The sequence below is a fragment of the Providencia sp. PROV076 genome (assembly GCF_028483405.1).
Lineage (GTDB): Bacteria > Pseudomonadota > Gammaproteobacteria > Enterobacterales > Enterobacteriaceae > Providencia > Providencia huaxiensis.
The window spans coordinates 1-57,671 of the sequence record NZ_JAMPRR010000035.1 but is presented as its reverse complement, the minus strand read 5'-3'; the positions used below and the strand labels follow the sequence as shown (position 1 = coordinate 57,671).

The window sequence follows — 57,671 nt, the reverse complement described above, 5'->3', positions numbered from 1 at the left end:
AGAAAAAGAAGAAATCAATAGCATCGAAGTACCTGTTGAATATATCGCAGGTAAAGTTGTTGCTAGAGACTACATTGATGAAAGCACCGGTGAGCTGATTTGTGCAGCGAACATGGAACTTTCTTTAGACATGTTGGCACGTCTGAGCCAGTCTGGTCATAAAACAATCGAAACATTGTTTACCAATGACTTAGACCACGGTGCTTACATTTCTGAAACCGTTCGTGTCGACCCAACTAACGACCGTCTGAGTGCATTGGTAGAAATCTACCGCATGATGCGTCCTGGTGAGCCACCAACCCGCGAAGCTGCAGAAAACCTGTTCGAGAACCTGTTCTTCTCTGAAGACCGTTACGACTTGTCTGCGGTAGGTCGTATGAAGTTCAACCGTTCACTGAACCGTGAAGAAATTGAAGGTTCAGGTATCCTGAGTGAAGAAGACATCATTGATGTTATGCGTAAACTCATCGATATCCGTAACGGTAAAGGCGAAGTGGATGATATCGACCACTTAGGTAACCGTCGTATTCGTTCCGTTGGCGAAATGGCTGAGAACCAATTCCGTGTAGGTCTGGTTCGTGTTGAGCGTGCAGTGAAAGAGCGTCTTTCTCTGGGCGACCTCGATGCATTAATGCCACAAGATATGATCAACGCGAAACCAATTTCAGCCGCAGTGAAAGAGTTCTTTGGTTCTAGCCAGCTGTCCCAATTTATGGACCAGAACAACCCACTGTCTGAAATTACGCACAAACGTCGTATCTCTGCGTTAGGCCCAGGTGGTCTGACTCGTGAGCGTGCGGGCTTCGAAGTACGTGACGTTCACCCAACTCACTACGGTCGTGTCTGTCCTATCGAAACGCCTGAAGGTCCGAACATCGGTCTGATCAACTCATTATCTGTTTATGCACAGACCAATGAGTATGGTTTCTTAGAAACCCCATACCGTTTAGTGCGTGATGGTCTAGTTACAGACGAAATCCATTATCTGTCTGCAATTGAAGAAGGTAACTTCATCATTGCTCAGGCAAACACCGTTTTAGGTGATGATGGTAGCTTCGTTGAAGAACTGATTACTTGCCGTAACAAAGGTGAATCAAGTTTATTCAGCCGTGAACAGGTTGAGTATATGGACGTTTCGACTCAACAGGTTGTTTCTGTTGGTGCGTCACTGATCCCATTCCTTGAACACGATGACGCCAACCGTGCATTGATGGGTGCGAACATGCAACGTCAAGCGGTTCCTACTCTGCGTGCTGACAAACCATTAGTTGGTACGGGTATGGAACGTGCAGTAGCGGTTGACTCGGGTGTTACCGCTGTTGCAAGACGTGGTGGTTCAGTTCAGTACGTTGATGCGTCTCGTATAGTTATCAAAGTTAACGAAGATGAGATGTATCCGGGCGAAGCTGGAATCGATATTTATAACCTGACTAAATATACTCGTTCTAACCAGAACACCTGTATTAGCCAGATGCCTTGCGTATCTTTAGGTGAGCCAGTTGAACGTGGTGACGTGTTAGCAGATGGTCCTTCAACAGACCTCGGCGAATTAGCACTTGGTCAAAACATGCGCGTGGCATTCATGCCATGGAATGGTTATAACTTCGAAGACTCCATCTTAGTTTCTGAGCGTGTTGTTCAAGAAGACCGTTTCACTACTATTCATATTCAGGAACTCTCTTGTGTGTCTCGTGACACTAAATTAGGGCCTGAAGAAATCACTGCAGATATTCCAAACGTCGGTGAAGCTGCTCTGTCTAAACTTGACGAATCCGGTATCGTGTATATCGGTGCGGAAGTGAAAGGCGGCGACATTCTGGTTGGTAAAGTCACACCTAAAGGTGAAACTCAGCTGACGCCAGAAGAGAAACTGTTACGTGCTATCTTCGGTGAAAAAGCATCAGACGTTAAAGACTCTTCTTTACGTGTTCCTAACGGTGTTTCTGGTACGGTTATTGACGTACAAGTATTTACCCGTGACGGTGTAGAGAAAGACAAACGTGCATTAGAGATCGAAGAAACTCAGTTACGTGATGCGAAGAAAGACTTAACAGAAGAGCTGCGTATTTTCGAAGCTGGCCTGTTTGCTCGTATCCGTTCTGTACTGGTTAACGGCGGAATTGAAGCTGAAAAACTGGACAAACTGCCTCGCGATCGTTGGTTAGAGTTATCTTTAGCAGACGAAGAGAAGCAAAACCAGTTAGAGCAATTAGCTGAACAGTATGACGAACTGAAATCTGAGTTTGAGAAAAAACTCGATGCAAAACGTCGTAAAATTACTCAAGGTGATGACTTAGCTCCTGGTGTACTGAAAATTGTTAAGGTTTATCTGGCGGTTAAACGTCAAATTCAACCGGGTGATAAAATGGCGGGTCGCCATGGTAACAAAGGTGTTATCTCAAAAATCAACCCAGTTGAAGACATGCCTTACGATGAAAACGGTAACCCAGTTGACATCGTTCTGAACCCGCTGGGCGTACCATCACGTATGAACATCGGTCAGATTTTGGAAACCCACTTAGGGATGGCTGCGAAAGGTATTGGTGAAAAAATCAATGCTATGCTTAAACAGCAAGAAGAAGTTGCCAAACTGCGTGAGTTTATCCAAAAAGCGTACGATTTAGGTGATGATCCACGCCAGAAAGTTGACTTGAATACTTTCTCTGACGAAGAAGTTATGCGTTTGGCTGAGAACCTGAAAAAAGGTATGCCAATTGCGACACCAGTATTTGATGGTGCGAAAGAGAAAGAAATCAAAGAACTGCTGAAATTGGGTGGTCTGCCAACTTCAGGTCAGATTACATTATTCGATGGTCGTACTGGCGAGAAATTTGAGCGTCAAGTTACCGTTGGTTATATGTATATGCTGAAACTGAACCACTTGGTTGACGATAAGATGCACGCCCGTTCAACTGGTTCTTATAGCTTGGTTACTCAGCAACCGCTGGGTGGTAAAGCGCAGTTCGGTGGTCAGCGTTTCGGGGAGATGGAAGTGTGGGCACTGGAAGCATACGGTGCAGCCTATACTCTTCAAGAAATGCTTACAGTTAAATCGGATGACGTTAACGGCCGTACGAAGATGTATAAAAACATCGTCGATGGCAGCCATCAGATGGAACCTGGTATGCCGGAATCTTTCAACGTATTGCTGAAAGAAATCCGTTCTCTGGGTATCAACATCGAGCTGGAAGACGAGTAATTCGTTTTATGCCGAAAGGTTCGCCTTTCGGCACATGTAAGCACTGGGATTTGGGGAGAGTGTCTTTGAACACTCACCTGACAGGTCTAACTCCGACAGGAGCATTTTGTGAAAGACTTAATAAAGTTTCTGAAAGCGCAAACCAAGACCGAAGAGTTTGATGCTATCAAGATTGCTCTGGCATCACCTGATATGATCCGTTCATGGTCATTCGGTGAAGTTAAAAAGCCAGAAACCATTAACTACCGTACGTTCAAGCCTGAGCGTGATGGTCTTTTCTGTGCGCGTATTTTCGGGCCAGTAAAAGACTACGAATGTCTGTGCGGTAAGTACAAACGTTTAAAACACCGTGGTGTGATTTGTGAGAAGTGTGGCGTTGAAGTTACACAGACCAAAGTCCGTCGTGAGCGCATGGGGCACATTGAACTTGCTTCTCCGACTGCACATATTTGGTTCTTAAAATCACTGCCATCCCGTATCGGTTTACTGCTCGATATGCCACTGCGTGATATCGAACGCGTTCTGTACTTTGAATCATATGTTGTTGTTGAAGGCGGTATGACTAGCCTTGAGCGTGCACAGATTCTGACAGAAGAGCAATATTTAGATGCGTTGGAAGAGTTCGGTGACGAATTTGATGCGAAAATGGGTGCGGAAGCAATCCAAGGCCTGCTGAAAAACCTCGATCTTGAGAACGAGTGTGAAACCCTGCGCGAAGAGTTAAACGAAACTAACTCTGAAACTAAGCGTAAGAAGCTGACCAAACGTATCAAACTGCTGGAAGCATTTATCCAATCTGGTAACAAACCAGAGTGGATGATCTTAAACGTGCTGCCAGTATTACCACCGGATCTGCGTCCATTAGTTCCACTCGATGGTGGTCGTTTCGCAACATCAGATCTGAACGATCTGTATCGTCGCGTAATCAACCGTAATAACCGTCTGAAACGTCTTCTGGATCTGGCTGCGCCAGACATCATCGTACGTAACGAAAAACGTATGTTGCAAGAAGCCGTTGACGCCCTGTTAGATAACGGTCGTCGTGGTCGCGCAATCACAGGTTCTAACAAACGTCCTCTGAAATCTTTGGCAGATATGATCAAAGGTAAACAAGGTCGTTTCCGTCAGAACTTACTTGGTAAGCGTGTTGACTACTCAGGTCGTTCTGTTATCACCGTAGGTCCATACCTGCGTCTGCATCAGTGCGGTCTGCCGAAGAAAATGGCTCTTGAGTTATTCAAACCATTCATCTACGGCAAATTAGAATTACGTGGTCTGGCAACAACCATTAAAGCTGCGAAGAAAATGGTTGAGCGCGAAGAAGCGGTTGTTTGGGATATCTTGGATGAAGTTATCCGTGAACACCCAGTCATGCTGAACCGTGCACCAACACTTCACCGTCTGGGTATCCAAGCTTTCGAACCTATTCTTATCGAAGGTAAAGCTATCCAATTGCACCCACTCGTTTGTGCGGCATATAACGCCGACTTCGATGGTGACCAAATGGCGGTACACGTTCCTCTGACTTTGGAAGCTCAGTTAGAAGCACGTGCGTTGATGATGTCAACCAACAACATCCTGTCACCTGCAAGTGGTGAGCCTATCATCGTTCCTTCACAGGACGTTGTATTGGGTCTTTACTACATGACACGTGACTGCGTAAACGCGAAAGGCGAGGGCATGGTATTAGCCGGTCCTAAAGAAGCTGAGCGTGTTTACCGTTCAGGTCATGCTTCACTGCATGCCCGCGTTAAAGTCCGTATCACTGAAGAAGTAAAAGATTCGGAAGGTAACATCACAATCAACACTGGTTTAGTTGACACCACTGTTGGTCGTGCAATTTTATGGATGATCGTACCGAAAGGTCTACCTTATGAACTGGTTAACCAGGCGTTAGGTAAAAAAGCGGTCTCTAAAATGCTGAACACCTGTTACCGTGTTCTGGGCCTGAAGCCTACGGTTATTTTTGCTGACCAAATCATGTATACCGGTTTTGCCTATGCGGCACGTTCTGGTGCATCGGTTGGTATCGACGATATGGTTATTCCAGAGAAAAAAGCTGGGATCATCGCCGAAGCAGAAGCCGAAGTTGCAGAAATTCAGGAACAGTTCCAGTCAGGTCTGGTTACAGCAGGCGAACGTTACAATAAAGTTATCGATATCTGGGCCGCAGCAAACGAACGTGTTGCTAAAGCGATGATGGAAAACTTGTCAACTGAAACTGTCATCAACCGTGATGGTGTAGAAGAGCAACAAGTTTCTTTCAACAGCATCTTTATGATGGCTGACTCCGGTGCTCGTGGTTCCGCCGCTCAGATCCGTCAGTTAGCGGGTATGCGTGGTCTGATGGCTAAGCCAGATGGCTCCATCATCGAAACACCTATCACGGCAAACTTCCGTGAAGGTCTGAACGTTCTCCAGTACTTTATTTCTACGCACGGTGCGCGTAAAGGTCTTGCCGATACCGCATTGAAAACAGCAAACTCCGGTTATCTGACTCGTCGTTTAGTCGACGTTGCACAGGACTTGGTTGTGACTGAAGACGACTGTGGAACTCTCGAAGGTATCCTGATGACTCCGGTTATCGAGGGTGGCGACGTTAAAGAACCACTGCGTGAGCGTGTACTGGGTCGTGTGACTGCAGAAGATATCCTGATCCCAGGAACTGCGGACATTCTGGTTCCACGTAATACATTACTGCACGAAAAACTGTGTGACCTGTTAGAAGCTAACTCCGTCGACAGCGTTAAAGTTCGTTCAGTTGTAAGTTGTGAAACTGACTTCGGTGTGTGTGCTCACTGTTATGGTCGTGACCTTGCTCGTGGTCATATCATCAACAAAGGTGAAGCTATCGGGGTTATCGCGGCACAGTCAATCGGTGAGCCGGGTACACAGTTAACGATGCGTACGTTCCACATCGGGGGTGCGGCATCTCGTGCGGCGGCAGAATCTAGCATTCAAGTCCGTAACACAGGTACTCTGAAACTGGTTAACGCGAAATTCGTTACTAACACAGAAGGCAAACTGGTTATTACTTCACGTAATACTGAATTGCGTCTGGTTGATGAATTTGGCCGTACGAAAGAAAGCTATAAAGTCCCTTACGGTGCGCACTTGACGAAAGGCGATGGCGATGCAGTAACGGGCGGTGAAACTGTTGCGAACTGGGATCCACATACCATGCCAGTCGTCAGTGAAGTGTCTGGTTTCATCAGCTTCTCTGACATGCTTGATGGTCAAACAATGACACGTCAGACTGATGAATTAACCGGTCTGTCTTCAATCGTTGTTCTGGATACTGCGGAACGTACCAGTGGTGGTAAAGACCTACGTCCTGCATTGCGTGTAATTGACGCAAAAGGTAACGATGTTCTTATCCCTAACACAGACATGCCAACTCAGTACTTCTTACCGGGTAAAGCAATTGTTCAGTTAGACGATGGCGTTGCTATCAATGCGGGTGATACCTTAGCGCGTATTCCACAAGAATCTGTGGGTACTAAAGATATCACGGGTGGTCTGCCACGCGTAGCTGACTTGTTCGAAGCACGTCGTCCGAAAGAGCCTGCAATCTTGGCTGAAATCAGCGGTATTATCTCGTTTGGTAAAGAAACCAAAGGGAAACGTCGTCTGGTTATCACACCATTAGATGGTAGCGATCCGTACGAAGAGATGATCCCTAAATGGCGTCAGCTCAACGTGTTCGAAGGTGAGATCGTTGAACGCGGTGACGTAGTTTCGGATGGTCCAGAATCTCCACACGATATTCTGCGTCTGCGTGGTGTCCATGCTGTTACTCGTTATATCACGAACGAGGTTCAGGAAGTTTACCGCTTACAAGGCGTTAAGATTAACGATAAACACATTGAAGTTATCGTTCGTCAGATGCTGCGTAAAGTCACTATCGCGGATGCAGGAAGCTCTGAATTCCTCGAAGGTGAACAAGTCGAGTACTCACGTGTTAAAGTTTCGAATCGTAAACTGGAAACTGAAGGCAAAATTCCAGCTAACTTTGCTCGTGACCTGTTGGGTATTACTAAGGCATCTCTGGCAACAGAATCCTTTATCTCAGCAGCATCGTTCCAAGAAACGACGCGCGTACTGACTGAAGCTGCGGTTGCTGGTAAACGTGATGAATTACGTGGTCTGAAAGAAAACGTTATTGTTGGACGTCTGATCCCAGCAGGTACTGGTTTTGCGTATCACCAAGACCGTATCCGTCGCCGTCATCTGAACGATGTTGTGGAAGCACCACAAGTGAGTGCAGATGAAGCAACAGCGAACTTAGCTGAGCTGTTAAATGCAGGTTTCAGCAGTGACAATCAGAACTAATTTCTGATTTTACTGTAAAATTCCTGATTGAAGCCAGTGCCGAAAGGTACTGGCTTTTTTTATATCTAATGATTTTTATCAATTAATTTTTCCTAATTAAAATCAATCAGCCCACCAATAAAGTCTTTTTATGGTGTTAGTTTATTTGAATACGTATTTCTATTTTTGAAATATATCGAGCACTAAAAAGAAGTAATAATAAATTGCTTGATTAAAAAGAAATGGTAATAAAAACAATAATAAAAAATTATTTTAAAAATATTTAATAGAAATAAATAAAAGGAATATGCGATGGATAAAGAAAAGACAAATGAACAGACCGATGCAAATCAAACCAACCTTTCGGATTATTATGGATTACTATCAAATTCATTAGGAGTAATGAATACATCTCAGATCGTGACGGGAAACGGGCAAATTGCATTAGACTTAGTTGTTGTTATTGATACGAGTGGTTCAATGTCTGATGAAGCTGGGGATTTAAGCAAACAGATTGATGCGACGATTGAGGCTGCATCAGCAAAGTGTCCATCCCACCTTCGGGCGACATTTTTAGGTATCGAAGGGACTTGGGCAAATACAAAGTTCGACCAATCTGCCAGTGAATATTTAATCAAAACAGGCGCGAACGAAAGGGACCTACAGGCTAGATTGCCGTTTAAAGAATCCGATGGGCGAGATCATGCTGGAAATAAAGAGGATTTATGTCGGGCGGTTATTGATATAAGTAAACATTTTGACTGGCGAGATGATGCGCGTAGAGCTATTTTTGTGTTGGGTGATGAAGGAATGGAGGGGGGCGGTGGAATTCTCACGCGTGCTGCTATCGCAAAAAATAACGAAGCCATATCCGTTGCTCAAGAAAGAGGAATTAAGGTGTATACCTACCAAGGCACACCGGATGATAACCCAACCAATTTAGATCGCTTTCCGACCTTGGTGGATAGAGATAACGTGACGCGAGAGTATGAACGACTAGCCAAAGAAACCGACGGACGCTCATACATTTATACCACTGGGATCGCAAATTTCTCGTTGGTTTTACAGGAAATATTGTGTGATAGCTTAACGCCACCAGTAAAACCGGATAGAAGGCTTTCAGAATGCGATTCTGTTTGTGAAAACTTGCCACTCATTATAAATACCGTGAATACATTGTCTGATATTATAAAAAAGACAATAGATTCTTGCTGCCCTGATCCCAAACATGATGACCCCTCAGACTGCCAGTGTAAACATTAGGATTGGTTAGCTAGAAAAAGTAAAAAGCGGGAATATTTCCCGCTTTAATTATTGAATGGTAAATATAGTAATTAGTAAAAAATACCAATAATTGCACAGTGAGCTACAAAACCAACCATGAGTGGTACCGCGGTTCGTTTCACGACATCAAACGGCTGTAATTTTGCTCCACTCGATACCGCAATAATAACCCCCGCAACAGGCGACATACCTCGACCCATGTGTGAGGCTTGTTGCATAGGTAAAATCATCGCAATCGGGTTAACGCCCATACTGTGAGCAATTTGTGGAATGAGTTCAACGAATGCTAAGAATGGCGCATTACCAGAGCCCATAATAATTGCGGCTGCTAAGGTCACTAAAGCGAATACAATCGCCATGGCAAACGGTGGTAAACCAACAGATTCAGCACCTAATATCAGTTGGTCAATAGCACCACTGACTTTGATACCATGAGCAAATACCCCAGCTGCAACCAGTAAGCCCACCACATTACTAAATGCGTGTCCCATTCCGTTTAAGAAGGTTTGGAACCCATTACAAACCAGTTTGAAGTTACGTACACGAAGAGTTTCAATCACCATACAGATTGCCATTGCAATCAGTACGATAGTCACGACATCTAAGTGAATACCGGAAAAGAACAAATTGGATGTTCCTACCGCCATAATAATGGGTAACATAGGGAGAAGTGCATAATACCCAGGAACTGACTTGGTCACTTTCTCTTTTTCATGAGACTGAATGGCTTTACCGATCTCGGGAACAAAGCCTTGCTTACGGTCACAGTGACGTTGCCAGAAAATATGGGTAATACCGACCACTAATACCGTAGCTAACGCTGCAGGGCCCTGATAGTAAAGCACATACTCAACGACAGACATGTCGACCGCTTTCGCACCACGAATAGCATCAATTGCGGTTGGTGTGTAGGCTACCCCAAGAGACGTTGCGATGACCCCAGCTGCAGAAGCAGGTGATAGACCTAAACCTATCATAATTGGGAACATGGTACCCATTAACAGTACGGCTAAGCCTGTCGCTGATGGAATAGCTAATTGCAAGATACTCGCCAGCAAGAAAGAGAAAAATAGCAATACGTAAGGTGAACGCATATTTTTCAGTGGCTTAGTTGCAACACGAACTACCGCTTCATTGGCACCGATATGGTCCATATAGTGCGCAAAGCCCATCAATGCCATGATCATTAAACCGAGATCCGCTGCACGGCTGCTGAATAAATCTCGCATGACTTCAAATGGGTCGAGCCAAGTGATACCGGTGTTGGCGACATTTTTAGGGAGGATAGGCCCCCAGCCAAGGGCTAGGGTGAATATCATCAATACTAAGCCAGCGATTAACAGTACTGGCTCAGCTTTGTATCCCTTCAAAATAAACCGCGCAACCAAAACAACGATAATCAGAACCGTTAGAATTGGGATCATGCTTTAGCTCCTGGTTTGAAGCGTTCTGCGGTGATTTGTACCACTTGTTTTAGTACATCGCTGGCGGCGTAAAGGGATTTCACTGGCAGGTATTCATAGATTGAATGGAAGTTATGTGCGCCTGTGAAGATATTAGGGCAAGGCAATCCATTTTGCGATAAAGCCGCTCCGTCATAGCCACCACGCATTGGGATCACTTTTGGCGTAATACCACAAGCTTGATAGGCATCAACAGCGATATCGATTGGATAACGGTTGTCACCTTGTAGGCTATTGTAAACGTTAGAGTAGCGGTCTGATAGCTTACAAACAACACTTTCGTTGCCCCAAAGGCTTTCGCAGCTCTCTGCTAATTGTTTTAAGAAAGCCATACGTTTGCGATAGCCGTCTTCGGTAAAATCACGCACATCCATTTTTAAAACAGTGCGAGCGCTGTTACCTGACATTTGTTTTACCCAGTAATAGCCTTCGCGTCCATCTGTATACTCAGGGGCTTCACCACCTGGTAACATGGCAATAAATTTTTGCGCCATTAATAATGAGTTAACCAGTTTGCCTTTTGCGGACATTGGGTGTGCTGATTTACCTGTAAAGATGATTTCGGCATCTCCTGCGTTCCAGTTTTCATAAACTAATTCACCAATACCACAGCAGTCGAGGGTATAGGCAAAATCAGCACCGAATTCTTTAACATCGAAAACTTTAGCGCCACGTAGCCCTTGCTCTTCATCCGGCACAAAACCAATTTTAATTGTGCCGTGTTTAATCTCTGGGTTCTGCTTAAAGTATTGCAGCATATCCATGATAGAGGCAATGGCGGCTTTATCGTCAGCGCCTAATAAGCTAGTTCCATCAGTGACAATGATGTCATCACCGATATAATTCACCAGTTCAGGGAACTCACTCTTACGTAGATAAATATTAAGCTCTTTATTCATACACAAATCTTCACCGGTATATGGCAAGATTTGTGCTTTAGTGTCATTGGTTTGTTCTGCACTGGTGTCTAAGTGGCCAAAGAAAGCAACCGTCGGCACATCATAATCAAGGTTAGATGGCAACGTTGCGGTGACAATGGCTGTGTCACGCAGCTTAATATCTTCAACGCCGAGAGCTTCTAGCTCTTGAACCAGCTGTTTTGCAAGGACGCGTTGTCCTTCTGAAGAAGGCATAATTCCTGCCGCGCCTTTTTCCCTATCAGTGGTGGTGTTAATTTTGGTGTAAGAAATAAACCGCTCAACAATATTCATTCTTTTATTCCCCAGCATCTTATAGAATGCGTTTTACATTAGTTATATCTGTGGCTGTAATTTCATTTCACAGTATTATTCTTTTATCACAACTAAAGATATTCTGAATATCAGACCTGTTGAATTTTTCTAAGAAATGCTAGTGAGAATATAAAATTGATAATTAATAGTGGCATTATTTGAATAATGAATTAGAATGGGCGACTTTACTCCTGCCTTATTCTTCTTATTAAATAACTTTGTTAAATTATTGATATTAAAGCGTGATAATCTTCTTTCACGATGTATATTTTATTTAACACTTCGTTTTAAAATTGACCTATCTTAAATTTAATTAATATATATCTTTGTTAGATAATTAAAATATAATTCACTCTAAAAATAAAAAATATTTTTATTGAAAAAATAATAGAAAACTAGATGGAATGAATGATTAAAGTCATATTTTGGCATTTTATTTTTTTCTTAATTTTAGATAATTGAATAATTTTTATAATTATCCTTATATTGATTAATTTTTACAGAATATAGGGTAGTGATAAAAATTTATCTTTTTGTATTGTTTCGGATTACCTGTTTTTTACATTATTGAAAGTAAATGAAAATTCGCTAAATGAGGTGAAAGCATCATTTTCATACAATTTACAAACAGAATTTAGCTTTTGTGCTCATTATCTCTGAATTATTTATTTCTTTTATAAAACAATTTATTGTGTTTATTTTTAATAAGTTGGTACCATCTTTTTATTGTGCGTTAGTTGGCTTTTTCTTGGTGTATTGCTCATTTTTTGTGATCTCTACTTGAATTTTGATATTTTCGATCACTTACTTTTTGATCTTATGTAAAAGTATAAATAATATGTATTAACCAAAAACGAAAGAAAACGTAAACAAAAAGAGGATGAAGCAATGACTGTTTCGCGCAGAACCTTTATAAAAGGATTAGCAGCCAGCGGTGCAGCAATGTCGGTTTCTAGTCCCATTTTAGCCAGTGATGGAAAACCTTCAAATATTAAGCCTTATCGGCCCGATGACGCCCCTAACTTATTGATAGTATTCCCCGATGAGATGCGTGCCCATGCCTTACAATTTATGGGAGAAGACCCGTCAATTACGCCCAATTTAAATAAGTTTGCGAAACAAGCGAAAGTGATGACGCAAATGGCATCTAATTACCCATTATGTTCTCCATTCCGAGGCATGTTTATGACAGGGCAATATCCTGTTCGTAATGGTATCACAGGCAACGCTCATGATTATGGCGGTAAGGTAGGGATTGATTTATCACCTTATGCCAATTGTTGGTCTGATGTTTTAAAATCATTGGATTACAGCACGGGGTATATTGGTAAATGGCATTTAGATGCACCATATGCCCCTTTTATTGAAAGCTATAACAACCCGATGGAAGGGCGCTATTGGAATGAATGGGCTGCTCCAAACCGCCGCCATGGCTTTGATTTTTGGTACTCCTATGGCACATATGACCTGCATATGAAACCAATGTATTGGGCCAATGATACGCCTCGTGAAAAACCTATTTATGTAGACCAATGGGGACCAGAGCACGAAGCGGATATGGCCATAAAATTCTTACAGAATAAAAATGGGCAGTATCGTGATAATACCAAGCCATTTGCGCTGGTTGTTTCAATGAACCCTCCGCATTCACCGTATGACCAAGTTCCACAAAAGTATCTCGATGCCTATAAAGGAAAAACCTCGCAAGAGCTAAATACTCGACCAAATGTTAAATGGGATGTGGAATACCAAGAAGGTTATGGTCCTCAATATTTTAAAGAATATCTGGCGATGGTAAACGGTGTTGATGAACAATTTGGTCGTATTGTTGATGAGCTTGAAAAACAAGGGCTGGCGGATAATACATTGGTTGTTTTCTTCTCTGATCATGGCAGTTGTCTTGGTGCAAATGGCCAGCCGACAAAGAATAACCCATATGATGAATCGATGCGTGTTCCGATGATGTTTCGGTTACCGGGTAAAATTAAACCGGGGCAAGATGATGCATTAATGTCAGCACCTGATATCTACCCAACGATCTTAGGTTTATTAGGGTTAGAGCAATGGATCCCTGGCTCAGTTGAAGGAAGTAACTTAGCTGAGCGCGTAGTCACTGGTGAGGGGGATGTCGCCAATTCTCAACTTTATTTATTTATACCGTATGGTGAACCTTCGTTTGGTAAACGTGGCGTGAGAACGAAAACACATACATTGGTTATTGACCGCCAAGATGGACAACCGCTGAAATATACTCTTTATGATAATGTGAATGACCCTTATCAAATGAAAAATGTCGCAGACGAAAATGCGCCAATTATTGATAAATTAATTAAAGATGAGCTCATACCGTGGTTAGAGAAAACTGGTGATTCTTGGAGACCAACAGAATTTATTACAGCTACAACAAATAAATTAAATAAAAAAGCTTCAGCTTGCGAAGTTAAATAAATTATTTCTTAATTGCCGCCTAATAAATTAGGTGGCATTAACTAAAAATAATGAAAATATTATTCTCTAATAAAACAGGGAATCACTATCCTCGTGCTTAAATAGTACACAGCTTTGGAATAAAGATAATGAAAAAATTAATTATTGCTAGTGCAGTGTTATTTTCAATTTCATCACAATATGCTCTCGCAAATAACTATAAAACAACAATTGAATATCGTCATCAATATTTAGATGCATCAGGAAAAAGTGGGGACAGAATTAAAGCTTTCTTGGATACAGGAAAGAATATTGGATTTGAACTTGATGCGCGTTATGGAAATAAAGATGGTGCCTATGACGCAATGAAAATTGATGGTTCTGAATTTTCAGCTTTTTATTATACGAAATTAAACCCAAATTTAGTGGGGCTTGTTGGTGCTTCTCTTGATTTTGATAAATTAGGTTTGGTTTATGTTCCTTATGTCCGTTTAAACTATACATTCGATAACGGTATTCGTTTGCAAGGCCGTTATAAATGGAAAGTATGGGATTATGGTCAAGCAGGGGAAAATGGCAGTAATTACCACTCTAAAATCCAAGAGTTTGATAGCTGGATAGGTTATAAATGGGGTAACTTAGACTTACAGTATCAGTTAGATTTAATGTGGGAAATGGCCGACAACGCTCAACCTCTTTATAATGATAAGAAATTCGATTATCAGCACAACGTTCGCCTTCGTTATGATATTAAAGCGGATGATGGTGCTTTATGGCGCCCATTTGTTGAAGTGGGTAATGTGAAAGAAAATAGATTTTCAAGTGACCGCCAAACACGCTTCCGTGTGGGTATTCAATATACTTGGTAATATCACTTTTTATTAAATATACATTTGCCCACGAGTGATCGTGGGTTTTTTATTGCCGGCTTGTAAAGAAGAGAGAAAAAATAAAGGCAAGAAAAATGGCCAATAAATTGGCCAAAAGAAAGTAATGAAATGACAACTTGAGCAATGGTAAATCGGGTCGTAATGGATTAAATCTTGAGTTGGATAACTTCACTTGCGGCTAATAAATAGGCTCCTGCCCCATAATCCATATTATGGTCATACTGGACATCTCGTGGGTTGAACGCTGGAAGCTGTACCCAACCTAGCATTCCATTGGGGTGAATACAGCTTTGTAGTGCACACCATGATTTTTCGAGTAAAGGCAGATAACGTGTCTCTTCCAGTAAACCTTGATTTAAGCCCCATGCTAAGCCATAGCTAAATAATGCAGTCGCACTACTTTCAGGGGCTGGGAAGCTTTGTGGGTCAAGTAAACTGGTACGCCAGAAACCATCATCTTGTTGGTATTTAATGACAGCTTCCATTAGTTCAACAAATAAATTCACATACTGCTGGCGGGCAGGGAAACCATCAGGTAAAGATTGTAAGATACGTGGGATAGATGCAATAACCCAACCAATACCTCGACTCCAAAATACTTTCTCACCATTTTTTTCACGCAATTCACCGCCTTTGCCATCTGGAATATAGCGATAATCACGATAAATTAAGCCAGTTTCAGGATCACGCAAATGGTCTACTGCATCCCAATAAGCGGTATGCATGTAGTCTAAGTAGCGACTGTCATTTGTTTGAGCTGATAAGGCAGCAAAAGCTGGGGGAGCCATGAAAAGTGCATCACACCACCACCAGTCTTCTCGACCTGGTTTTGGCTCAGCTAACATAAGGTTGAATGCGTTAATAGTGGGTTCAAGGACTTCTGGATGATCAAATTGTGAACTTACAGCTAAATAAGCTTGAGTACAGACATGGTCATCGGCAAAACGCGGGTTAGGTCCTGTACGAAATCCAGTATGTAATGTGTAATCCAATACACCAGTCAGATATTCGTTATCCTGTGTTGCTTGCCAAGCAGCGGCAACACAAGACCACAGAACACCACGTTCCCAATCCGTATCTTTAATAAAACGGGTTTTACCACTACGACGAAGTACACTGCGTACTTGGTTTTTTGATTGAAAACGGTAAACCCGTTTCATGTCGTCTAAAACCGTATCGCGCTGTAATGGTTTTGGTAATGATGATTGTTCCATTATTTTCTCCAGATAGGTTAGCGAGCTAACCAGCCACCATCAACCGCAATGGTATAACCATTAATATAGTCGCTTGCTTTGGAGGCTAAAAAGACAGCTGGGCCTGCCAAATCCTCTGGTGTTCCCCAACGGCCTGCTGGAATACGCTCTAAGATAGCCGCATTGCGGTCTGCATCAGCGCGTAGTGCTGCTGTGTTGTCTGTTGCCATGTAACCTGGGGCGATTGCATTCACATTAATGTTGTATTGGGAAAGCTCAGTAGCGAGAGCACGAGTGAGCCCCATGACAGCGGACTTACTTGCCGTGTAAGATGGAACTCGAATACCACCTTGGAACGAGAGCATTGAAGCAATATTAATAATTTTACCGCCATTTCCTTGCTTCACGAATTGTCGTGCAACACGTTGAGATAAAAAGAATAGGGTTTTTTGATTAATATTAATCACATCGTCCCAATCTTTTTCACTAAATTCGAGTAAGTCTTCGCGACGAATAATACCCGCATTATTAATAAGGATATCAACATGGCCCATGGCAGATACGGCATCATCAACTAAAGTTTGCAGCCCATCTTGTTCCATTAAATTCATAATAATATAGTGAAACTTGCGGCCTAAAGCTTCGACCTGAGCACGTGTTTCAGGGGCATCTTGGACTCCAACTCCGACAATATCTGCGCCTGCTTGTGCCAAACCAATTGCCATTCCTTGACCTAAACCAGTATTACATCCAGTGACAATCGCGACTTTTCCAGTTAAATCAAATAAGTTCATATGTGCCTCACTTACGATGTGACGGTACAGCCACATCGTTTTTTATTTTGTTCAAAAAGATAAAGGGATTATTTCAGATCTTTCATGGCAACATGGTCCATGTCGTGGAATACCTGATTCTCTCCAACCATTCCCCATATAAATGTATAAGCAGCGGTTCCTACGCCTGAGTGAATCGACCAGCTCGGGCTAATAACGGCTTGTTCATTACGAACAACAATATGGCGGGTCTCCGAAGGCTCACCCATATAATGGAAAACAACGTTGTCTTCTTTCATATTGAAATATAAATAGACTTCCATACGGCGCTCATGGGTATGGCATGGCATGGTATTCCATAAGCTGCCAGGCTCGAGTACTGTCATACCCATTGATAATTGGCAGGTTGGTAAAATCGATGGGTGTAAGAACTTATAGATGGTACGAACGTTACAGTTCTCAACATTACCTAATTTTTCTGGCGCAGCTTGTTCGATAGTAATTTTGCGTGTTGGGTAAGTATGGTGTGCAGGTGCGCAGTTCATGTAGAAGCGTGCAGGAGTATTGGCATCGGCACTAATAAATTCGACAGATTTAGCGCCCATACCGATATAAATAGCTTCTTTTGGTGCGATGTCATAGGCTTCGCCATCAACGATAACTTGGCCCGCGCCCCCAATATTAATTGCACCCAGCTCACGACGCTCAAGAAAAAAATCAACGCCTAATGCTTTTCCTGCCATTAGCGCGAGTGGTTTTTGTGTTGGAACAATACCACCCACAATAATGCGGTCGATATGGCTATAAGTGAGATTCATTTCCCCTTCACGGAACAAATTCTCGATCAAGAACTGTTTGCGTAAGCCTTCAGTATCAAGTGTTTTTGCATGCTCACTGTGAATTGGTTGACGAATTTCCATTATAAATACCTCATAATTTACTGATAGGTAACCGGCCTTAATGGTCGGTATTCCCGAATACAGAGTGAACGTGTTCACCTCTGATGAATGTGTCTGTTAGATAAAAATTGTTATCAACAACAGCGAAATTAGCGTGTGCTCCAACTCGGATGTAGCCAAATTGGTCATCGATCCCAAGGTATTGGGCGGGAACCGAAGTGGCCATTTGTACTGCTTCCCACTCAGGAACATGCGCGAGTTGCACCATGTTGCGCAATGCGCTATCAAGGCTACATGTACTACCTGCAAGAGAGCCATCAGTCGTGCGGGCTTGTCCTTGAGTGACTTTTACTGTTTGCGCACCAAGGAGATAATCGCCATCCGGTAACCCTCCAGCTCGCATACAATCTGTAATTAAAGCGAGCTGCTGATAACCTTTCATTCGATAAGCTAGCTGCATCATGACGGGGTGAACATGAACGCCATCGGCAATCAGTTCCGCAAGGACATCGTGGTACAACACTGCGCCACAGCAACCGGGCTCTCTATGATGTAAACCCGTCATGCCGTTATAAAGATGTACGCCACAATCTGCACCATGTGAAAATGCGAGACTGGTTTGTATGAAATCAGCGGCAGTATGTGCAACACTGGTCTTAATACCGCGTTGTACTAACCAATCAATAGCCTCAATGGCACCTTCTGCTTCGGGGGCCACTGCAACCCGTAAAAGTGTGTGATTAGCACATTGCACAAGGTCTTCCAGCTCATGAATGGTCGGTGCTTTTAAGTACTTAACAGGATGTGAGCCTCGATGACGTTCAGTGAAGTAAGGGCCTTCTAAAAAACTGCCGACTAACTGGGCTCCTGATGTTTGCGATTTGGCGATAAACTCACAGACTTGGGTGAGTGCACGTTTGATATCATCCATTGGTGCGGTGACGGTGGTTCCCACCCAAGCAACAACACCGGTTTTGGCTAATGCATCGGCTATGGTTTGCAACCCTTGCTGGCTTGCATCCATGACGTCTGCGCCAGCACGCCCATGAATATGGATATCAACAAACCCCGGTAGTAAGGAGCGGCCTTCTAGGCGTATGACAGGGCAATGTTCGGGAGCGGTATCCGTAATTTCTTGTATAACACCGTTGCACACACGAACATACTGCTGATAACGAATTCCCTCAGGAGCAAAAGTACGATCCGCTAAAAGGGCATATTGTTGTTTCATAGGCCATCTTCTTCAAATTCAGTTTCTGACGTCATAGCCAGTTGCTGACGTAGGTCTTGAATACTGCGAGTCCCTATATCGTGTAAGATAGAAAGGAGTTCTTTTGCATCAACCCCTTCACGCTCGAATGCCGCATTAACGATCATCGGCAGGCTAACGCCAGCTACAACTTCAACGAATTGATTTTCCATCATAATTGCCATGGCGCGGTTACAAGGGGTTCCACCAGGAAGGTCGGTGAGAAAGAGCACTTGTTCACAATTCATAGCGTCCATTGCGGCTCGCATTTGTTGTTCTAATTCATCGGGAGAAAGGGTTTCAACAAAATCAATAAACACCATATTTTCCTGTTCACCTGCGATAGCCTTGACCGCAGAGGCCATGCCGCTCGCAAAATTAATGTGCCCAGAAACAATCAAACCAATCATTGATAACTCCTTGCTGGTGGGTAACTTAGCTACCCACCTAAAAACAATTTAATACGATCCTGTTACATCACACCGAGTACGTGGCCAATAACGCCGAAGGCTAAGACAGAGAAGATAAGAACGGGCGGTTTGGCCCAGAAACCAGTCCCTTTCACCATTTTGAACATCAAAAAGACGAGGCAAAGCGGGAGTAAGTTAGGCATGATTTTGTCGAACAAGGCGGTTTGTAGTTCAACCACCTTGCCGCCTACCTCAACAGCAGCGGTGGTTTGTACTTTTATGAAGGTGGCGGAAAGTGCCCCAATCACAAAAATCCCCATGATGTTGGCGGCTTTAGCGAGCTTTTCTGTTGCATCGCTCATATTAACCATTGCTGCGGTACCCGCGCGATACCCCATGAACATCAAGCCGAAATAGACAAAAAAGTGAACAATTTGGTACAAAAAGAAGAAAACAAATGGGCCGGCAATTGAGCCTTCCATTGCGATAGATGCACCTAATGCTAAAGTCAGCGGCATCAATGTCATATGGTCGATAGCATCGCCAATGCCACCTGTTGGCCCCATACCTGCCACTTTCATAACGTTGACAGTTGACGGCTTCTCTTTGTTTTCTTCCATGGCCACAGCTGTACCAAGTAAGAAAGTAAATAATTTTGGACTCGCATTGAAAAACTGTAAGTGATTTTTCAGTGCAGTTGCATAATCGCGTTTGTTATTACCATGAATTTTGCGTAGGGCTGGGATGATGGAGAATGCAAAGCCTCCCCCCTGCATACGTTCAAAGTTAAAGTTACCTTCCATAAAGAGCCCACGAAAAGCACAACGCCATAGATCGCCTTTCGTGATGACTTTGCGGACAGTGGTATCTTGGTACTCATCAATGCCATCAACGTAGGATCCCACTGGTAAGTTTTTGGTTTCTACTGCTGTTTTGTTATCAGATACCATCTTCAAAATCCTCATTTTGTTGTGAGTTATTTTTATTGTTGTTACCGCTGAAGAAGTAATACAGTGCTGCCGCAGATGCGCCGAGTATTGCCACTGCCATAATTGGCAGCTTGAGATAAGTAGTCATGACGAAACCAACAAAGAACACACCAGCCACTTCTTTTGACCACATGATTTTTAATAGCATCGCGAAGCCAATTGCTGGAACCATTTTCGCGCCAATACCTAAGCCTTCGAGGAGTACTTTTGGTGTGTTTTCATCAATCCATTGTGCTGCGTGTTCACCGAAGTAAACGGTTACAAAAGCGACGATAGCGTAGAGCAAAGAACGAACGGTAATGGTGGCGACTAATAACCGGGAGATCCCCGCCGCATCTGCTTTTTCAGCGTAGCGGTCAGCTTTCCCCATGGTGAATGCGGTAATAGCAAAAAAGCCGATAATGATCATTTGCATGAGAACGGCAATTGGCATGCCGATTCCCATCGCTACTGCTGGTGATTGGTTGGTCATAATGGCGAATGCAACAGCGGCGATAGTACCTAAGGTAACATCAGGTGGCTGAGCCCCTGCATTTGGAACAAGCCCAAGCCAAGCTAATTCTAATGTTGCACCCGCAATTAAACCGACTTGCATATCACCCATAATCAGGCCGACAACAGGCCCTGTGATCAGTGGGCGGTGGATATTGAGTGCAACGTCATACTTATCTATACCGCAAAAGAAGGCCCATAAAGCCACGAGAGAAGCTTCATAAATCATAATAGTTTTCCTTAAACGCCTTAGTGTTAAGTTGTTATCTCAATCTGCTTATGCTGTTGCGAGAGTAAGAACATTAACGGGGGTTTGGTCTGGAGTATTTTGAATTGTGCAAGCTACCCCTTTGTCGACAAGCCGACGGAATGCCTCTAAGTCGCGTTCATCCACAGACACTGTTTTGGCAATTTGGCGTTTTCCTTCATGGAAGTGCATATTACCGACGTTGCAGTGAGTGATAGGAACGCCGCCTTCGACAAGACGAGCAACATCTGTTGGGTTATTGCAAAGAATAAAGATTTTTTGACGAGGAGATGCCTTGTGAATGACATCGATAGTTTTTTCGATAGAGAAAAATCGGACGGCATATTCTCCACCGGCAGAAGCTTTCATTCCTGCTTGCATAAACGCGGAGTTAGGGCCGTCCGCAGCATCATCATTAGCGACAAGAATTAAATTTGCTTCAGTGTGTTTACCCCAAGTGATTCGAATTTGCCCATGTAATAAACGCTCATCGATTCGGGTCCAGACAATATTTGGTGCGTGCATATAATTGCTCTCTTATTATTAGCTATATTTATCATTAAGAAGGCATGGTGCCATCTTCTTGATATGAGAACGGGTAAATAGTGACACCTTGAACAACTCGATTAATTTCTCCAGTTGGAGACGGGTTATCCGGTGTATTCCCCAGTGCAATGGAACTATGGAATGCAAAGGCTTGCGCTAACATTAAATAAGGGAAAAATAGTGCTGAGTCTGAGCATTTCTCCATTTTTTTAATATAAACAAAACTTTCTTCTATTTGTGTGTCATCAGAAGAGGAGGTGATCGCGATCACTTTCGCTGAAGCATTATCGTGAATTACCTCTCTTAATAAGTCAGTCTCATACTGTCTGGTGTACTTATCGTTTGATAGAAACAGCACAACTAACGTTTCTTTATTGACGATAGATTTCGGTCCATGGCGAAACCCTAAAGGCGTGTCAAAGTTAGCAACGACCTTACCAGCGGTTAATTCCAGCATTTTTAGGGCGGCTTCTTGTGCAAGGCCTTGTAGGCCCCCACTACCTAGATAAATGACTCGTTTAAACTTACCTGCATAATCTTCTCGGATACGGAGGTTAAATTGGGTATAACTGTCGTGATAATCTTGGAAATAAGGTTGAATTTCGTTCAAATAGAACGATTCTTTTAAGAAAATACACAGTGCAGCCATCATCATAGATGAAAAGCTTGATGTCATTGCTAATGAACGGTCATTTGACTCTTCTGGCATTAAAATAGCTAATGCATTGGTATTATTTTGGCAATAACGATATAGCTGTCCTTGCTCGTTACAGGTTAAAACTAAGTGGTAACATTGTGTTAGGCACTTTTCTGCTACATCCAGGGTGGCAACACTTTCAGGACTATTACCAGAGCGAGCAAAAGAAATTAGTAGCGTTGGTACGTCTTCTGCTAAATATTCTTTAGGGTCGGCCACTAAATCCGTGGTGGCGATAGCATCAACTCGGCGTTTTAAATGACCAGTCAGAACGGGGGCAAGGGCGCGGCCTGCAAAAGCTGATGTTCCTGCTCCCGTCATGATAATACGTGCGTCCGATGCCTGAAGTACTTTAGCTAAAAATGTATCAATTTCAGCACGTTGTTCTTGTATTAGCTGGTTTGTTTTTTCCCAGCATTCAGGCTGTTGCTCAATCTCTTTTGCTGTCCAGAATGCGTTTAGCTTTTCGAGTTCAGGTGTTTGATAGCTTAAATATTCCATGTCAAACCTCAGTGACTAAATTTACATGCATCGGCATATACCGAAAGTACGTCGCGAATTTTTGCAAAAATAAAGGATTTCGCTGAGCCGTCGATCATGCCTTCTCTCAATTGTTGAAATTGATGTGGCATATATTGGCTTAGAAGTGGTAACGGAATCGATTTTGAAGATAAGTTCGCCATCAGGGTGTCTATGGCTTGGTTAATTTCTTTATCAGGCCAGTAATAACGAATACGGTCACTAAAGCTATAAACGCGAGCAAAAGCTTGCTGCTGAGCATCACCATGGTAGTATTTTTGCCAAAATTCAGGCTCACGGCACATCAACTGTTCCATTTTCTCTTTTAAGTGAGAGCACTGTTCTGTTGGGAACATTTCATTCTCAATTTCACACAGAGAATAGAGGGCTTCCCGCATAGCAAATGTTAAAGCAGGGCCAACTTTTAAAATGGCAAAATGGTCTTGCACTAGTTGCTTGTAAGCATCCGGTGTTTGGTAATCGGTTGAATGTGCTTCGAAAACGAGATGAGGGTAGTCATCAACCACTTGACTTAATGATTGTGCTTTTTCAGGTTGATAGTCAATAACACCGGTATGGTCGAATTCCACACCAGGTTGCACGACGAGGCCAATAACACGTGTCCAGCAGTCACCGATGCCTGCTTTTTCGAATGCTTTCGCATGGCAGTCTAAGGTTTTTCTCGCAGCTTGTGGGTCTGTGACCTCAACACCTTCAAGGGCTTCTGTTGCTCCACCAGGAACAGGAACTTCAGTACCAATAACATAGACGATATCGCTACAACCGAATTTTTCTTTGGCAGTTTTTTCTGCAATAACAGCAAGTCGGGCAGCCCGTTGTGCAACAATTTCATCAGTAAGTGGAACTGGGTCATCTGCACAGGACATACTGCAATCAAGGTGTATTTTTTTAAACCCTGCAGCAACATAGTGCTCAATCAGGACATCTGCATTATCCATGGCATCAGCGGCATTAAGCCCCTGCCAGCGATTTGGGCCTAAATGGTCTCCACCAAGAATTAATTTATTTAGAGGGAAATTGATTTTTTCTGCTTTTTCAATAACGTAGTTGAAGAAGTCAGCCGGAGTCATACCCGTATAGCCACCAAATTGGTCAACTTGGTTAGATGTGGCTTCAATTAAAAGAAAGGAATCATTATCCAGCGCTTGGTGCAGTGAAGCTTCAATAACAAATGGGTGGGCTGAGCAAACAGAATAAATGCCATTCTGTTTACCAAGTTTATTTTGCTGAACAATCTTTTCTAAAGGATGCATTAATACTAACTCCACAATCAACACGGTTGTATTGTTAATGGAGTTAGCGAATTATTGCTCTTTATCGACGATGATTACTTCAATTTTATGGTTTTTTAACTCTTGGATATATTCATCAGGGATCCCAGAGTCTGTCACCAAAACATCAATACCAGCGAATTCACGGATCATATGACAACTGCGCTTACCGAATTTCGTAGAATCAGCAACCGCAATAACTGTTTCCGAGATTTCACACATTAACCGGTTAAGGCTAGCTTCCTGTTCATTGTGTGTCGTGATACCAACGCGTAAATCGAACCCATCAACCCCAAGAAAAACCTTGTCAAAACGATAATTTCTGAGGCTGTTTTCTGCTTGTGAGCCAGAAAACGATAAAGCATTCTTGCGCAATGCGCCGCCAGTCATTAGTACATCAATGCCTGCAGCTGTAGCTAACTCCATTGCGACATCTAAACCGTTAGTCATGACAACAACGCTATCTCGCGACTTTAAGTGGGTCGCAATTTCTCGTGTCGTTGTCCCCGAGTCTAAAATTATTGTGTCGCCATCATTAATGAGCGCGGCGGCCGCTTTTCCTATTAATGTTTTTGTGCCCGCATTCTGCCCACGTTTTTCGTGGATGCTAAGTTCAGCAATAAACCCAGTATTTGGGATTGCTGCCCCATGGGAGCGGACGACATAACCATTTTTTTCAAGAAAGCTTAAATCGCTACGGATGGTGACACTTGAAACTTTAAATATTTCGGCTAAATCTTCGACCCGTGCTTTACCTTGTTGGTTAATCATGTCGAGGATTTCCATGCGCCGTTCAACAGCCGCTTTCACTTTCATCTCCTTACGAAACCAAATGACTTTTCTTTCATTTGATTTCGAATTAAGTTTACTACGCTAAAAAATACCGACAACGAAAAAAAACAAAACTTTTGATCTCTTTCACAAAGTTTCGATTTGTGTGTTGCTTGCTTACGGATATTTTCAAATTTTAAATATCATATCTTCGAATAGGAAAGTATCCAATCAATAAAGTAGCAATAATTGTACTTTTACTAAGCAACCCCTGTGTTTTGCATGAATATTAGCAATATTTGCAAAAAAATCGCTAAATATAAGCTCAAGAATTGGCATAAAGTGCGATGGCGATATTAGAAATTCGAAAGAAATAAAAATTTCTTTAAATCAAAAACAAAAATTAGTGGCTTAATGCGTGCTATTTGTGCTCTCTTCAATGCTTCTAACTCAAATTACAACCTTTCAAACTCTTTCATTTTTTAATTTTGTGATTTCAATCTCTTTTGATTTTTCGTGTTTTGCGTAATGCTATAAAAATAACCTGACTGTTTCGGATGAATTTAAATGCCTGCAAACCAACCTACTTATTTTCATATGATGGCGAAACCCACCAGCTATCGCTGCAATATTAAATGCGAATACTGTTTTTATCTTGAAAAAGAAAATGTATTTCACGAACAATCAGTGGAAGACCAACATGACGTTATGCCTGATAACGTGCTGCGTCGTTATATCAAAGACTATATCCAGTCTCATGCAGGTGAACAGGTGGATTTCTCGTGGCAAGGTGGGGAGCCAACCCTCGCAGGGCTCGAATTTTTTGAGCGGGTTGTTAAGTACCAAAAGCAATATGCCCAAGGAAAAATCATCACGAATAGTGTGCAAACTAACGCTATTGCGATAAACCGTCAATGGGCACAGTTTTTTGCAGATCACGGTTTTTTAATCGGTGTATCTATTGATGGCTTAGAAGCTGTTCATGATAAATACCGGATTTCCGTTAATGGTAATCCAACTTTTGAACGTGTAAAGAAAGCGGTTCAGCTCCTGATTGAATATGGCGTTGAATTTAATACCTTAACCGTTGTTAATGACCAAAATTGGCGAAAAGGAAAAGAAACGTATCGAGCTTTGAAAGCATTGGGTTCCACTTTCTTTCAGTTTATCCCCATTGTTGAGGTAGATAGGCGCTTTCCTCATACCCAAGGTGGCCATTATGCCCCTGGGCCAAATGCAGTGATGGCTCCTTTTTCAGTACCCGCTGAGGGGTATGGGCAGTTTATGGCTGATGTTTTTGATGAATGGGTCCACCAAGGAGACATTGGCAAAATTTATATTCGTCTATTTGATAGCTTATTAGGCACTTGGATGGGCTATCCGGCATCAACCTGTGTGCAATCTAAAACGTGTGGACAAGCGCTGATTATTGAGTCGAATGGAGATGTCTATTCCTGTGACCACTATGTGTACCCAGCAAATCGGGTGGGTAACGTACAACAACATTCCCTTTCTCGTCTTGTTTCCTCTAAGCAGCAAATCCGTTTTGGGCAAAATAAATATGACAAGCTAACGAGTCTTTGCCAGCGCTGTGAGGTTCAAAGCCTTTGTTATGGCGGTTGTCCTAAGCACCGGATCACGGCGATAGAAGGTGAAAAATATCGCCATAACTATTTATGTCGTTCATATAAAAAGATTTTCCATCATACCGCTTTAGGCATGCAGTTAATGCGCCAAGCGATATCACGTGGCGCATTAGCCAGTGATGCACTTGGCGAAATACAGCACGCTTATAAGCAATAACAATATTATCTGGAGATATTTTTGTGAGATTACCTTCTATGAAGAAAAGCCTGTTAGCAGGGCTGATTGCAACCAGTAGTTTAGTGCCTCCAATTGCAGCGAATGCAGGTGGTACACCGGAGAAGCCGAATGTTTTACTGATTGTTATGGATGACTTAGGAACAGGACAGCTCGATTTTGTACTTGATAGCATTGATGTTAACGAACTTGCGAAGCGCCCGTCACCACAACGTTATCAGGGCGATATTAATAAGATGGTGGAAGCGGCAAAAATAGCGATGCCAAATGTCGCTGACATGGCGGCTGGCGGAATTAAGATGACCAATGCATTTGTGGCTCATCCTGTCTGTGGCCCATCACGAGCCGGTATTTTTACTGGCCGCTCTCCTGCAAGTTTTGGTACTTACAGTAACGATGATGCGATGTTAGGTATTCCTCAAGATATCAAACTATTACCTGCATTATTCCAAGAAAATGGCTATGCCACCGCCAGTATTGGAAAGTGGCATAATGCGAAGGTATTGAAAAAACCTAAAATTGCAGCAGAAAAGCAAACTCGTGATTATCACGATAATATGATTTCAACACCGGAACCAGGTTTCGCGCCTCATGAAAGAGGTTTCGATTATGCATATAGTTTCTATGCATCAGGAGCGGCACTTTGGAACTCCCCCGCAATGTGGCGAAATGGTGAAAATGTGCCAGCTCCCGGCTATACCACACATTTGCTAACGGATGAAACCATTAAATTCATTGATGGGCACAAGGACAAACCTTTTTTTATCAACCTTTCATATAGTGTGCCGCACATTCCGTTAGAAGAAGCTTCCCCTGCGAAATACATGGATAAATTCAATACTGGCAATGTTGAAGCCGACAAATATTTTGCTGCGCTCAATGCCGCAGATGAGGGAATTGGTAAAATTATCAATACACTAAAGGAAAATGGTGAATTAGATAATACCTTAATCTTCTTTATTTCTGACAATGGCGCGGTGCATGAGTCGCCAATGCCAATGAATGCAATGGATAAAGGCTTTAAAGGGCAAATGTTTAATGGTGGTGTACGTGTTCCATTTGTCGCTTATTGGCCGGGGCATATTCCTGCGGGTAAACACAGTGATGCGATGGTTTCAGCGATTGATATCTTACCAACCGCATTACAAAGCGCAGGGATCACCATTCCCGATAGTATGAAGGTTGAAGGCAAAAACATTATGCCACTCTTAACGGGGAAAGCAGAAAAGTCGCCACATAATTATCTGTATTGGACAGGTCCAGGGACGAAACATTACAGCGAAGAAAACCAAGATTTTTGGCATGGCTACCATGAATGGATCACTTATCAACGCAAAGAAATTCCAAACAACCCTAATTTAGAAAAACTATCGAAAGGTTCATGGGCTATCCGTGATGGAGAGTGGGCTCTTTATTTTTATGATGATGGTTCTAACCAGCTCCAATTATTCAATGATAAACAAAACCCGGCCGAATCGAATAACTTAGCAGCTCAATATCCAGAAAAAGTGAAAGAGTTGAAATCGGCTTATTATCAATGGGTTAAAGATAAGCCAAAACCCGTTTTATGGGGACAAGATCGTTACCAAGTCCTGATTGAATCAGCAAAATAAATACAAAATTTTGTTTTAGCCTGCGCGCAAGGATGCGCCTGTTTGCATGATAGAGAAATACGTATGACAACACCTACTGAACGTCCAAAGCTGCCTTATGAACACCCAAATATAAAAATTTACCAGAAGCTATTCAAAGAAAATATCATTCGAAGATTAATTAGAAAGTCAGCCTATCAATGTAACGATAACCACATCACCAAAGCCTTTCAAGATGAAAATCAATCACTTTCAGTTCTTTGCGAATTATTAGTTCGCTATACCACGGAAGCTTTTGTTCATTATCAAACATGGGGCTACTCTCACGCATACTACCCCGGTAGCCCGGGCCAGCAAACGGTACGAACAGATGCTCTAGAAGGGGTTAGTAGGGTACTGCCTTTACTTGCTTCATGGCTAGCTCACAGCCAAAAAGCAATATTGAAAGGGATAAATTTAGCATCAATTGACATTTCTGACATTATCAAGAATGCATTTTTACATGGCACAGATCCCACTCATAAAGGCTATTGGGGAAGGCTTGAAAATTATGACCAAAAAATTTGTGAGTCTGCAGATTTAGCGCTGACTCTCTGGTTAAGTCGTGAGTGGGTATGGGAAAAATTGGATAAGTCTGCACAACAGAGGATCATTACATGGTTCGAACAAGTTAATCATTGCGATATCGTAGACAACAACTGGCACCTGTTCCCGCTTACTGTGCAATTTGTGATCCGAGCACTCACTGGTCGAGATACTATTGCAACGTGGCGCTATGAAAGAGTGAAACAATTTTACGTGGGTGATGGTTGGTTTCGGGATGGCGCGAAAGGTAACTTTGACTACTACAATGCATGGGGGTTTTACTACTCATTATATTGGCTTAACCAGATATGCCCTGATTTTGATGAAGAATTCATTCGTAGTTCATTAAATCAGTTTAACCATCATTACCGATATTTTATGACACCTCAAGGCATCCCTTTTTTTGGCCGCAGTGCATGTTATCGCCTCGCAGTATCCGCGCCTTTATTGGCAGGCGTTGATTTGGGTGGAAACGCTGTGAGTGTGGGGGAGGCTAAAAACGCACTAGAAAGCACTTTGCGTTATTTTATTGGTCATGGTGCCTTAAAAGCAGGAGCGCCAACTCAAGGTTTATTTGGCTATGATGCACGCTTAGTCGATAACTATAGTGGCCCAGCGAGTAGTTTTTGGTCATTACGTGCGGTGGTCATTGCTCTATATTGCGGCAACCGAATTCAACTTTGGGATAGCCTTCGCACTCCATTGCCAATTGAGTGTTCAGACTTTCATTTCGAAATACCGTCAATTTCGGCAACGGTTATTGGTGTGAAAGAAACACAAGAGGTTACCGTGATATTTCGTGAAGATTACCTCAAACAGCAATCCCCGTTGACGCGTCGCTTAGAGAAACAATTATGCTCTCAGAAAGTGATTGAAACGCTACTAGGCCAGTCAAGACGCCCTAAAAACAATCTGTTACGTAAGGGGGTGACCAGTTATAGCTCTAAAATGACTCACTACTTCTAGCCTCTCTTTCATTTGCTTTCAGTGCGAAAGGAATGGAAATGTGATTTAGATCTTTTACCTTTCTGATTCTTTCGTTTAATATTATTCGAAATCAATCGAAAGTTAAGAGGCGATTATGTACTTGGTATCTACCCGTAATATGTTGAACAAAGCCCAACTGGGTGGCTATGCGGTTCCCGCATTTAATATTCATAATTTAGAAACCATTCAAGTTGTCATGGAAACGGCCGCAGAAATGGCATCCCCCGTTATTTTAGCAGGCACACCAAGTACATTTTCTTATGCAGGAAGTGACTACTTGATTGCAATCTGCCAGCAAGCGGCTGAGCGTTATAAAGTTCCCGTGGCTTTGCATCTCGACCATCATGAAGATATCCCTGATATTTTCCAAAAAGTCTCCGCAGGTGTACGTTCTGCAATGATTGATGCTTCTCATTTTCCGTTTGAAGAAAATATTCAAATCGTTAAGCGGGTTGTTGATTTTTGCCATCAGTGGGACTGCACGGTTGAGGCTGAACTAGGGCGTTTAGGGGGGCAAGAAGATGACTTAGTTGTCGATGCAGCGGATGCGCTTTTCACTGACCCTGATGCTGCCGTAACTTTTATTCAAAGAACCGGTATTGATTCCTTGGCTGTTGCCATTGGAACCGCTCACGGCATGTACAAAAATGAGCCACACCTAGATTTCGCTAGACTAGACGCTATCCGTAAGAAAACGGATTTACCGTTAGTGCTTCATGGTGCTTCGGGGATCCCTGATGCGGATGTTAGGCATTGTATTGAGCTTGGAATTTGTAAAGTCAATGTCGCGACAGAGCTCAAAATCGCGTTCTCTGATGCAATTAAGCAGTATTTCATTGAAAACCCAGAAGCCACTGATCCTCGCCATTATCTGGTTCCAGGAAAGGCAGCGATGAAAGCGGTGGTGATGGATAAAATTCGTGTTTGCAAAAGTGATGGAACACTTTAATAAGCAAAACTATCTGGATTTGCTTGATGTATAACCCAAAGTTATTGCGGATGCCCTGCAATAACTCTTTTTGAAAATAAAAGGAATGTCATGAAACAAGTTGCTGTTTTGCTCGCGGATGGCTTTGAGGAAGGGGAAGCTGTCGTTTTCATTGATATCATGCGTCGGCTAGATATTCATGTTGATGTGCTGTCTTGCATGGATACGCTTGTTTTAAATACGTATTTTGGCACTAAAATTAGTGCAGATTATCTTTTAGTCGATAAATTATCTCATACTTATGATGCAGTGATGATGCCAGGTGGGCCAAAAGGAACTGACCGTTTATATGCGAATGAAAAGGTGGTTGATTTTCTTCGCCGGCATATACATGAGGATAAATATATTTGTGCGCTATGTTCTTCTGGTGCGAAGGTGCTAGCCGCCCATGGCTTACTGGAAAGGCGGCATTATAGTACCGGGGACAAACTCGCTGAGAAGTTTGATGATGGTATTTATGTTGACCAAGATGTTGTTGTTGACGGGAAATTTATCAGTGCAAAAGGGCTCGGTGTGAGTTTTGAATTTGCATTTACCGTCGCAAAATATTTACTGGCTGACAATATTGATAAAGTGGATTGGCAAGCTAAGCATATTTATTTTAAACATTGGCCACTTCCTTATCTATAACGTTTATTGCTGACTAAGCGTTTTTTATCTTGATCACCGATAAAAATAAAGCGGGAATAATATTTTTTCCCGCTTTATTAATATTAGATAGCAGAATAATGATCAAAAATCAGAGTTAATAGTGTATGAAGCTAGTTCTCATCATGATAAGAATTAATTGTAATTTATCAATATCATAACAGCTGGATTTAAATTAGAAATTTTCCGTTATAAACATTAAGCTGGTTAGGTACATAATCGCCGGTAAGGAATGAATATGCGGAATATTGCTATTACAAAAAATAATATTATTTCTGGTTTTCAATGGTTCTTTTTTATCTTTTGTAATACGGTTGTTATTCCTCCGACGTTACAGTCCGCTTTTCATTTATCACCACAAACCACATTTGTTATTACCCAGTATGCTTTCTTATTAACAGCTCTGGCTTGTTTATTGCAAGCATTTTTAGGGCACAAGCGCTCAGTAATGGAAGGGCCGACAGGGTTGTGGTGGGCAACAATTTTAACTGTCACATTATCAGAATCGATGCAAGGAACTCCCCTTGGCACTATCGGCTGGAGTTTAGCTATTGGTATTTTCTTGTCTGGGGTCGTGACTATTCTTATTGGTTTGAGTGGATTGGGCGGTTGGTTGGCGAGTTTGTTTAAACCGGGTGTTTTAGTCGTATTTATGTTTTTGCTTGGCGCCCAGTTAGTAACTATTTTCTTAAAAGGAATGCTAGGACTACCATTTGGTGTCGGAGGCGAAAATATCACGGTCAATTACCCTGTCTTCTTTTTAGCGCTCGCAGTACTGATATTTGTCATCGGAATGATTATTTATTTACCCATGAGCATCAGTAAATATGCGTTATTAATTGGGACAATTATCGGGTGGGTTGCTTATAGTGGGCTATTTGGCAGCGCAATATCCTCTGTTTCATCAGGGGAATGGATGCTATTTCCATTAGGTCGCTCCGATGAAGTCAATATGAGTATTGTATTGACGGCTATTTTGGCTGGGATATTAAATACATCAAATACATTTGGAGCGATGCGAGGAACTGATGTGTTTTACCCCGATTCATTGCCGACGAAGTCCCTATATCGACGTAGTTTTATGATGTCAGGGTTCGTCACGATATTAGCCGCGCCAATAGGGGTCGTGCCTTTTTCACCGTTTGTTTCATCCATTGGTTTAATTACCCAAACAAAAGATAGTTCACGTACCTCTTTTAGTATTGGCAGCCTTATTTTCTTATGTGTGGGGGGCGTTGCAGTATTGACCCAATTTTTTCGCTCTTTACCGTTAGCCATTGGCAGCGCGGTCATGTTGGCGACTTATCTGCCTCTGTTATTTTCTTCATTTTCGTTTCTGGCAGATATGAAGCTAAATGCACGTAATATTTATCGCCTTGCTCTACCTATTTTTATTGGTATCTTCTTGATGTCAGCACCTGCTGCGGTATTAAGTTCTTTACCAACAATGTTTAGTTCTTTACTGGGTAATGGGCTGCTAATGGGCATTATCTTGGCACTTATTTTAGAAAATACGATCAAGTGGGATAACATTGCTTAATATTTTGATAAAAAAAGCAAAGATGAAGAAAAATCTTTGCTAGAAAAGAAATAAAAAGGGATATGGTTTCATTTAGGCGTTTATTTTTTAGTATAAACCCAATTTTTTATATCAATAGGCTTAGTGATAATTTTGTTATCAATCAAAAATTGTTGAGTTTGCTTTAACTTACGGATGTCATTATCAGTAATATTAACGGAATAGCGTTTAGAAAAACTATCTATACTATGAAAATCATGTATTTTTTTAATGATTTCAACATTAGTATCGCTTTCTTTAGCAAGTAAAATTTCTGCCTGATCGGGATTATTTTGCGCATATTTACTTGCTTTTAATAAAGCAATATTCATTGCTTTAATCACATTCTCATTTTGATTTATGAATGCTTCTCGCCCTACGATAACAGAAATACCTGAGAGTTCAGGTTCAGTACGGGTTGAATAAAGTGTTGTAATAGTTGGGGATTTATTTTCTAAACGGGCGGTACTTTGCTCAGTCCATACCATCGCATCAATTGCTCCGTTTAATAATGCGGATTCAGCATCATTTGTCATTTGAATAATATTGAAGTCAGATAATTTATACCCTTGTTGTTCAATAAATAGCGTGAAATACCGTTGCATATACGTTCCTCGTGGTAATGCAACTTTCTTGCCTTTAAGGTCAGCTAATGAGTGAATATTGCTATCTTTTCTTACTGCGATATTGGCATTGATGGAAGAATCCTCTGACATGATTAATTTTAAGGGTACACCTCTCGATGTGGCTATAATTCCTGGAAAATCAGCATAAACAGCAATATCAATGGCATTTGTCGCTAGGCCTTCATTGACGGCAGGCCCTGCTCCTGCAAAACCAGAAATGGAATATTGGTAATCAACTTTTTGTAGCTCTTCTTCAAGATATCCTAGCTGTTTTGCTAAACCGAGCAAACCACTTAAACGACCATTATTATCTGCTGTGCCAATACGAACAATTTTTTCATTATTTTTACTGTCAGGTAGCCTTTCATCCCCACAACCAACTAGAATGAACGAAATTAATACTATAATAGGAAATTTGATATAATTTAATAATACCATGATATGTTCCTTCTAGATTTCATATTCACTTGCAAAAAGTTCTGCAGAATTATCGAAAAATTCTTGAAGAATAATTCTTTTATAATATGCAAAATCAGAACTGCCTCGATTTCGTGGATAAGGAAGATTAATATCAATTATTTTTTTTATGTTTCCAGGGCGGGATGACATTATAATTACTCGATTTCCCAAATATATTGCCTCTTCAATATCATGAGTAACTAAAATCATCGTCAGTTGCTTTTCTTGTTTGATAGATAAAATCTCTCGTTGCATCTCAATTTTTGTTAAAGCATCAAGTGCGCCAAGCGGTTCATCCAATAACAATAGTTCAGGTTGGGTGATTATGGTACGGGCAATTGCTGCACGTTGTGCCATTCCACCTGAGAGTTGTTTGGGATAAGCATTAGCAAACTCAGTCAAGTTTACGAGTTTTAAATAATTTTCAACTAGAATTTTCTTCGTTTTTTTATCTATATGGTCTAATCCGAAAGCGATATTATCGGCAATTGTTAACCAAGGTAGAAGCCTATTTTCTTGAAAAATCATTCCTCTTTCTATATTTGGTTTGGTTATCTCTTTATTTTTAAATAGTACACTTCCACTATTGAATTGGTTTAAGCCTGCAATTATGCGTAGTAAAGTACTTTTCCCACAACCACTATGGCCAACGATAGCAACAAATTCACCTTTTTGAACTTGAAGGTTAATATCTTCTAAAACAGGAAGTAACTTATTATTGATAGTAAAGTTTTTAAATCCATTTTTGATTGATAGCATATCTATCTCCTTTCTGTTCTTAACCATGGCAGCAGGTAATAAGATATAATTAATAAAATCTTATCTAATAATAAACCGACTATACCGATAACAAGAATACCCACTATTACGACTGGGGAATCTAGCATAATCCGGGCATCATTGATGCGATAGCCAATACCCGAGTTAGCAGCGATCATTTCTGCTGCAACAACTGTTGCCCAAGATAACCCCATTGCAAGCCTTAAACCTGTAAATAGGTTGGGAAGTAGTGATGGAATATAAATTTTTCGTAATTTTTGCCAAATATTGAATTGATAAAGATTACCTAATTCAATATAAGTCATAGGTGTCGTTTGTATTCCATTGATAGTACTTAGTAAGATAGGGAAAAAGGCACTTTTTATAATAAGAATAATTTTAGTTACTTCACCAATTCCAAACCATAAAATTAATAATGGTATCCATGCTAGTGGAGGAATTTGACGTATAGCATTTAATGTTAGGTTGAAAATTTGGTTTGTTCGTAGCGACAATGCCATGATAATACCAAGAAAAAAAGCAAAAATAGCAGCGATAACAAAGGCTATTAATACTCGGGATAAACTAATTGATAAATCTTGCCATAATTGCCCAGAATATAGCTGGAAATTCAAAGAATGCCATGCTTGTGGAATAGATGGAAAAATAACAGGGGAAACACCTCCAATTGTTGTTGTAATATACCAAGTTGTAAAAATAATAACTGGAAGTAGAAGCAAGAAAAAACTGTTTTTCAACATGATATATAAGCCTCAATTTATTTTGTCGAAATATTGATTGAGGAAACTCACATATGTTGTTGTATCCTGTAATCCAACGAGTTTATCCACTAATTTCCCATTATTTGAAATTGCAATAATAGGTATGCTTCTAAGTGAATACTTTTGAAGGATTTCAACAGAATTATCTACAGAGAGATAATTGATTTTATTTATTGAGTAACGTTTTACTAATGAAGGCAATAACTCACTCAATACTTTACATTTATTGCACCAACTAGTACCGAAGAATATCAAATTATTTTTATTTTCATTAATAATTGAGTCGAATGTTTCACTATCTATTTCATATATGTTATCGGAAAAGAAAAAGGTATCAGATTTCTTAGAGGGATGATTATCTCTAGTTCGAGCAATACATAAGATATCATCATCTGAAATTTTATGTTTTATTATTCCTTCGATATACACTCCTGTAATTGTATCTTTAGGAGCTGCATTTGGTAATCGGAATTGAGAGACATCCATAGGTGCTATGCTATTTTCTTCAGGTATATCTAATTGAGGGATCCAATCATAAGGGATTCTATAAGCACGATAGATCATATTATTGCGTTTTTTTCCTTCTCGCCAGTAAGGCGAGACATATTCCCACACAATCTCATGTTCAGCTGTTATTTCAATCAATCGCCCATTTGAGCCTTCGGTAATTAAAGTATTACCATTTGGTAGACGCTGAGCGCTACTTACATATGGGCTATAGAATCGACTTGAATCCATGGGAGCGGCAAAGCCTAGTTTTTCTGCATCATGTTGCCAAATAATTTCGAGAGTAACTGGGTTTATTTCTAATACTCGAGAACTATCTCGCCATGCATTTTTTAAGCCATATACAGATGAAGGGTTTGGTGCTCCATAACCTGCCCAGCCGCCATTATCAAAAATTAACAGATTTCCTGCGCCTGGAAGGCCATGAGGTATAATATGAGCATGATGAGGTCCGATAATCCAACCAAGATGATGAACTTGTTTGTTGTTATAATCGGGCCCTAATTGCCAAACTATTTTTCCAGTTTTCCGGCTCGTTATTCCGATTATATTTGCTTCTCTAGAATCCCAAATAATATTATCAGGATGAAAACGTTCGTCTCCATTATCATAATGTAGATTTGGTCCTATACGAGACATGGTATTAATATGTAGATAATCTCCCATGCCTCCACCGGCACTACGCATATTTGGGTCACGATATAAAACATTTCTAGCTTCTTCGCTGAAATTTAATTCTGAAAAGTGATCGCTAAATGCCCATTGCCAGATAATATTACCTTGCCAATCTACTTCGATAAAAATATCATCAAGTAGCCATTTATCTGATATTTCAGGTTTGTAAATATTCTTATGGCATAGTATTAGAGTATTTCCGCTATGGGTTTGTGATGTTAATGTAGGAGAATAATAACCAACAGGGTTTCCATCACGTTGAAAATCATGATGTTGTCTTGCCATCCATATTATTTCTTGATTGGGATCTTGTATTTTTTCTAATTTATTGAATGACCATATAATGTTACCATCCCAATCAAATTGAACTAAATCAACTTGATCTTGAACACCATATTTAGGTGATCGCAAACCATGACTACCAAATAAATATCCACCAGGTAAAATTTTATTAGGAAAACCATCAACTCCTTGCCATAAATGCACTTCTCGGCCATTCATATCAATTAATAGCGCACCTTTTCCAGGTGCGTTAAAAAGGGTATAACCACTAAATGTTTTTTCTTTATTGAAAATAGTAGTTCCTGAAGGATAAATACTTGGGTGTCCCATATTAAATATTCCTATAGTAAATTTTTTCTATGTGGAATAATGGTGTAAAGGTAATGGGTTTTGAAATATCTTTTATTATGGTGTTATAACTTAATAGAACAATAAAGTAATGATCTATTAATTGTTTATATTTATAATATTAAGTAATAAGAATATAATACGTAATTAATACAAAAAGTTAAAAATATGATTGATTTTTTCCTAGTGATGGCAATGAGTATTGCTCATATTTTATGATTAGTAGCACAGTATGAATGATATTAAACTATATATGAATTCATTTACTGATCGTTACTTGCGGGCTAACATCGCGTTAGCCCGCAAAATTTAACGGCCTAAATAGCTATCCCAATCTTTCCAAACGGGCTGTAAACCGGCTTGCACAAGGGCATGTGCGACTTGTGTGGCACTGCGGTTATCATTTGGAGAAAACTGTTCTAGCTCTTCTTTGGTATCTGCATATCCACCCGGCTGGGTTTTCGAACCCGCACTGACGTTATTAATTGCCAATGGCACGACGTGATCACGGAAATAAGGCGATTCACGGGTTGAGAGGGAAAGCTCAACATTCGGTGCGAGTAAGCGAAAAGCACAAATTAATTGCACTAATTCTGCCTCACTCATCAGTGATGCCGGTTCAACGCCACCCGCACAAGGGCGTAAGCGAGGAAAAGAGATAGAATAACGACTTTGCCAATAGTATTGCTGTAAGTACAACAAATGTTCTGCAACCATATAGCAATCGGTACGCCAACTGTTTGATAAACCAATTAACGCGCCAAGGCCGATTTTATCTATACCTGCTTCCCCTAAACGCTCTGGAGTGGCTAGGCGCCAGTGAAAATCCTGCTTTTTGCCTTTGAGATGATGTAGCTGATACGTGGGCTCATGGTAGGTTTCTTGATAGACCATCACACCATCTAACCCCAACGTTTTCAACTCCTTATATTCCTCTGTGCTTAATGGCTGCACTTCCATCATTAAGGAACTGAAATAAGGGCGAATGATGGGGAGTGTGTGACGGAAATAGTCCATACCCACTTTACTTTGGTGTTCCCCAGTGACCAGCAATAAGCTATCAAAACCAATTTTGCGAATGGTTTCACACTCATTAATGATTTCATCGTCACTTAGGGTTTTACGTTTAATTTTATTACTCATCGAAAAACCGCAATAAGTACAATCGTTTGCGCATAGGTTCGATAAATAAAGTGGTACGTAAAACCCAACTGCATGGCCAAAGCGCTGGCGGGTGAGTTTCTGAGCCTTTTGTGCCATTAGTTCAATATAGGGACGGGCAGCAGGGGAAAGCAGCGCCATAAAATCATCGAGTGTGAGTATGTCTGCCGCTAAAGCGTGTTCCACATCGACAGCGGTTTTACTGTTTATCCGCAGTGTCGTATCGTCCCAATCTAGCGCTTGTAAGCGTTCTTGGAAACTTGGGGTCATGATAAGGCCCCTAAGAAACTGGTTAACGGGCTTGATGCTTGCGCCTGTTGCTTCGGTGCAGCTAACCCACTTTGATAGGCCAATTCAGCGGCTTCGACAGCCAGTTTAAACGCTTTTGCCATAAGTACCGGTTGCTTAGCTACCGCGATTGCGGTATTGACTAAAACGGCATCAGCACCCATTTCGATCGCTTCTGCCGCATGGCTTGGTGCACCAATTCCTGCATCTACGACGACAGGGACAGAGGCCTGTTCAATAATGATACGAAGCATTTCTTTGGTTGCTAAGCCTTTGTTTGTGCCTATCGGTGCGCCTAATGGCATCACAGCGGCACAGCCAACTTCTTCTAAACGACGGCATAACACTGGGTCTGCGCTGCAGTAAGGCAATACAACGAATCCCTCTTTAACGAGCTGCTCCGCGGCAAGCAATGTCTCGATAGGATCGGGTAGCAAATAACGCATATCTGGATGAATTTCGAGTTTGACCCAATTGGTACCGAGGGCTTCTCGAGCTAGGCGCGCGGCAAACACCGCCTCTTGGGCATTTTTCGCACCAGAGGTATTCGGTAATAGTTTCACACCCAGTTCTTGCAGAGGTTGTAGAATGCCATCATCTTGCCCACGTAAGTCAATACGCTTCATTGCCATTGTCACCAATTGACTGCCTGAGGCCGCAATGGCGTCTTGCATTAGGTTGGCGCTGGCAAATTTACCTGTTCCAGTAAACAGGCGTGAGTGAAAAGTTAAATCTGCGATTTTTAACATTATTAGCCCCCAGCGATAGCTTGAAATAACAAGATATTGTCTTGGTCATTAATGAGATGCGAATCCCACTGACTTTTAGGAATGATCACTTGGTTGATAGCAAGTGCAGTTCCCACTATTGGGCGGTTGAGAGTGGAAAATAATTGATTAACCGTCAGTGGGGCGTCGAATTCCATAGGTTGGTCGTTAATTATGATATGCATGTTTCTTCCCGACAGATTGGACATTGCAATGACGGCGTTAATTGCAATGTATTCCATTGTTGTTGTTTTCCATCGAACAAACGCAATTTACCACTCAGTGAAGAGGGAAGGCCGACAAGTAATTTAATGGCTTCCAGTGCTTGCAGCGTGCCGATGATCCCAACTACAGGCCCTAATACCCCAGCAGTGCGGCAGTTGCGCTCAGGTTCATCTTGGTCTGGATATAAACAGGCATAGCAACCGGTGCTAAATGGCGGTTCAAGAACCATTAATTGGCCGCCAAACCCAACCGCACTACCGCTAACTAAGGTTGTATTGGTCATGACACAAGCGGCATTAACTGCGTGACGAGTGGCCATGTTATCGCAGCAATCAAGCACTAAATCGACTTGCTCAGCTAAAGGAATTAAAGTCTCAATATCCAACTTTTGTGCGACAACATGGGTTCTTACCAACGGATTGAGCTGATGCAGTCTATCTGCGGCAAGCTGGGCTTTTGGCTGGCCGATATCATCAGTATCATAAAGCACCTGCCGTTGTAAGTTAGAAACATGTAAATCATCGTGATCGGCTAGCCACAATTCGCCGACACCAGCCCCCGTTAAATAAAGGGACGCGGGAGAGCCTAAGCCCCCTAAGCCAACAATAAGGACTTTGCTATTTTTCAGTTTTTGTTGCCCCTCGGGACTGATGTCTTCGAGTAGTAGCTGGCGGCTGTAACGCATGAATTCTTGGTCACTTAACATGATTGAATTCCTTAAATCATCACTAACCCTGTTTTATGATGATAAAGCAGGGCGAGTTATGTGATTAAAAATTGGCTAGTTGGCAGTATTTCGCTCAATTAAATTCAGCAAGGTTTCTGTTGCAGCGCGCCAATCATCGGCTTTGGTAATCGCACTGACCAGCGCGACGCTGCCCACTCCAGTTGCTAGCACGGCAGGGACTTTATCAATAGAGATCCCACCAATGGCGACCGTTGGGTAATCAGGCGTTGCTTCCACCATGGCTTTAAGCGTTTCTAAACCCTGAGGCGAAGATGGCATCTCTTTCGTTTGTGTTGGAAAGATATGCCCCATAGCAATGTAAGAAGGACGCACGGATTTTGCGATAGCCAGTTCATGCTCATCGTGCGTTGATATTCCTAACCGTAGCCCAGCTTGGTGTATTGCCAGTAAGTCGGTCGTTTCCAAATCTTCTTGGCCCAAATGTACGCCATAGGCACCGAACTCAACGGCTAAGCGCCAGTAATCGTTAATGAATAAACGTGCGTTATGTTTTTTACCCAAAGCGATGGCTTTTTGAATATCATCACGCACATCTGCGTCAGGTTTGTCTTTGATACGCAATTGGATTGTGGAAACACCTGCATCAAGCAAACGTTCAATCCATTCAACGGAATCCACAACGGGGTAAAGCCCAAGGTGTTGTTCAGTCTCTGGAAAGGGTGATGTTGGCGTTATAATAGCATTAGGCAATTTAGGCATTTTCATTCACCTCTGCATTCACAATTTCAGCTCCGTGATAGAGCTCGCTGCCATGGGCACGAAAGGCCTCAGACATCTGTTCCATACCCGCTTCTTTTTCGTTTGCTTCTTTTTGGGCTGCGTAATCACGGACTTCTTGGGAAATCTTCATCGAACAGAATTTTGGTCCGCACATTGAGCAGAAATGGGCAATTTTTCCAGAAGCTTGTGGCAAGGTTTCATCGTGATATTTGCGAGCAGTTTCAGGGTCTAATGCCAAGTTAAATTGGTCTTCCCAACGGAATTCAAAACGGGCTTTGGACATGGCATTATCACGAATTTGCGCACCGGGGTGGCCTTTAGCAAGGTCAGCGGCGTGAGCTGCGATCTTATAAGTGATTAGCCCTTGTTTAACATCGTCTTTATTTGGTAAGCCTAAATGCTCTTTCGGGGTGACGTAGCACAGCATTGCACAACCAAACCAGCCGATCATGGCGGCACCAATACCAGAGGTAAAGTGGTCGTAACCCGGTGCAATATCGGTAGTGAGTGGGCCTAAGGTATAAAAAGGCGCTTCATGGCAGTGCTCGAGTTCTTCCGTCATATTACGGCGGATCATCTGCATTGGCACGTGACCAGGGCCTTCGATCATCACTTGGACATCATATTCCCATGCAATTTTGGTTAACTCGCCAAGGGTATGGAGCTCAGCAAATTGTGCTTGGTCGTTGGCGTCTTGGATTGAACCTGGGCGCAGGCCATCTCCTAATGATAAGGAAACGTCGTAAGCGGCACAAATTTCACAAATTTCACGGAAGTTTTCATATAAAAAGTTTTCTTGGTGATGAGATAAACACCATTTTGCCATGATGGAACCACCGCGAGAGACGATCCCCGTTAGGCGTTTGGCGGTCATTGGCACATAACGTAGTAATACGCCAGCGTGGATAGTGAAGTAGTCGACGCCTTGCTCTGCTTGCTCTAATAATGTGTCACGGAACATTTCCCACGTAAGATTTTCAGCGACACCGTTCACTTTCTCGAGCGCTTGGTAGATAGGTACTGTTCCAATCGGCACAGGGCTATTACGTAAAATCCATTCGCGAGTTTCGTGAATATAACGGCCAGTGGATAAATCCATGACCGTATCTGCGCCCCAACGCGTCGACCAAATCAGTTTTTCCACTTCCTCTTCAATGGATGAGGTGACCGATGAATTACCAATGTTGGCATTCACTTTAACCAAGAAATTGCGACCAATAATCATCGGCTCCGATTCGGGATGGTTGATATTGGCTGGGATGATGGCACGACCCGCTGCCACTTCTTGGCGAACAAATTCAGGGGTAATATTTTCCGGTAAATTTGCGCCAAAGCCTTGCCCTGGGTGTTGTTGTAATAAAACTTCGCCACGAATGCGTTCACGCCCCATATTTTCACGGATTGCAATAAACTCCATCTCAGGGGTTACGATACCTTTTCGTGCATAGTGTAATTGGGTAACACACTTGTTAGTTTGGGCTTTTAATGGGTGGGGACGGTTGTTAAAGCGCAGATGGTCAAGGCCTGCATCAGCGAGACGTTGTTGGGTAAAATCGGAACTTAAATTTTCGACAGGTTCGGTATCAGCACGTTCACTTATCCATGGCGCACGAATTTTTTTAAGGCCTTTATGGACATTTAATTCAGAAACTGGGTCGCCGTAAGGGCCAGATGTATCATAGATAGGAACGGGTTCGTTATCTTCAAATTGTGGGTTGTCTTTATCGCCCCCGATCAAGGTTTGAGAGAGTTGGATTTCTCGCATCGGGACTTGGATATCGTCTCTAGAACCTTGTAAATAAATACGCTGTGAATTAGGAAACGAAACGCCAGAAACAGTATTAATAAAGGTTTCAGCGGCATCACGTTGAGCTTTACGGGTGCGAGCCGGGGCTGCTTGTGGCGATAAATCAGCAGTAGGGATGATATTTTGTTCTGTATTATTGGACATAGCAATTTCCTGACATTGTCACGGCTATCACAGTTTAGTGAGTAGCGGGTTTATCGAAAGAAAGTTGCTTGTCAGGAGTTCGGAGGAGTAATAAAAAGGCTTGCGCTGAATTTTTCACCAAATGTAGTGGGGTGAAATGACGCTGAGTGATTACTCTTGTTCCCTTCGCGGGTATTAACCCGATCAGGTTCCGCGGATCCCGAATTAACGGTCTCAGCCTGATGCGTATGCATACTAGGCACTCCGACAAGAGGTTTCAGTATAAGCTTTCCTTGTCATTCTTCAAGCGATAAGTGCGTTGGCTGCTCTCGGCTACCCAAGTCACATACTTATGTATGCTCCTTGGAATATCCTCGCTTGCCGCCTTCTTCTCACTTGAATAATTTAGAGGAAAGAGGAAATTAAAGTGGAATTAGGTTATTTCCTTGTTATTCTTCGCGTGATAGGTGCGTTGGCTGCTCTCGGCTACCCAAGTCACATACTTATGTATGCTCCTTGGGATAATTCTATTTATCTCCTTCCTCTAGCACGAATAATTTAGAGGAACCTTTGAAAAGATTAGTTAGTTAAAACCAAAATTAAAACCAAGTTTGAAATTAAAATTGGGCTTACAAACCCCAAGTATGTTGTGGCCAATTGTGTTTGAGTGCGGCTTGTGTTAGGCGTTCGTCGCCGTTGATAATAAATACTTCATCGGCAAATTGGCACATTGGGAGATCGTTAGCGGAGTCGGTGTAGAAATACACATAGGCGTCAGTGATCGGCTGGTGGCGGATCCAATCTAATAGGCGTTTGACTTTGCCTTCTTTAAAGGTTGGGATACCGTCAATTTCTGTGGTGTAGCAGCCATCTTGTTGCTTGATATCGATCCCCATTGCGATATCTGCACCCAGTTGATCCGCAATTTTTTTCACAATAAATGAAACAGTTGCGGAGATCACAATAATTGGGATCCCTTTGGCTCGATAATTTGCGATCGTTCTAATCGCTTCAGGGTAGATCCGCGGTAAAATCACACTTTGTACAAAATCATCCAACCAGATATCTACTTGCTCAGCTTTTACATTGGCGAGAGTCTGCAGGTTAAAACGTAAGTAAGTTGGCATGTCTAATGTACCTGCATTATATTGCGCCATCATGGCTTTATCCGCTTCCACAAATTGCGGATTACTGATGATTTGTTTATCCCACAGGTATTGTGTCCACAATACGCTGCTATCACCTTGAATTAACGTATCATCTAAGTCAAAAATGGCCAGTTGGTTTTGCATTATATTCCTATTCACTGATTAACTAAGTGTGCGAATTTCATTTTTATTAAACATAAGTTGAAGGTGAGTACCTGGTTCAAATAAACGCTCAGATGAGCGGTTAAGTAAATCCACCGTCATATCACCTGCAGGGGTATTCACACTATAACGAATAATATTGCCGAGCAATTGATGGTCCAATATCACGGCATCAACAGGGTGAGAAATATGGCTACCATATTGGCGCCCCGCTTCTTTGACATATATAGACTCAGGACGGATAGCCAGTGTACCTTGTAAATTAAGGCCTAACATTGTATTGGCTTTTTCTGAATCAACAAGGTTGTAGTGCCCCATAAACCGAGCGACAAACTCTGTTGCCGGTTGGGTATAAATATTCTCTGCCGTATCGCTTTGCACGATCTGGCCTTTATTCATAAGAAAAATACGATCAGACATAATCATCGCTTCATCTTGATCATGAGTAACAAAAATTGTGGTTAAGCCTAACTCACGTTGAATTTGGCGAATTTGCTGGCGTAAGTGCTTGCGAATGCGTGCATCAAGAGCGGAAAGCGGCTCATCAAGTAACAAAATTTGCGGTTTCATCACCAATGCTCTTGCTAGCGCAACGCGTTGGCGCTGTCCCCCTGACAGTTGATGAGGAAATTGTTGTTCTTTGCCTTGCAATTCAACTAATTCAATCACTTCAGCGACTGCTTTAGATCTCGCTTGGCTATCAATTTTACGCATTTTTAAACCAAACGCGATATTGTCAACCACAGTCATGTTGGGAAATAACGCATAACTTTGGAACACCATACCCACTCCGCGTTGTTGCGCGGCTTGGTAGGTTACATTCTGGCGATTAATATAAAGTTCACCATGATTAAGTTGTTCAAGCCCTGCAATACAGCGTAATAAGGTAGACTTTCCGCAACCACTTGGCCCTAGTAGGGTAATAAATTCACCTTTTTCGATAGTAAATTGAATATCAGCAAATACCTGATTAGTGCCAAAAGATTTGGCTAAATTTTCCGCAATAACATAACTCATCATTCATCTCCTGAACGATTTAATCGCATTGCTAACCACGTCAGCAATAAGGTAAATAGAAAATAAGACATCACCAGGGCAGAAGTGAAGTGTCCGCTGGTTTGTCGCATATTGAAAAGATAGATTTGCAAAGTTTCATAGCGTGTTCCCACAAGGATATTGGCAAACACAAATTCACCCATTAAAAATGAAAATGAAATTAATAATGAAACCAACATACCTTTGCGAATATTGGGTAACACAATCATCATGAAGGCTTGGAAAGTACTGGCACCGAGTAAATGTGCTGCATCCATTAAGTCATGTAAATTAATGCCTTGGAAGCTATTCGCAAGCGCACGATACATAAAAGGTAACGTGATGGTGAAATAGGTACCAATCAGGATCCAAGGTGTGCCAACTAACATGAATGGTTCATCGGCAAATATTTGCAGCAAGCCCACCGATGAGACCACAGGCGGGATCGCAAAGGGTAAAATAATCAGTAAATCCATTACCCCTTTGAGTTTGGGGAACCGATAAAATACTGCAAACGTCATCGGTAAAATAATTAATGTGCTAACCAGTAATGTACCAAAGCAAATAATCAATGAACGACCAAACGCCATGAGAAAACGCGGGTCTTGCCATAATTGTAGATACCATTTGATGGACAAGGCGTCAGGTAGCACAGTGGCTCCCCAAGAACTGGCGACGGAATACAAAAATGTGGCAATAATAGGTAACGCTAGTAGGCTAGCAACACTGATTAGTACTAACTTATGAAGCCATAACCCAGAGGGTTTATTGCCATTGGTTATGGCTGGGCTAATCGCATTATTATTTTGCATGGTAGCTCCGCTTGATTAACCAATGATGTATGGCAGTGATAAAAGCTAAGATAGCGATAAGTAGCATTGATAACGCAGCAGCCATATTCGGTTCGAGAAACAAATCACCAGAAACTAAACTGGCAATTCGGATAGTCACAAGGTTGTAATTACCACTCGTTAACGCATAAGTACTGGCGTATGCGCCCATTGCATTAGCAATTAAGATAATAAAAGTGCCAAGTAAAGCAGGAGAAAGCACTGGAATAGCGACTTTTAACCAATAGGTCAGCTTACTTGCACCCATCGTTTTCGCTGCGTCTTCCCACTCCGGTTTTAGTGCGTCAAAGGCGGGGTAGAGCAACAACACACCTAATGGGATCTGAAAATACACATACAACAGCATTAAGCCGCTGGCGCTGTATATATTAAAATCTTCGATAATCCCCCATGATTTAAGTTGTAAGGTAATCGCCCCATTGAAGCCCAAAATAATAATGAATGCGAAAGCAAGGGGAACACCGCTGAAATTACTGGCCATGGTGGTGAAGGAGATCATTATTCGGCGAATTTTCCCTTGCATTTTATAAATGGAAAATGCCGTGATACTGGAAATAAATAAGCCAATCACACTACAAATAATGGAAAGCCATAAGGTATTTTCAAACGCTTGCAAGTAAAAATCATTATTGAATACCTCAAGATAGTTACCTAATGACCATGCTTCTTCGTAGATAAAGCTATTAATGAGCACCCAAATCATTGGGGCGATTTGGAATAAACTAAACAACACAAAGAATGGCAAAAGTAGAAGTGCAGCGCGCCAATGAAAACGAGCAAAGCGTTTTTTCAACATGGCAATTTTTCCCTGTTGTTGGTATGTCTGTTCACAGGGGGCAGGAATATCAGCCATTACAAATCTCCTCGTAATAGCGCATCACAAACCGGTTTATCGAGAGAGTTGGCACCGAGTAAACGACAAATGGTTCCGCAAATTGCTGTCTGCTCAATATTGCAGGGTTGATGAGAAAACTGCGAACCGACCACAAACAATGGTACTAAACACTCTTCTGGGAGTGTTCCGCCATGGCTACGATCATTATTCATACCATGATCACTCGCGATCATGATTTGATAGCCTTGCTCAACCCATGTAGGAATATAATTCGACAGGATAATATCTGCATGGCGTGCTGTATTACGATATTGGGGTGAATCAAAACCGAACTTGTGCCCTGTGTCGTCTATATTCATAGGGTGGATCAATAAAAAATCAGGGTTAAATTGAGTCCGTAAATATTCCGCATCGACAAATAAATGGTCATCAGGGTAATGGTCTGCTTGATAAAAGCAGCCATGTTGGATAGCGAGTGAGTCATCGTGGGTGAAGCGGTCTCGTAAGGCAACAAAAGGAGCCCGGTTATACAGTTCACTCACCCAATAATAAGCGGCGGCGGCAGTTGTTTTCTCAGCTTGACGAGCAAGGGAAAAGAGACTCTCAAAGTGAGAAAGGCGGACAATTTGGTTATTTACAATACCACTTTTGACCGGGGGAACCCCCGTCAGTATGCATTCATATAAAGGGCGAGACATCGAAGGAAGCTCACACTCTAATTGGTAAAGTGTTGCACTGTTGGCTTTGATTAAGCCGTTGAGATAGCCCATGCAATGATGGGCTACTGAATAACTTAAACCGTCTAGGACAACAAGTATGACTTTTTCAGACATTAATTTTTCCTAAAATCAATACATTGATTACTGCTGGTGGATCAAAACTTGCTGTTGCCACATTTTAGGGAGATTACGAGATGATTTTTCCCAGCCTTCTGCATTTTTAATGGGTTGAACATTTTTATATTGTTCTTCTGGTAATAATTTGGCTTTAATATCATCAGGTAACGTTAAATATTGTGCACGAATTGGCCGTGCATAACCTTCAGCAAGGTTAATTTGCCCTTTATCACTGAAAATAAACTCACGAGCTAACTTCGCTGCGTTAGGGTTTTTGGCGAATTTGTTGATAATAGTGGTGTAACCCGAAATCACGGAGCCATCAGATGGGATCACAACCGTAAAGCGATCGCGATTGATCTGATCACGGTAATTCAGTGCGTTAAAGTCCCATAATATGCCAACTTCGACTTCACCTTTTTCGATATTTGCGACAGTTGGGTCATTAACGGATAGGCGTTTTTGTTTGGCGAGTTCAGCAAAAAATTCAATAGCAGGCTTTAGGTTGTTTTCATCCCCACCACGCGCAAATGCAGCTGCCAGTACAGCGTTATTCGCTTGTGCAGCGATCCCAACATCCCCAACGGTGACTTTATATTTCCCTTTTAGTAGGTCATCCCAGCTTTTCGGTGCATCTTTTACTAAATCATTATTTATCATAAAAGCGATAGACCCCGTATAGGCTAAAGCCCAATGACCGTCTTTGTCTTTTGCCCAATCAGGAATTTGTGACCAAGTTGTTGGTTTATAAGGTTGCGTCACTCCTTTTTGTACGGCAACAGGCCCAAAGGAGGCACCGACATCACCAATATCTGCCGTCGCATTATTTTTTTCTGCGGCAAATTTAGCAATTTCTTGGGCGGAGCTCATATCGGTGTCTTGATGTTTCAACCCATATTGTGTCGCTAAGTCTTGCCAAGTTCCTTTCCAGTTCGCCCAAGTATCAGGCATCCCAACGCTGTAAACTTGTCCTTCTTTTTTCGCTGCATTGATTAACTCTGTTAAATTAGTATCAGCAGCTAATGTCACACTGGATGCGGTCAATGATAGTAAAATCGCAGGAACGATAGTTTTCATTATTTTCTCACTTTTGAAGAACGGTGAACCGTATTGGTTACTTAGCATCCTAATTTTAAGACGTGACAGTTAGTTGATCCTTTTATGACAGTTTTTAGACATTTTATGGAATGGAACGTCTAAAAAGTGTCAAAATTGCTAAAGAAAAACAATGAAACAAACGTTTGAATGACTTTGTGTCAAAAAAGTATATTGTGTCATTAATAGATTTATTTTACCGACAATAAAAACTGACAAAAGACGTGAAAAATGAATAAGTTAAAATTATCAGGAACAGAAAGTGGTTGGTGGTTTATCTGTTTTTCCGGGCGTTTGTGGCTACCTCATGGAGATATTCCTCGAGGTATGGCAAAGGACTATTTGTTAGAAGGAAAAACGGCAACACCCATTGGTGAGTGGCAAGGGGAAATCGTCTGGTTGATAGCCGAAAAAATGCCATCAGATATGGCTTCTCCCCGTATTGTTGCTGCGCAAGATGAAGGCTTATTTCGCCTTGCTGGGCGAGGTGTGCAATTAGCAGAATTCTATCGTTCCCACCGTTATTGTGGTTATTGTGGTACTGCGATGCGCCACAGTGAAACAGAGTGGGCGTGTTTGTGTGACCATTGTCATGAGCGCTATTACCCGCAGATCGCCCCTTGCATTATCGTGGGGATCCGCCGCGATGACCATATTCTATTAGCTCAGCACCGACGCCATTCGCAAAATCCGTTATTTACGGTACTTGCTGGTTTTGTCGAGGTTGGCGAAACATTAGAAGAAGCAGTCATGCGCGAAGTCATGGAAGAGAGCCATATTAAAGTGAAAAATATCCGCTATGTTTCTTCACAGCCTTGGCCTTTTCCTCATTCCTTAATGATGGGGTTCCTCGCGGATTATGAGAGTGGTGATATTAAAGTAGACCCGAAGGAACTGGTGAGCGCAAATTGGTATCATTACGATGATTTACCGTTGATCCCACCGGCAGACACAATAGCTAGGCGTTTGATTGAAGATACGGTCGCATTGTGCCGTCAAAGTGAGTATGAAACGGGGGAATAGCACAGCGCTGATATTGTTATCATTAACATGATACAATAATGAACTTCGCTCTTAGCCATTTGCGGCGGCCACTTATAATAATGGAGTAAATAATGACTGAGTTAAAAAATGACCGCTATCTACGTGCTTTGCTACGTCAGCCTGTAGATGTGACCCCTGTATGGATGATGCGTCAAGCAGGGCGTTACCTGCCAGAATATAAAGCAACTCGCGCGGAAGCTGGTGATTTTATTGCTCTGTGCAAAAACACCGAATTGGCTTGTGAAGTGACATTGCAGCCATTACGTCGTTTTCCATTAGACGCTGCAATTTTATTTTCTGATATTCTTACCATCCCTGATGCAATGGGGCTTGGGCTATATTTTGAAACAGGTGAAGGTCCGCGTTTTCATAAACCTATTATGAGCGCAGCAGATGTAAAAAATATCCCTATTCCTGATCCTGAAATGGAACTTGGCTATGTGATGGACGCAGTTCGTGCCATTCGTAAAGCCCTTGAAGGCAATGTACCACTCATTGGTTTCTCTGGTAGCCCGTGGACACTGGCGACTTATATGGTGGAAGGCGGTAGCAGCAAAGCCTTCACTAAAATCAAAAAGATGATGTACGAAGACCCGAATTCATTGCATTTGTTATTGGATAAATTGGCAGATAGCGTCATTTTATACTTGAATGCTCAAATTCGTGCCGGTGCGCAGTCTGTGATGATTTTTGATACATGGGGTGGGGTATTAACTAAGCGTGATTATTTACAGTTTTCACTGAATTATATGCATAAAATTATTGATGGCTTAATTCGTGAAAATGATGGTCGCCGTGTTCCTGTCACCTTATTTACTAAAGGTGGCGGTCAGTGGTTAGAAGAAATGGCAGCAACGGGTTGTGATGCATTAGGCCTTGATTGGACGACTGAAATTGCCGATGCTCGTCGTCGTGTTGGTGATAAAGTTGCCCTGCAAGGAAATATGGATCCATCCATGTTGTATGCACCTCCTGCGCGAATAGAAGAAGAAGTACAAAATATTCTATCAGGCTTCGGCCAAGGTGAAGGGCACGTATTCAATTTAGGTCATGGTATTCATCAGGATGTTCCACCGGAGCATGCAGGTGCATTTGTGGATGCTGTTCACCGTTTATCCCGCCAATATCATCAATAATTATCGTTTATTGATCTTCTTGATTTGTGGTGTATTTATAGGATCTTGTAAGTACACCATTATCATCTATGATTAAGAATAATTAAATATCATAAGCAATGGACGCATGATGGTTTTAGATACCCAACAGTTACGAACAGAACAAACTAGCCAAGCCTCAAAAATCATTTTGCATGACGAATTTCCACCCCTCAAACTGATTGGTGGGGCTGATGTGGGCTTTGAACAGCAAGGTGAGATTACGAGAGCTGTGGTGGCTGTACTATCTTGGCCACAGTTAGAACTTGTTGAGTATCAAATAGCTCGAATACCGACGCAATTACCTTATATACCGGGGTTACTTTCTTTTCGTGAAGTGCCTGGACTAATGGCTGCGTGGGGAAAAATACAAAACAAACCTGAATTAGTGCTTGTGGATGGACAAGGGATTGCACACCCACGGCGGTTTGGTGTTGCCTGCCATTTTGGGTTACAAGCGAATGTTGCCACAATTGGTGTTGCAAAAAGCCGTTTATGTGGTGATGCAGATGAGTTAAGTGAAGAACCCGAAAGTGTTCAGCCGTTAATGGCAGGTGAAAATCAACTTGGTTGGGTGCTGCGGAGTAAAAAACGCTGCAAACCATTATATGTTTCTCCGGGACATAAAGTCGGTTTTTCATCTTCCTTAGAGTGGGTTAGGCAGTGTCTAAAGGGTTATAGGTTGCCTGAACCAACACGTTTTGCTGACGGAATTGCATCAAATCGAACGTTTTTTAAGCGAATGAATGAGAAAATCAGCTAATTATCAGCAAAATATGTGGCATTGACAGATTTTCAGGTAAACTGCGAGGTATTAAGATTGATGAGTCAGAAATTATGTTAAGAAATCCCATTCATTTGAGGTTGGAAAAATTAGAAAGCTGGCAACATACAACTTTCATGGCAAGCTTATGTGAAAGAATGTATCCCAACTTTCAGATGTTTTGTCTGCAAACTGAATTTGCCGATGCAAAAGTTTATCGTTCCATCCTTGATTTAGTTTGGGAAACTTTGGTCATTAAAGATAGCAAAGTCAATTTCGACAGTCAGTTAGAAAAATTAGAAGAAATTATCCCATCAGCGGATGATTTTGATATGTATGGTGTGTATCCAGCTATTGATGCCTGTATTGCATTGGGTGAAATTATTCATTCGAAATTGAGTGGTGAAACCCTCGAACACGCGATATTGGTTAGCGAAGCATCCATTCGTACGGTTGCCATGCTCGAAATGACTCAAGCAGGGCGGGAAATGACAGAAGAAGAACTCAAAGAAATCCCGGCCGTTGAAGAAGAGTGGGATATCCAGTGGGACATTTTCCGCTTACTGGCAGCTTGTGAAGAGCGCGACTTAGAGTTAATTAAAGGATTAAAATCTGACCTCCGCGAAGCGGGGGTGAGCAACATAGGTATTACTTTAAGCTGATTTTTGCATTTTCATTATCGAAAACGTGACTTGACGCAGTAATGCTGAGTACTAAGACTTCACATTTGCCCCTACTCTGGTCTACATTTAGGGGCGAGAAGAAGTGGCTATCGGGGGCGTGTATCAGGGGCTGTCAATTTGGCATATCCGACGCACTCGATGCTTTGCAAACGATAAACACACTGTGTAAGGATAATTTATGAATAAGACTGAATTAGTTGATGCTATCGCAGAATCAGCGGACCTGACCAAAGTTCAGGCAAAAGCAGCATTAGAATCTACTCTGAATGCTATTTCTGAAACGCTTAAAAAAGGCGAGCAAGTCCAACTGGTCGGTTTCGGTACTTTTAAAGTTAGCCATCGTGCTGCACGTACTGGTCGTAACCCACAAACTAAAGCAGAAATCCAAATTCCTGCTACAACTGTACCTGCTTTCTCTGCCGGTAAAGCACTGAAAGAAGCTGTAAAATAAGAACATTGTACAGACGAATTACCAGAGGGGGTAAAAAACTCCCCCTTTTGTTTATTCAAAAAGGGTTGCTGGTATTGGGAGCCATCTCAATGCTAAGCGCCTGTTCTTCTAATGCACCAAAACTTCCTGAGTTTAGTGCAAGTGGTTTTATTGCTGATGATGGCGTCATTCGTATGTGGCGGCTGAATAATGCACAAAGCCAACCTCTTGTCTTAATGGTGGTTTATAGCCCCTATAAAGGCACAGACACTTCCGTTAATTTCTTCGAATACCGCTCCGGTAAACTCTGGCAAATTCGCAGCCAAATCTTGAACCAAAAAAATGGTGATATCACCGAACAATTACGCTTCGATAAAAACAATGACGTTGTTTTTATGCAGCGTGCCCAAGATGGCCATAAAACACCACTTTCAACGGATGACATCACGCGTTGGCGCTTTGAAGCTGAACGAGTACTTGAGACAAACACCGCCCTTATTGTCGGAGGCGTTAAACTTTACCAAGGACGTTGGCAACAAGGCAAAGTGACGACTTGTGAAGGTGATGTGCGAGAAGTAACCTTCGAGCCCTATGCTGAAAATTGGTTACAGAGCCGTGCGAAAGTGTGGCATTCCCAGTTAAATTTAGCGTGGTTGGAGTCTTCAGAGGGGAATCAGCTTTTGATGGTGGCGGATACCGATTTTTGCCGCTGGCAGCCTTCTAAAGATTCGTTGTAATATCACCGCTCGTCGTCTTTCGACCCACCGCTCGTCGTCTTTCGACCCACCGCTCGTCGTCTTTCAATCCATAACGTTGTTGGCTGCTCTCAGCTACTTAGGTCACATACTTATGTATGCTCCCTAAGATATCTTCGTTTGCCGCCTAGCTCTGAATTGAAATACTTAGAGCCGATATTTTTGCTCGTCAACTCGTAGCCTTTCGACCTTCAGCATTGTTGGCCGCGGTGACTTAGCCTAGTCACCTTGTCGTCTAGCTGCGAACAGAAATCCTTAGAGTGCTTGTTTGATAGTACAAACAACAATAAAAAAGCTGATAAAAGTTTCCTCTTATCAGCTTAGGGAATGGTTTAGTACTTTGTATTATTTTATACGAGCGATAGCACGGTAGCCGATGTCGTTGCGGTAAAAGTTATCATCCCAGTGAATGGTTTTTGCCACTTCATAAGCTTTGGTTTGCGCTTTAGCGATATCATCGCCTAACGCAGTGACACACAACACACGCCCACCGGCAGTGACTACATCACCATTTTTCAAGCGAGTGCCTGCGTGGAAAACCTTGCTATCAGTGGCTTCAGTGGTTGGTAAACCTGAAATCACATCGCCATTGCGGTAATCACCTGGGTAACCACCCGCGGCAATAACTACCCCTAGAGCAGGGCGCTCATCCCATAATGAATCTTTACCTGCCAGCTCACCTTTCGCACCGGCTAAACATAAAGCGACTAAGTCCGATTGCAAGCGCATCATAATAGGTTGAGTTTCAGGGTCGCCAAAACGGCAGTTGAATTCGATAACCTTTGGGTTACCTGCTTTATCAATCATTAAACCTGCATATAAGAAGCCTTGATAGCGGTTTCCTTCTTGGTCCATGCCTTTAACTGTAGGGTAAATGACTTGTTCCATCACGCGCTGGTGTATTTCATCGGTCACGACAGGGGCGGGAGAGTAAGCACCCATTCCACCTGTATTTAGACCAGTATCACCATCACCGACACGTTTATGGTCTTGGCTAGTCGCCATTGGAATGACATTTTCACCATCTACCATAACGATGAAACTCGCCTCTTCACCATCGAGAAACTCTTCAATAACGATACGATGCCCTGCATCGCCAAAGGCATTTCCCGCTAACATATCGTGAACAGCTTCTTTTGCTTCTTGTAAGGTCATGGCAACGATAACGCCTTTCCCCGCGGCAAGGCCGTCAGCCTTAATCACAATAGGCGCACCGACTTTATCTAAGTAAGCCAAAGCGGGCTCTATCTCAGTAAAATTTTCATAAGCGGCAGTTGGAATATTGTGACGAGCTAAAAAATCTTTGGTAAATGCTTTTGAACCCTCAAGCTGTGCAGCACCTTGGGTTGGGCCAAAAATAGTTAAACCGGCAGCCTTAAATGCATCAACAACACCAATAACTAATGGTGCTTCAGGGCCTACAATTGTTAAATCAATTTGTTTTTCTTTAGCAAATTGGAGCAGCCCATCAATATCAGTTGCCGAAATATTCACGTTTTCGAGTGTAGGTTCTAATGCTGTTCCTGCATTACCTGGGGCAACATAGACTTTTTCCGCTAAAGGTGATTGCGCAGCTTTCCATGCCAATGCATGTTCACGACCACCACCACCAATAATTAAAATATTCATGACTAGGCTCCTAATAATTAGTGACGGAAATGACGCATATTAGTGAAAAGCATGGCAATACCATGTTCATTTGCGGCTGCAATCACTTCATCATCGCGAATAGAACCGCCAGGTTGGATAACACAAGTTACGCCAACAGCTGCCGCGGCATCAATACCATCGCGGAATGGGAAAAAGGCATCTGAGGCCATCGCACAGCCAGCGACTTCTAAACCTTCATCTGCGGCTTTAATACCTGCAATTTTTGCAGAATACACACGGCTCATTTGCCCTGCGCCAATACCGATAGTCATATCATTTTTGGCATAAACGATTGCATTGGATTTTACAAATTTCGCGACTTTCCAGCAGAATAACGCATCTTTTAGCTCGCGTTCAGTTGGTTGGCGCTTAGTTACAACGCGAAGTTCTTCTTTTTCAACCATTCCTAAGTCACGGTCTTGCACTAATAAACCGCCATTCACGCGTTTAAAGTCTAAACCTGCAACGGGTTTGCTCCATTCGCCACATTCAAGTACGCGGACGTTTTGTTTAGTCTCAAGAATAGGCAATGCATCTTTAGCAACAGAAGGCGCAATAATGACTTCCACAAACTGGCGTTCAATAATCGCTTGAGCGGTCTCTTTATCTAATTGACGGTTAAAAGCGATAATGCCACCAAAAGCAGAGGTTGGGTCAGTTTTGAATGCGTTATCATAAGCTGTATGAATAGAATCACCGATAGCGACACCACAAGGGTTTGCATGTTTGACAATTACACAAGCAGGTTCTTCGAATGATTTAACACATTCAAGAGCTGCATCGGTATCAGCGATATTATTATAAGACAGGGCTTTACCTTGGATCTGCTGTGCAGTTGCAATAGAAGCTTCTTTTGGGCTTTCTTCTATATAAAAAGCCGCATCTTGATGGCTGTTTTCTCCATAACGCATATCTTGTTTTTTTATAAAGTTTAAATTCAAGGTGCGAGGAAAGCGGCCGGAAGGCTGAGTTGTATCGCCATAATAAGGGGCAACTAATTCACCAAAGTAATTCGCAATCATGCTGTCATAAGCCGCAGTGTGCTCGAAAGCTTTTATTGCGAGGTCAAACCGAGTCGACCAATTTAGCGAGTTTTCGTGATTATCCATCTCATCAATGATGGTTTGATAGTCATTACTATTTACCACAATTGCGACATCTTTATGATTTTTAGCCGCGGAGCGCACCATGGTTGGGCCTCCGATATCAATATTCTCTACAGCATCTTCAAGGGTGCAATTTGGTTTTGCCACGGTTTGGGCAAATGGATATAGATTAACAACAACCATATCGATAGGCGCGATGTCATGTTGTTGCATGATGGCATCATCTGTACCGCGACGTCCTAAAATTCCGCCATGCACTTTCGGGTGCAATGTTTTCACTCGGCCATCCATCATTTCAGGAAACCCTGTGTAATCTGAAACTTCAGTTACGTTTAATCCTGACTCAGCAAGTAACTTTGCAGTACCGCCAGTAGATAGAAGCTCAACACCACGTTGAGATAACGCCTTAGCGAATTCAACAACCCCTGTTTTATCAGACACACTAAGCAGGGCACGACGAATAGGACGAAGCAGTTGCATGAGATAGATCCCTTGGATTTGAATAAATAAGGCAATAACGAATATCAGTCAGTAAAAACTCAAAGAGCTTTTCTTATATACCTATTATATCTATTGATGAAAGCCAAGCGGAATTAGCCCGCTTTCCCTATAACAATATATAAGTCACTAACAATTTCAGAACATAAAAACAAAATCAATGCTGAAATTTCGAGCCAATTGTAACGCAAACGTTTGCGTAATGCGCGGTAATTTTTAAATTATTTTCATGCTGTGGATAACTTGGTGCATAAGTCGGTATAAGTGGGGGTTTTGCTGTGGAATGC

At 42.1% G+C, this 57,671-nt stretch carries 48 protein-coding genes and 1 riboswitch (1 of these 49 running past the window's edge); of the genes, 17 read left to right on the top strand and 31 right to left on the bottom strand.

The window, feature by feature from the left end; all coding sequences use genetic code 11:
- The 3 genes from rpoB to PSF67_RS19305 form a co-directional block, all read left to right on the top strand.
- Nucleotides 1-3,199 carry the 3' portion of a DNA-directed RNA polymerase subunit beta gene (rpoB, locus tag PSF67_RS19315; protein WP_102140203.1) on the top strand. Its footprint begins 830 nt before the window's first position, so only the last 3,199 of its 4,029 coding nucleotides appear in the window; the start codon falls outside the window, past its left edge; it ends in the stop codon at nucleotides 3,197-3,199.
- A 108-nt stretch (nucleotides 3,200-3,307) separates the two neighbouring features.
- Complete coding sequence (rpoC, locus tag PSF67_RS19310) at nucleotides 3,308-7,531, top strand: DNA-directed RNA polymerase subunit beta' (RefSeq protein ID WP_195698092.1); 4,224 nt, start codon at nucleotides 3,308-3,310, stop codon at nucleotides 7,529-7,531.
- 291 nt (nucleotides 7,532-7,822) lie between these two features.
- Nucleotides 7,823-8,773, top strand: coding sequence for a hypothetical protein (locus PSF67_RS19305; protein WP_102140201.1), 951 nt, complete (start codon nucleotides 7,823-7,825; stop codon nucleotides 8,771-8,773).
- A 71-nt stretch (nucleotides 8,774-8,844) separates the two neighbouring features.
- On the opposite strand, the gene dcuC is transcribed toward PSF67_RS19305, so the two are convergent.
- Together dcuC and pepT are read right to left on the bottom strand one after the other, a co-directional pair.
- Nucleotides 8,845-10,218, bottom strand: a complete 1,374-nt coding sequence (gene dcuC, locus PSF67_RS19300; protein ID WP_272677498.1) for a C4-dicarboxylate transporter DcuC — start codon at nucleotides 10,216-10,218, stop codon at nucleotides 8,845-8,847.
- The gene (pepT, locus tag PSF67_RS19295; RefSeq protein WP_102140199.1) at nucleotides 10,215-11,468 is read right to left on the bottom strand and encodes a peptidase T; all 1,254 of its coding nucleotides are present in this window, start codon (nucleotides 11,466-11,468) and stop codon (nucleotides 10,215-10,217) included. Before pepT ends, dcuC begins: the two co-directional genes overlap by 4 nt.
- Before the next feature lie 909 nt (nucleotides 11,469-12,377).
- Between pepT and PSF67_RS19290 the strand changes: the two genes are divergently transcribed.
- Nucleotides 12,378-13,937, top strand: coding sequence for a sulfatase-like hydrolase/transferase (locus PSF67_RS19290; RefSeq protein WP_102140198.1), 1,560 nt, complete (start codon nucleotides 12,378-12,380; stop codon nucleotides 13,935-13,937).
- A gap of 128 nt (nucleotides 13,938-14,065) precedes the next feature.
- Entirely contained in the window at nucleotides 14,066-14,785 is a 720-nt protein-coding gene (locus PSF67_RS19285; RefSeq protein WP_102140197.1) for an oligogalacturonate-specific porin KdgM family protein, read from the top strand.
- Between the two features lie 167 nt (nucleotides 14,786-14,952).
- Here PSF67_RS19285 and PSF67_RS19280 read toward each other — a convergent pair whose 3' ends face one another.
- From PSF67_RS19280 to agaR, 11 genes are all read right to left on the bottom strand, one after another.
- On the bottom strand, nucleotides 14,953-16,020 hold the full coding sequence (locus PSF67_RS19280) for a glycoside hydrolase family 88/105 protein (RefSeq protein ID WP_272677497.1): 1,068 nt from the start codon (nucleotides 16,018-16,020) through the stop codon (nucleotides 14,953-14,955).
- 17 nt (nucleotides 16,021-16,037) lie between these two features.
- On the bottom strand, nucleotides 16,038-16,793 hold the full coding sequence (gene kduD / locus PSF67_RS19275; protein ID WP_102140195.1) for a 2-dehydro-3-deoxy-D-gluconate 5-dehydrogenase KduD: 756 nt from the start codon (nucleotides 16,791-16,793) through the stop codon (nucleotides 16,038-16,040).
- A 68-nt stretch (nucleotides 16,794-16,861) separates the two neighbouring features.
- Nucleotides 16,862-17,692 (bottom strand): 5-dehydro-4-deoxy-D-glucuronate isomerase, encoded by an 831-nt coding sequence (gene kduI / locus PSF67_RS19270; RefSeq protein WP_272677496.1) that lies wholly within the window; start codon nucleotides 17,690-17,692, stop codon nucleotides 16,862-16,864.
- A gap of 37 nt (nucleotides 17,693-17,729) precedes the next feature.
- Entirely contained in the window at nucleotides 17,730-18,902 is a 1,173-nt protein-coding gene (gene nagA / locus PSF67_RS19265) for an N-acetylglucosamine-6-phosphate deacetylase (protein ID WP_272677495.1), read from the bottom strand.
- Nucleotides 18,899-19,330 carry a PTS galactosamine/N-acetylgalactosamine transporter subunit IIA gene (agaF, locus tag PSF67_RS19260; RefSeq protein ID WP_102140192.1) on the bottom strand — a complete coding sequence of 144 codons (432 nt, stop codon included), beginning with the start codon at nucleotides 19,328-19,330 and terminating at the stop codon, nucleotides 18,899-18,901. The genes nagA and agaF overlap by 4 nt, the downstream gene beginning before the upstream one ends.
- A gap of 62 nt (nucleotides 19,331-19,392) precedes the next feature.
- The gene (locus PSF67_RS19255) at nucleotides 19,393-20,280 is read right to left on the bottom strand and encodes a PTS system mannose/fructose/sorbose family transporter subunit IID (RefSeq protein ID WP_102140191.1); all 888 of its coding nucleotides are present in this window, start codon (nucleotides 20,278-20,280) and stop codon (nucleotides 19,393-19,395) included.
- Complete coding sequence (gene agaW / locus PSF67_RS19250) at nucleotides 20,270-21,040, bottom strand: PTS N-acetylgalactosamine transporter subunit IIC (protein WP_004264436.1); 771 nt, start codon at nucleotides 21,038-21,040, stop codon at nucleotides 20,270-20,272. Before agaW ends, PSF67_RS19255 begins: the two co-directional genes overlap by 11 nt.
- A 48-nt stretch (nucleotides 21,041-21,088) precedes the next feature.
- On the bottom strand, nucleotides 21,089-21,583 hold the full coding sequence (gene agaV / locus PSF67_RS19245; RefSeq protein ID WP_094962832.1) for a PTS N-acetylgalactosamine transporter subunit IIB: 495 nt from the start codon (nucleotides 21,581-21,583) through the stop codon (nucleotides 21,089-21,091).
- 34 nt (nucleotides 21,584-21,617) lie between these two features.
- Entirely contained in the window at nucleotides 21,618-22,802 is a 1,185-nt protein-coding gene (locus tag PSF67_RS19240) for an SIS domain-containing protein (RefSeq protein ID WP_272677494.1), read from the bottom strand.
- 8 nt (nucleotides 22,803-22,810) lie between these two features.
- Entirely contained in the window at nucleotides 22,811-24,094 is a 1,284-nt protein-coding gene (kbaZ, locus tag PSF67_RS19235) for a tagatose-bisphosphate aldolase subunit KbaZ (RefSeq protein WP_272677493.1), read from the bottom strand.
- Nucleotides 24,095-24,145: 51 nt separating this feature from the next.
- Nucleotides 24,146-24,922: a transcriptional repressor AgaR gene (gene agaR / locus PSF67_RS19230; protein WP_102140188.1), complete on the bottom strand. Its 777-nt coding sequence runs from the start codon at nucleotides 24,920-24,922 to the stop codon at nucleotides 24,146-24,148.
- 528 nt (nucleotides 24,923-25,450) lie between these two features.
- On the opposite strand from agaR, the gene PSF67_RS19225 reads away from it, so the two are divergent.
- The 6 genes from PSF67_RS19225 (at nucleotide 25,451) to PSF67_RS19200 (ending at nucleotide 33,044) form a co-directional block, all read left to right on the top strand.
- Nucleotides 25,451-26,686: an anaerobic sulfatase maturase gene (locus PSF67_RS19225; RefSeq protein WP_210844648.1), complete on the top strand. Its 1,236-nt coding sequence runs from the start codon at nucleotides 25,451-25,453 to the stop codon at nucleotides 26,684-26,686.
- 23 nt (nucleotides 26,687-26,709) lie between these two features.
- A complete protein-coding gene (locus PSF67_RS19220; protein ID WP_272677492.1) occupies nucleotides 26,710-28,317 on the top strand; it encodes a sulfatase family protein in 1,608 nt (535 codons plus the stop codon).
- A gap of 63 nt (nucleotides 28,318-28,380) precedes the next feature.
- Nucleotides 28,381-29,847, top strand: a complete 1,467-nt coding sequence (locus tag PSF67_RS19215) for a DUF2264 domain-containing protein (RefSeq protein ID WP_272677491.1) — start codon at nucleotides 28,381-28,383, stop codon at nucleotides 29,845-29,847.
- Between the two features lie 115 nt (nucleotides 29,848-29,962).
- On the top strand, nucleotides 29,963-30,817 hold the full coding sequence (locus PSF67_RS19210) for a tagatose bisphosphate family class II aldolase (protein ID WP_102140184.1): 855 nt from the start codon (nucleotides 29,963-29,965) through the stop codon (nucleotides 30,815-30,817).
- 90 nt (nucleotides 30,818-30,907) lie between these two features.
- Complete coding sequence (locus tag PSF67_RS19205) at nucleotides 30,908-31,486, top strand: DJ-1/PfpI family protein (RefSeq protein ID WP_166268077.1); 579 nt, start codon at nucleotides 30,908-30,910, stop codon at nucleotides 31,484-31,486.
- 256 nt (nucleotides 31,487-31,742) lie between these two features.
- On the top strand, nucleotides 31,743-33,044 hold the full coding sequence (locus PSF67_RS19200) for a uracil/xanthine transporter (RefSeq protein ID WP_231068783.1): 1,302 nt from the start codon (nucleotides 31,743-31,745) through the stop codon (nucleotides 33,042-33,044).
- A gap of 80 nt (nucleotides 33,045-33,124) precedes the next feature.
- Here the strand turns inward: PSF67_RS19200 and PSF67_RS19195 are convergent, their stop codons facing one another.
- From PSF67_RS19195 to PSF67_RS19120, 16 genes are all read right to left on the bottom strand, one after another.
- Nucleotides 33,125-34,126 carry an ABC transporter substrate-binding protein gene (locus PSF67_RS19195; RefSeq protein WP_102140181.1) on the bottom strand — a complete coding sequence of 334 codons (1,002 nt, stop codon included), beginning with the start codon at nucleotides 34,124-34,126 and terminating at the stop codon, nucleotides 33,125-33,127.
- Nucleotides 34,127-34,138: 12 nt separating this feature from the next.
- Nucleotides 34,139-34,906 (bottom strand): ABC transporter ATP-binding protein, encoded by a 768-nt coding sequence (locus PSF67_RS19190; RefSeq protein WP_229597510.1) that lies wholly within the window; start codon nucleotides 34,904-34,906, stop codon nucleotides 34,139-34,141.
- Between the two features lie 2 nt (nucleotides 34,907-34,908).
- Nucleotides 34,909-35,667 carry an ABC transporter permease gene (locus PSF67_RS19185; protein ID WP_102140179.1) on the bottom strand — a complete coding sequence of 253 codons (759 nt, stop codon included), beginning with the start codon at nucleotides 35,665-35,667 and terminating at the stop codon, nucleotides 34,909-34,911.
- A gap of 12 nt (nucleotides 35,668-35,679) precedes the next feature.
- Nucleotides 35,680-37,482 (bottom strand): arylsulfotransferase family protein, encoded by a 1,803-nt coding sequence (locus tag PSF67_RS19180; protein ID WP_272677490.1) that lies wholly within the window; start codon nucleotides 37,480-37,482, stop codon nucleotides 35,680-35,682.
- A gap of 327 nt (nucleotides 37,483-37,809) precedes the next feature.
- Nucleotides 37,810-38,931, bottom strand: coding sequence for a 2-iminoacetate synthase ThiH (gene thiH / locus PSF67_RS19175; protein WP_166268079.1), 1,122 nt, complete (start codon nucleotides 38,929-38,931; stop codon nucleotides 37,810-37,812).
- On the bottom strand, nucleotides 38,928-39,698 hold the full coding sequence (locus PSF67_RS19170; protein ID WP_102140176.1) for a thiazole synthase: 771 nt from the start codon (nucleotides 39,696-39,698) through the stop codon (nucleotides 38,928-38,930). The genes thiH and PSF67_RS19170 overlap by 4 nt, the downstream gene beginning before the upstream one ends.
- Nucleotides 39,699-39,700: 2 nt before the next feature.
- A complete protein-coding gene (gene thiS / locus PSF67_RS19165; protein WP_004264499.1) occupies nucleotides 39,701-39,901 on the bottom strand; it encodes a sulfur carrier protein ThiS in 201 nt (66 codons plus the stop codon).
- The gene (locus PSF67_RS19160) at nucleotides 39,889-40,647 is read right to left on the bottom strand and encodes a HesA/MoeB/ThiF family protein (RefSeq protein ID WP_210844641.1); all 759 of its coding nucleotides are present in this window, start codon (nucleotides 40,645-40,647) and stop codon (nucleotides 39,889-39,891) included. The genes thiS and PSF67_RS19160 overlap by 13 nt, the downstream gene beginning before the upstream one ends.
- Before the next feature lie 75 nt (nucleotides 40,648-40,722).
- Nucleotides 40,723-41,388, bottom strand: a complete 666-nt coding sequence (thiE, locus tag PSF67_RS19155; RefSeq protein ID WP_272677489.1) for a thiamine phosphate synthase — start codon at nucleotides 41,386-41,388, stop codon at nucleotides 40,723-40,725.
- A complete protein-coding gene (gene thiC / locus PSF67_RS19150; protein ID WP_102140174.1) occupies nucleotides 41,381-43,360 on the bottom strand; it encodes a phosphomethylpyrimidine synthase ThiC in 1,980 nt (659 codons plus the stop codon). Before thiC ends, thiE begins: the two co-directional genes overlap by 8 nt.
- 143 nt (nucleotides 43,361-43,503) lie before the next feature.
- A riboswitch (TPP riboswitch) is annotated at nucleotides 43,504-43,616 on the bottom strand.
- A gap of 352 nt (nucleotides 43,617-43,968) precedes the next feature.
- Entirely contained in the window at nucleotides 43,969-44,631 is a 663-nt protein-coding gene (locus PSF67_RS19145) for an HAD family hydrolase (RefSeq protein ID WP_102140173.1), read from the bottom strand.
- 18 nt (nucleotides 44,632-44,649) lie between these two features.
- Nucleotides 44,650-45,666, bottom strand: a complete 1,017-nt coding sequence (locus tag PSF67_RS19140; RefSeq protein ID WP_210848953.1) for an ABC transporter ATP-binding protein — start codon at nucleotides 45,664-45,666, stop codon at nucleotides 44,650-44,652.
- On the bottom strand, nucleotides 45,666-46,496 hold the full coding sequence (locus tag PSF67_RS19135; RefSeq protein ID WP_272677488.1) for an ABC transporter permease: 831 nt from the start codon (nucleotides 46,494-46,496) through the stop codon (nucleotides 45,666-45,668). Before PSF67_RS19135 ends, PSF67_RS19140 begins: the two co-directional genes overlap by 1 nt.
- Entirely contained in the window at nucleotides 46,486-47,388 is a 903-nt protein-coding gene (locus tag PSF67_RS19130) for an ABC transporter permease (RefSeq protein ID WP_166268085.1), read from the bottom strand. Before PSF67_RS19130 ends, PSF67_RS19135 begins: the two co-directional genes overlap by 11 nt.
- A complete protein-coding gene (locus PSF67_RS19125) occupies nucleotides 47,388-48,203 on the bottom strand; it encodes an alkaline phosphatase family protein (protein ID WP_272677487.1) in 816 nt (271 codons plus the stop codon). The genes PSF67_RS19130 and PSF67_RS19125 overlap by 1 nt, the downstream gene beginning before the upstream one ends.
- Nucleotides 48,204-48,230: 27 nt before the next feature.
- On the bottom strand, nucleotides 48,231-49,283 hold the full coding sequence (locus PSF67_RS19120) for an ABC transporter substrate-binding protein (RefSeq protein ID WP_102140168.1): 1,053 nt from the start codon (nucleotides 49,281-49,283) through the stop codon (nucleotides 48,231-48,233).
- A gap of 249 nt (nucleotides 49,284-49,532) precedes the next feature.
- Here PSF67_RS19120 and nudC point away from each other — a divergent pair, with 249 nt between their 5' ends.
- From nudC to PSF67_RS19090, 6 genes are all read left to right on the top strand, one after another.
- Nucleotides 49,533-50,324 carry an NAD(+) diphosphatase gene (nudC, locus tag PSF67_RS19115; protein ID WP_102140167.1) on the top strand — a complete coding sequence of 264 codons (792 nt, stop codon included), beginning with the start codon at nucleotides 49,533-49,535 and terminating at the stop codon, nucleotides 50,322-50,324.
- A 92-nt stretch (nucleotides 50,325-50,416) separates the two neighbouring features.
- Entirely contained in the window at nucleotides 50,417-51,481 is a 1,065-nt protein-coding gene (hemE, locus tag PSF67_RS19110; protein WP_102140166.1) for a uroporphyrinogen decarboxylase, read from the top strand.
- Nucleotides 51,482-51,590: 109 nt separating this feature from the next.
- Nucleotides 51,591-52,262 (top strand): deoxyribonuclease V, encoded by a 672-nt coding sequence (gene nfi / locus PSF67_RS19105; RefSeq protein ID WP_102140165.1) that lies wholly within the window; start codon nucleotides 51,591-51,593, stop codon nucleotides 52,260-52,262.
- Nucleotides 52,263-52,336: 74 nt separating this feature from the next.
- Nucleotides 52,337-52,924 carry a YjaG family protein gene (locus tag PSF67_RS19100; protein WP_102140164.1) on the top strand — a complete coding sequence of 196 codons (588 nt, stop codon included), beginning with the start codon at nucleotides 52,337-52,339 and terminating at the stop codon, nucleotides 52,922-52,924.
- A gap of 199 nt (nucleotides 52,925-53,123) precedes the next feature.
- Nucleotides 53,124-53,396 carry an HU family DNA-binding protein gene (locus PSF67_RS19095; protein ID WP_004264522.1) on the top strand — a complete coding sequence of 91 codons (273 nt, stop codon included), beginning with the start codon at nucleotides 53,124-53,126 and terminating at the stop codon, nucleotides 53,394-53,396.
- An 89-nt stretch (nucleotides 53,397-53,485) separates the two neighbouring features.
- Nucleotides 53,486-54,112, top strand: a complete 627-nt coding sequence (locus PSF67_RS19090) for a DUF1481 domain-containing protein (RefSeq protein WP_102140163.1) — start codon at nucleotides 53,486-53,488, stop codon at nucleotides 54,110-54,112.
- A 363-nt stretch (nucleotides 54,113-54,475) separates the two neighbouring features.
- Here PSF67_RS19090 and purD read toward each other — a convergent pair whose 3' ends face one another.
- Nucleotides 54,476-55,759, bottom strand: a complete 1,284-nt coding sequence (gene purD / locus PSF67_RS19085) for a phosphoribosylamine--glycine ligase (RefSeq protein WP_102140162.1) — start codon at nucleotides 55,757-55,759, stop codon at nucleotides 54,476-54,478.
- A 17-nt stretch (nucleotides 55,760-55,776) separates the two neighbouring features.
- Nucleotides 55,777-57,366 (bottom strand): bifunctional phosphoribosylaminoimidazolecarboxamide formyltransferase/IMP cyclohydrolase, encoded by a 1,590-nt coding sequence (purH, locus tag PSF67_RS19080; RefSeq protein ID WP_102140161.1) that lies wholly within the window; start codon nucleotides 57,364-57,366, stop codon nucleotides 55,777-55,779.
- Nucleotides 57,367-57,671 lie beyond the last annotated feature (305 nt).

What these genes read in the sequence shown, in the direction of transcription:
- dcuC (WP_272677498.1), bottom strand. Translation starts at nt 10,218, where the DNA reads ATGATCCCAATTCTAACGGTTCTGATTATCGTTGTTTTGGTTGCGCGG.
- thiS (WP_004264499.1), bottom strand. Translation starts at nt 39,901, where the DNA reads ATGCATATCATAATTAACGACCAACCTATGGAATTCGACGCCCCACTG.
- PSF67_RS19145 (WP_102140173.1), bottom strand. Translation starts at nt 44,631, where the DNA reads ATGCAAAACCAACTGGCCATTTTTGACTTAGATGATACGTTAATTCAA.
- nudC (WP_102140167.1), top strand. Translation starts at nt 49,533, where the DNA reads ATGAATAAGTTAAAATTATCAGGAACAGAAAGTGGTTGGTGGTTTATC.
- hemE (WP_102140166.1), top strand. Translation starts at nt 50,417, where the DNA reads ATGACTGAGTTAAAAAATGACCGCTATCTACGTGCTTTGCTACGTCAG.
- PSF67_RS19195 (WP_102140181.1), bottom strand. Translation starts at nt 34,126, where the DNA reads ATGGTATTATTAAATTATATCAAATTTCCTATTATAGTATTAATTTCG.
- PSF67_RS19135 (WP_272677488.1), bottom strand. Translation starts at nt 46,496, where the DNA reads ATGCAAAATAATAATGCGATTAGCCCAGCCATAACCAATGGCAATAAA.
- kduD (WP_102140195.1), bottom strand. Translation starts at nt 16,793, where the DNA reads ATGAACTTATTTGATTTAACTGGAAAAGTCGCGATTGTCACTGGATGT.
- PSF67_RS19190 (WP_229597510.1), bottom strand. Translation starts at nt 34,906, where the DNA reads ATGCTATCAATCAAAAATGGATTTAAAAACTTTACTATCAATAATAAG.
- purH (WP_102140161.1), bottom strand. Translation starts at nt 57,366, where the DNA reads ATGCAACTGCTTCGTCCTATTCGTCGTGCCCTGCTTAGTGTGTCTGAT.
- PSF67_RS19185 (WP_102140179.1), bottom strand. Translation starts at nt 35,667, where the DNA reads ATGTTGAAAAACAGTTTTTTCTTGCTTCTACTTCCAGTTATTATTTTT.
- PSF67_RS19090 (WP_102140163.1), top strand. Translation starts at nt 53,486, where the DNA reads ATGCTAAGCGCCTGTTCTTCTAATGCACCAAAACTTCCTGAGTTTAGT.
- PSF67_RS19120 (WP_102140168.1), bottom strand. Translation starts at nt 49,283, where the DNA reads ATGAAAACTATCGTTCCTGCGATTTTACTATCATTGACCGCATCCAGT.
- PSF67_RS19225 (WP_210844648.1), top strand. Translation starts at nt 25,451, where the DNA reads ATGCCTGCAAACCAACCTACTTATTTTCATATGATGGCGAAACCCACC.
- PSF67_RS19160 (WP_210844641.1), bottom strand. Translation starts at nt 40,647, where the DNA reads ATGTTAAGTGACCAAGAATTCATGCGTTACAGCCGCCAGCTACTACTC.
- agaV (WP_094962832.1), bottom strand. Translation starts at nt 21,583, where the DNA reads ATGCACGCACCAAATATTGTCTGGACCCGAATCGATGAGCGTTTATTA.
- PSF67_RS19240 (WP_272677494.1), bottom strand. Translation starts at nt 22,802, where the DNA reads ATGGAATATTTAAGCTATCAAACACCTGAACTCGAAAAGCTAAACGCA.
- agaW (WP_004264436.1), bottom strand. Translation starts at nt 21,040, where the DNA reads ATGATTTATGAAGCTTCTCTCGTGGCTTTATGGGCCTTCTTTTGCGGT.
- nfi (WP_102140165.1), top strand. Translation starts at nt 51,591, where the DNA reads ATGGTTTTAGATACCCAACAGTTACGAACAGAACAAACTAGCCAAGCC.
- PSF67_RS19100 (WP_102140164.1), top strand. Translation starts at nt 52,337, where the DNA reads ATGTTAAGAAATCCCATTCATTTGAGGTTGGAAAAATTAGAAAGCTGG.
- PSF67_RS19095 (WP_004264522.1), top strand. Translation starts at nt 53,124, where the DNA reads ATGAATAAGACTGAATTAGTTGATGCTATCGCAGAATCAGCGGACCTG.
- PSF67_RS19170 (WP_102140176.1), bottom strand. Translation starts at nt 39,698, where the DNA reads ATGTTAAAAATCGCAGATTTAACTTTTCACTCACGCCTGTTTACTGGA.
- PSF67_RS19180 (WP_272677490.1), bottom strand. Translation starts at nt 37,482, where the DNA reads ATGGGACACCCAAGTATTTATCCTTCAGGAACTACTATTTTCAATAAA.
- pepT (WP_102140199.1), bottom strand. Translation starts at nt 11,468, where the DNA reads ATGAATATTGTTGAGCGGTTTATTTCTTACACCAAAATTAACACCACC.
- PSF67_RS19255 (WP_102140191.1), bottom strand. Translation starts at nt 20,280, where the DNA reads ATGGTATCTGATAACAAAACAGCAGTAGAAACCAAAAACTTACCAGTG.
- PSF67_RS19215 (WP_272677491.1), top strand. Translation starts at nt 28,381, where the DNA reads ATGACAACACCTACTGAACGTCCAAAGCTGCCTTATGAACACCCAAAT.
- agaF (WP_102140192.1), bottom strand. Translation starts at nt 19,330, where the DNA reads ATGATTGGTTTGATTGTTTCTGGGCACATTAATTTTGCGAGCGGCATG.
- PSF67_RS19200 (WP_231068783.1), top strand. Translation starts at nt 31,743, where the DNA reads ATGCGGAATATTGCTATTACAAAAAATAATATTATTTCTGGTTTTCAA.
- PSF67_RS19205 (WP_166268077.1), top strand. Translation starts at nt 30,908, where the DNA reads ATGAAACAAGTTGCTGTTTTGCTCGCGGATGGCTTTGAGGAAGGGGAA.
- purD (WP_102140162.1), bottom strand. Translation starts at nt 55,759, where the DNA reads ATGAATATTTTAATTATTGGTGGTGGTGGTCGTGAACATGCATTGGCA.
- PSF67_RS19130 (WP_166268085.1), bottom strand. Translation starts at nt 47,388, where the DNA reads ATGGCTGATATTCCTGCCCCCTGTGAACAGACATACCAACAACAGGGA.
- thiC (WP_102140174.1), bottom strand. Translation starts at nt 43,360, where the DNA reads ATGTCCAATAATACAGAACAAAATATCATCCCTACTGCTGATTTATCG.
- kbaZ (WP_272677493.1), bottom strand. Translation starts at nt 24,094, where the DNA reads ATGCATCCTTTAGAAAAGATTGTTCAGCAAAATAAACTTGGTAAACAG.
- PSF67_RS19210 (WP_102140184.1), top strand. Translation starts at nt 29,963, where the DNA reads ATGTACTTGGTATCTACCCGTAATATGTTGAACAAAGCCCAACTGGGT.
- PSF67_RS19280 (WP_272677497.1), bottom strand. Translation starts at nt 16,020, where the DNA reads ATGGAACAATCATCATTACCAAAACCATTACAGCGCGATACGGTTTTA.
- PSF67_RS19285 (WP_102140197.1), top strand. Translation starts at nt 14,066, where the DNA reads ATGAAAAAATTAATTATTGCTAGTGCAGTGTTATTTTCAATTTCATCA.
- PSF67_RS19125 (WP_272677487.1), bottom strand. Translation starts at nt 48,203, where the DNA reads ATGTCTGAAAAAGTCATACTTGTTGTCCTAGACGGTTTAAGTTATTCA.
- nagA (WP_272677495.1), bottom strand. Translation starts at nt 18,902, where the DNA reads ATGAAACAACAATATGCCCTTTTAGCGGATCGTACTTTTGCTCCTGAG.
- thiE (WP_272677489.1), bottom strand. Translation starts at nt 41,388, where the DNA reads ATGCCTAAATTGCCTAATGCTATTATAACGCCAACATCACCCTTTCCA.
- PSF67_RS19290 (WP_102140198.1), top strand. Translation starts at nt 12,378, where the DNA reads ATGACTGTTTCGCGCAGAACCTTTATAAAAGGATTAGCAGCCAGCGGT.
- thiH (WP_166268079.1), bottom strand. Translation starts at nt 38,931, where the DNA reads ATGACCCCAAGTTTCCAAGAACGCTTACAAGCGCTAGATTGGGACGAT.
- kduI (WP_272677496.1), bottom strand. Translation starts at nt 17,692, where the DNA reads ATGGAAATTCGTCAACCAATTCACAGTGAGCATGCAAAAACACTTGAT.
- PSF67_RS19305 (WP_102140201.1), top strand. Translation starts at nt 7,823, where the DNA reads ATGGATAAAGAAAAGACAAATGAACAGACCGATGCAAATCAAACCAAC.
- PSF67_RS19140 (WP_210848953.1), bottom strand. Translation starts at nt 45,666, where the DNA reads ATGAGTTATGTTATTGCGGAAAATTTAGCCAAATCTTTTGGCACTAAT.